This window comes from Micromonospora citrea (genome assembly GCF_900090315.1).
Taxonomy (GTDB): domain Bacteria; phylum Actinomycetota; class Actinomycetes; order Mycobacteriales; family Micromonosporaceae; genus Micromonospora; species Micromonospora citrea.
In genome coordinates, this window is the sequence record NZ_FMHZ01000002.1 from 1,887,314 (window position 1) to 1,944,712 (window position 57,399).

At 74.9% G+C, this 57,399-nt stretch carries 50 protein-coding genes and 1 pseudogene (2 of these 51 only partly in view); 17 read left to right on the top strand and 34 right to left on the bottom strand.

Going from position 1 to position 57,399, the window contains the following annotated elements; all coding sequences use genetic code 11:
- A protein-coding gene (locus GA0070606_RS08690; protein WP_091107493.1) for a glycosyltransferase 87 family protein crosses the window boundary here: on the bottom strand, positions 1-431 show its start. Its footprint begins 904 nt before the window's first position; only the first 431 of its 1,335 coding nucleotides appear in the window; its start codon is at positions 429-431; its stop codon lies off the left edge, out of view.
- Between the two features lie 35 nt (positions 432-466).
- Here GA0070606_RS08690 and GA0070606_RS08695 point away from each other — a divergent pair.
- The 3 genes and pseudogenes from GA0070606_RS08695 to GA0070606_RS08705 form a co-directional block, all read left to right on the top strand.
- Positions 467-1,054 (top strand): annotated as a pseudogene (locus GA0070606_RS08695) (N-acetyltransferase family protein); the annotation flags it as partial.
- A gap of 132 nt (positions 1,055-1,186) precedes the next feature.
- Positions 1,187-2,242: a sigma-70 family RNA polymerase sigma factor gene (locus GA0070606_RS08700; RefSeq protein ID WP_091096631.1), complete on the top strand. Its 1,056-nt coding sequence runs from the start codon at positions 1,187-1,189 to the stop codon at positions 2,240-2,242.
- Between the two features lie 55 nt (positions 2,243-2,297).
- On the top strand, positions 2,298-2,678 hold the full coding sequence (locus tag GA0070606_RS08705; protein ID WP_091096633.1) for a VOC family protein: 381 nt from the start codon (positions 2,298-2,300) through the stop codon (positions 2,676-2,678).
- Between the two features lie 11 nt (positions 2,679-2,689).
- Here the strand turns inward: GA0070606_RS08705 and GA0070606_RS08710 are convergent, their stop codons facing one another.
- From GA0070606_RS08710 to truB, 7 genes are all read right to left on the bottom strand, one after another.
- A complete protein-coding gene (locus GA0070606_RS08710; RefSeq protein ID WP_091096634.1) occupies positions 2,690-3,163 on the bottom strand; it encodes a GNAT family N-acetyltransferase in 474 nt (157 codons plus the stop codon).
- Positions 3,164-3,212: 49 nt separating this feature from the next.
- Positions 3,213-3,986, bottom strand: a complete 774-nt coding sequence (dapB, locus tag GA0070606_RS08715; protein WP_091096636.1) for a 4-hydroxy-tetrahydrodipicolinate reductase — start codon at positions 3,984-3,986, stop codon at positions 3,213-3,215.
- A 42-nt stretch (positions 3,987-4,028) separates the two neighbouring features.
- Positions 4,029-5,456, bottom strand: coding sequence for a M16 family metallopeptidase (locus GA0070606_RS08720; RefSeq protein ID WP_091096639.1), 1,428 nt, complete (start codon positions 5,454-5,456; stop codon positions 4,029-4,031).
- A 47-nt stretch (positions 5,457-5,503) separates the two neighbouring features.
- Positions 5,504-7,882: a polyribonucleotide nucleotidyltransferase gene (locus GA0070606_RS08725; RefSeq protein WP_091096641.1), complete on the bottom strand. Its 2,379-nt coding sequence runs from the start codon at positions 7,880-7,882 to the stop codon at positions 5,504-5,506.
- A 222-nt stretch (positions 7,883-8,104) separates the two neighbouring features.
- Complete coding sequence (gene rpsO, locus GA0070606_RS08730) at positions 8,105-8,374, bottom strand: 30S ribosomal protein S15 (protein ID WP_043962418.1); 270 nt, start codon at positions 8,372-8,374, stop codon at positions 8,105-8,107.
- Between the two features lie 180 nt (positions 8,375-8,554).
- Positions 8,555-9,484, bottom strand: a complete 930-nt coding sequence (locus tag GA0070606_RS08735; RefSeq protein WP_091096643.1) for a bifunctional riboflavin kinase/FAD synthetase — start codon at positions 9,482-9,484, stop codon at positions 8,555-8,557.
- Between the two features lie 64 nt (positions 9,485-9,548).
- Positions 9,549-10,433 (bottom strand): tRNA pseudouridine(55) synthase TruB, encoded by an 885-nt coding sequence (truB, locus tag GA0070606_RS08740; RefSeq protein ID WP_091096645.1) that lies wholly within the window; start codon positions 10,431-10,433, stop codon positions 9,549-9,551.
- Between the two features lie 185 nt (positions 10,434-10,618).
- Here truB and GA0070606_RS08745 point away from each other — a divergent pair, with 185 nt between their 5' ends.
- Positions 10,619-11,635 (top strand): hypothetical protein, encoded by a 1,017-nt coding sequence (locus tag GA0070606_RS08745; RefSeq protein ID WP_091096646.1) that lies wholly within the window; start codon positions 10,619-10,621, stop codon positions 11,633-11,635.
- Positions 11,636-11,662: 27 nt separating this feature from the next.
- On the opposite strand, the gene GA0070606_RS08750 is transcribed toward GA0070606_RS08745, so the two are convergent.
- The 10 genes from GA0070606_RS08750 to rimP all read right to left on the bottom strand — a co-directional run bounded on the left by GA0070606_RS08750 (position 11,663) and on the right by rimP (position 22,200).
- Positions 11,663-12,991 carry an MATE family efflux transporter gene (locus tag GA0070606_RS08750; protein WP_091096648.1) on the bottom strand — a complete coding sequence of 443 codons (1,329 nt, stop codon included), beginning with the start codon at positions 12,989-12,991 and terminating at the stop codon, positions 11,663-11,665.
- A 1,052-nt stretch (positions 12,992-14,043) separates the two neighbouring features.
- Positions 14,044-14,253, bottom strand: a complete 210-nt coding sequence (locus GA0070606_RS08755; protein ID WP_176737527.1) for a DUF6186 family protein — start codon at positions 14,251-14,253, stop codon at positions 14,044-14,046.
- Positions 14,253-14,660, bottom strand: a complete 408-nt coding sequence (locus tag GA0070606_RS08760) for a hypothetical protein (protein ID WP_091096652.1) — start codon at positions 14,658-14,660, stop codon at positions 14,253-14,255. The genes GA0070606_RS08755 and GA0070606_RS08760 overlap by 1 nt, the downstream gene beginning before the upstream one ends.
- Before the next feature lie 84 nt (positions 14,661-14,744).
- Positions 14,745-15,827 (bottom strand): DHH family phosphoesterase, encoded by a 1,083-nt coding sequence (locus GA0070606_RS08765; RefSeq protein WP_091096654.1) that lies wholly within the window; start codon positions 15,825-15,827, stop codon positions 14,745-14,747.
- Positions 15,824-16,315: a 30S ribosome-binding factor RbfA gene (gene rbfA, locus GA0070606_RS08770; protein ID WP_091096656.1), complete on the bottom strand. Its 492-nt coding sequence runs from the start codon at positions 16,313-16,315 to the stop codon at positions 15,824-15,826. The genes GA0070606_RS08765 and rbfA overlap by 4 nt, the downstream gene beginning before the upstream one ends.
- Before the next feature lie 323 nt (positions 16,316-16,638).
- On the bottom strand, positions 16,639-16,932 hold the full coding sequence (locus GA0070606_RS08775) for a DUF503 domain-containing protein (protein ID WP_091096658.1): 294 nt from the start codon (positions 16,930-16,932) through the stop codon (positions 16,639-16,641).
- An 87-nt stretch (positions 16,933-17,019) separates the two neighbouring features.
- Positions 17,020-20,016 (bottom strand): translation initiation factor IF-2, encoded by a 2,997-nt coding sequence (infB, locus tag GA0070606_RS08780; protein WP_091096660.1) that lies wholly within the window; start codon positions 20,014-20,016, stop codon positions 17,020-17,022.
- Between the two features lie 93 nt (positions 20,017-20,109).
- The gene (locus tag GA0070606_RS08785; RefSeq protein WP_091096662.1) at positions 20,110-20,442 is read right to left on the bottom strand and encodes a YlxR family protein; all 333 of its coding nucleotides are present in this window, start codon (positions 20,440-20,442) and stop codon (positions 20,110-20,112) included.
- A 16-nt stretch (positions 20,443-20,458) separates the two neighbouring features.
- Complete coding sequence (gene nusA / locus GA0070606_RS08790; protein WP_091096664.1) at positions 20,459-21,502, bottom strand: transcription termination factor NusA; 1,044 nt, start codon at positions 21,500-21,502, stop codon at positions 20,459-20,461.
- The gene (gene rimP, locus GA0070606_RS08795; RefSeq protein WP_091096665.1) at positions 21,499-22,200 is read right to left on the bottom strand and encodes a ribosome maturation factor RimP; all 702 of its coding nucleotides are present in this window, start codon (positions 22,198-22,200) and stop codon (positions 21,499-21,501) included. Before rimP ends, nusA begins: the two co-directional genes overlap by 4 nt.
- Before the next feature lie 229 nt (positions 22,201-22,429).
- Here rimP and GA0070606_RS08800 point away from each other — a divergent pair, with 229 nt between their 5' ends.
- The 7 genes from GA0070606_RS08800 to GA0070606_RS08830 all read left to right on the top strand — a co-directional run bounded on the left by GA0070606_RS08800 (position 22,430) and on the right by GA0070606_RS08830 (position 28,808).
- Positions 22,430-22,879, top strand: a complete 450-nt coding sequence (locus tag GA0070606_RS08800; protein ID WP_091096667.1) for a hypothetical protein — start codon at positions 22,430-22,432, stop codon at positions 22,877-22,879.
- Entirely contained in the window at positions 22,876-23,322 is a 447-nt protein-coding gene (locus GA0070606_RS08805; protein ID WP_091096669.1) for a ferritin-like domain-containing protein, read from the top strand. The genes GA0070606_RS08800 and GA0070606_RS08805 overlap by 4 nt, the downstream gene beginning before the upstream one ends.
- A 64-nt stretch (positions 23,323-23,386) precedes the next feature.
- Positions 23,387-23,974 (top strand): PadR family transcriptional regulator, encoded by a 588-nt coding sequence (locus GA0070606_RS08810; protein ID WP_091096671.1) that lies wholly within the window; start codon positions 23,387-23,389, stop codon positions 23,972-23,974.
- Positions 23,971-24,729, top strand: coding sequence for an ABC transporter ATP-binding protein (locus GA0070606_RS08815; RefSeq protein ID WP_176737273.1), 759 nt, complete (start codon positions 23,971-23,973; stop codon positions 24,727-24,729). The genes GA0070606_RS08810 and GA0070606_RS08815 overlap by 4 nt, the downstream gene beginning before the upstream one ends.
- Entirely contained in the window at positions 24,726-27,455 is a 2,730-nt protein-coding gene (locus GA0070606_RS08820; RefSeq protein ID WP_091096673.1) for an FtsX-like permease family protein, read from the top strand. Before GA0070606_RS08815 ends, GA0070606_RS08820 begins: the two co-directional genes overlap by 4 nt.
- 28 nt (positions 27,456-27,483) lie before the next feature.
- Entirely contained in the window at positions 27,484-27,984 is a 501-nt protein-coding gene (locus GA0070606_RS08825) for a nitroreductase/quinone reductase family protein (protein WP_091096675.1), read from the top strand.
- 86 nt (positions 27,985-28,070) lie between these two features.
- On the top strand, positions 28,071-28,808 hold the full coding sequence (locus GA0070606_RS08830) for a nucleotidyltransferase domain-containing protein (RefSeq protein ID WP_245724619.1): 738 nt from the start codon (positions 28,071-28,073) through the stop codon (positions 28,806-28,808).
- Between the two features lie 148 nt (positions 28,809-28,956).
- Here the strand turns inward: GA0070606_RS08830 and GA0070606_RS08835 are convergent, their stop codons facing one another.
- Entirely contained in the window at positions 28,957-29,673 is a 717-nt protein-coding gene (locus tag GA0070606_RS08835) for a VIT1/CCC1 transporter family protein (protein WP_091096677.1), read from the bottom strand.
- Entirely contained in the window at positions 29,670-30,527 is an 858-nt protein-coding gene (map, locus tag GA0070606_RS08840) for a type I methionyl aminopeptidase (protein WP_091096679.1), read from the bottom strand. Before map ends, GA0070606_RS08835 begins: the two co-directional genes overlap by 4 nt.
- A 96-nt stretch (positions 30,528-30,623) precedes the next feature.
- Here map and GA0070606_RS08845 point away from each other — a divergent pair, with 96 nt between their 5' ends.
- Positions 30,624-30,941, top strand: a complete 318-nt coding sequence (locus GA0070606_RS08845; protein ID WP_091096681.1) for an STAS domain-containing protein — start codon at positions 30,624-30,626, stop codon at positions 30,939-30,941.
- A gap of 24 nt (positions 30,942-30,965) precedes the next feature.
- On the opposite strand, the gene GA0070606_RS08850 is transcribed toward GA0070606_RS08845, so the two are convergent.
- From GA0070606_RS08850 to GA0070606_RS08870, 5 genes are all read right to left on the bottom strand, one after another.
- Positions 30,966-34,625: a SpoIIE family protein phosphatase gene (locus GA0070606_RS08850; protein WP_091096683.1), complete on the bottom strand. Its 3,660-nt coding sequence runs from the start codon at positions 34,623-34,625 to the stop codon at positions 30,966-30,968.
- A gap of 319 nt (positions 34,626-34,944) precedes the next feature.
- Positions 34,945-35,712 carry a 3-oxoacyl-ACP reductase gene (locus GA0070606_RS08855; protein WP_091096685.1) on the bottom strand — a complete coding sequence of 256 codons (768 nt, stop codon included), beginning with the start codon at positions 35,710-35,712 and terminating at the stop codon, positions 34,945-34,947.
- A gap of 5 nt (positions 35,713-35,717) precedes the next feature.
- Positions 35,718-37,073 (bottom strand): aldehyde dehydrogenase family protein, encoded by a 1,356-nt coding sequence (locus GA0070606_RS08860; RefSeq protein ID WP_091096687.1) that lies wholly within the window; start codon positions 37,071-37,073, stop codon positions 35,718-35,720.
- A gap of 111 nt (positions 37,074-37,184) precedes the next feature.
- Positions 37,185-38,534 carry a glutamine synthetase family protein gene (locus tag GA0070606_RS08865; RefSeq protein ID WP_281190617.1) on the bottom strand — a complete coding sequence of 450 codons (1,350 nt, stop codon included), beginning with the start codon at positions 38,532-38,534 and terminating at the stop codon, positions 37,185-37,187.
- Between the two features lie 60 nt (positions 38,535-38,594).
- Positions 38,595-39,029, bottom strand: a complete 435-nt coding sequence (locus tag GA0070606_RS08870) for a winged helix-turn-helix transcriptional regulator (protein WP_091096690.1) — start codon at positions 39,027-39,029, stop codon at positions 38,595-38,597.
- A 35-nt stretch (positions 39,030-39,064) separates the two neighbouring features.
- On the opposite strand from GA0070606_RS08870, the gene GA0070606_RS08875 reads away from it, so the two are divergent.
- Positions 39,065-39,787 carry an NADPH-dependent F420 reductase gene (locus GA0070606_RS08875; protein ID WP_281190618.1) on the top strand — a complete coding sequence of 241 codons (723 nt, stop codon included), beginning with the start codon at positions 39,065-39,067 and terminating at the stop codon, positions 39,785-39,787.
- 366 nt (positions 39,788-40,153) lie between these two features.
- On the opposite strand, the gene GA0070606_RS08880 is transcribed toward GA0070606_RS08875, so the two are convergent.
- From GA0070606_RS08880 to pcaF, 4 genes are all read right to left on the bottom strand, one after another.
- Positions 40,154-40,648: a DUF456 domain-containing protein gene (locus tag GA0070606_RS08880; protein ID WP_091107500.1), complete on the bottom strand. Its 495-nt coding sequence runs from the start codon at positions 40,646-40,648 to the stop codon at positions 40,154-40,156.
- A 136-nt stretch (positions 40,649-40,784) separates the two neighbouring features.
- The gene (locus GA0070606_RS08885) at positions 40,785-42,947 is read right to left on the bottom strand and encodes a putative bifunctional diguanylate cyclase/phosphodiesterase (protein WP_091096694.1); all 2,163 of its coding nucleotides are present in this window, start codon (positions 42,945-42,947) and stop codon (positions 40,785-40,787) included.
- Positions 42,948-42,951: 4 nt separating this feature from the next.
- Positions 42,952-43,770, bottom strand: a complete 819-nt coding sequence (locus GA0070606_RS08890; protein ID WP_091096695.1) for an SAM-dependent methyltransferase — start codon at positions 43,768-43,770, stop codon at positions 42,952-42,954.
- Positions 43,771-44,197: 427 nt separating this feature from the next.
- On the bottom strand, positions 44,198-45,403 hold the full coding sequence (pcaF, locus tag GA0070606_RS08895; RefSeq protein WP_091096697.1) for a 3-oxoadipyl-CoA thiolase: 1,206 nt from the start codon (positions 45,401-45,403) through the stop codon (positions 44,198-44,200).
- Between the two features lie 106 nt (positions 45,404-45,509).
- Here pcaF and GA0070606_RS08900 point away from each other — a divergent pair, with 106 nt between their 5' ends.
- The 4 genes from GA0070606_RS08900 to GA0070606_RS08915 all read left to right on the top strand — a co-directional run bounded on the left by GA0070606_RS08900 (position 45,510) and on the right by GA0070606_RS08915 (position 50,010).
- Complete coding sequence (locus GA0070606_RS08900) at positions 45,510-46,475, top strand: glutathione S-transferase family protein (protein WP_091096699.1); 966 nt, start codon at positions 45,510-45,512, stop codon at positions 46,473-46,475.
- Positions 46,468-47,271 (top strand): DUF998 domain-containing protein, encoded by an 804-nt coding sequence (locus tag GA0070606_RS08905; RefSeq protein WP_245724620.1) that lies wholly within the window; start codon positions 46,468-46,470, stop codon positions 47,269-47,271. Before GA0070606_RS08900 ends, GA0070606_RS08905 begins: the two co-directional genes overlap by 8 nt.
- Before the next feature lie 125 nt (positions 47,272-47,396).
- Positions 47,397-48,710, top strand: coding sequence for a dicarboxylate/amino acid:cation symporter (locus GA0070606_RS08910; RefSeq protein ID WP_091096702.1), 1,314 nt, complete (start codon positions 47,397-47,399; stop codon positions 48,708-48,710).
- Positions 48,711-48,942: 232 nt separating this feature from the next.
- Complete coding sequence (locus GA0070606_RS08915; protein WP_091096704.1) at positions 48,943-50,010, top strand: NADH:flavin oxidoreductase/NADH oxidase; 1,068 nt, start codon at positions 48,943-48,945, stop codon at positions 50,008-50,010.
- An 87-nt stretch (positions 50,011-50,097) separates the two neighbouring features.
- On the opposite strand, the gene GA0070606_RS08920 is transcribed toward GA0070606_RS08915, so the two are convergent.
- From GA0070606_RS08920 to GA0070606_RS08940, 5 genes are all read right to left on the bottom strand, one after another.
- Entirely contained in the window at positions 50,098-53,703 is a 3,606-nt protein-coding gene (locus tag GA0070606_RS08920; RefSeq protein ID WP_091096706.1) for an ATP-binding cassette domain-containing protein, read from the bottom strand.
- Between the two features lie 201 nt (positions 53,704-53,904).
- The gene (locus GA0070606_RS08925; RefSeq protein WP_091096708.1) at positions 53,905-54,744 is read right to left on the bottom strand and encodes a GNAT family N-acetyltransferase; all 840 of its coding nucleotides are present in this window, start codon (positions 54,742-54,744) and stop codon (positions 53,905-53,907) included.
- A gap of 55 nt (positions 54,745-54,799) precedes the next feature.
- On the bottom strand, positions 54,800-56,026 hold the full coding sequence (locus GA0070606_RS08930; RefSeq protein ID WP_091096710.1) for an MFS transporter: 1,227 nt from the start codon (positions 56,024-56,026) through the stop codon (positions 54,800-54,802).
- A gap of 143 nt (positions 56,027-56,169) precedes the next feature.
- Complete coding sequence (gene ispG / locus GA0070606_RS08935) at positions 56,170-57,342, bottom strand: flavodoxin-dependent (E)-4-hydroxy-3-methylbut-2-enyl-diphosphate synthase (RefSeq protein ID WP_091096712.1); 1,173 nt, start codon at positions 57,340-57,342, stop codon at positions 56,170-56,172.
- 9 nt (positions 57,343-57,351) lie between these two features.
- Positions 57,352-57,399, bottom strand: the 3' portion of a protein-coding gene (locus GA0070606_RS08940) for a M50 family metallopeptidase (protein ID WP_091096714.1). The gene runs 1,203 nt beyond the window's last position; only the last 48 of its 1,251 coding nucleotides appear in the window; its start codon lies off the right edge, out of view; the stop codon is at positions 57,352-57,354.

Genomic DNA, 57,399 nt, shown 5'->3' on the forward strand with positions numbered 1-57,399 from the left:
TGGCCGAAGTTGACCGTCTCGCGCATCGGCTCGTACGCGGCGGCCAGGCAGAGCGCCACGGCGAGGGCGAACCAGCGGGTCCAGCCGGCCCGGCGGGAGATCGGGTCGACCAGCCACCAGAAGAGCACGGCGGTGACGACCACGCTGGCGGCCACGCTCACCACGATCGCCGCAGTCCAGGGCAGGTACGCCATCGGCAGCATGACCAGGGCGGCGAAGGGCGGATAGGTGAAGCCGTACTGGGTGCCGGGCTTGAGGAAGTCGTAGATCTCCCCGCCGTCGTGCACCCACCAGGTCAGCGCGCCGTAGTAGACCTTGAGGTCGAAGAAGCCGTGCCGGACGGCCGCCACGGACAGGAACGCGGTCACCGCCACGGCGAGCGCGACCACGCCGACGACCTGCTGGATCGTCCGTCGGGGACCCTGCGCCACCATCGCCTCCCTCGCCCTGCGTAGGCTTCCGTCCCATGGCTCTCGGGTACGTCCGCCCGGCGCGTCCGGAAGACGCCGGCGAGATCGCACGCATCCAGCTCGCGACCTGGCGGGTCGCCTATCGCCGGATCCTGCCCCGGCACGTGCTCGACAACTTGGACGAGGCGTATCTCGCCCGGCGGTGGAGCGCGGCGGTGCAGGAGCCGCCCTCGGCCACCCACCGGGTGCTGGTCGCCGTCGAACAGGCCGAGCAATCCTATCTGGTGGGGTTCGCCGCCTCCGGTCCGGCCGACGCCGAGGCGCTCGCCCCGGGAGAGCCGGCCGAGGCGCTCGGCCCGGACGTGGCGGCGGTGACGGACCTGCTGGTGGAGCCGCGCTGGGGGCGGCGCGGGCACGGCAGCCGGCTGCTCGCCGCGACCGTGGACCTGTGGCGCGCCGACGGGTTCGGCCGGGCGGTGGCGTGGTCGTTCGACGGCGACGAGGCGACCCGGAGGTTCCTCACCAGCACCGGCTGGGAGCCCGACGGCGCGGCGCGCGCCCTGGACGTGGACGACATGCTCGTCCCGCAGGTGCGCCTGCACGTGGCGGTGCCGACGGAGGCGGATCCGGCGGACGCGACGCCCGCGGAGGCGACGCTCCCGGACGCCCCGCCCGCCGGCCCGGTGCCCCCGCCGGCTGCCCCCGCGGACTGACGACACGGTCCCGGCGGGCCCGGATCCCCCGACGGTGTCGGGGGCGTCGCCTACGGTGGCCTCATGACCGCAGCGACGGCGACCAGCGGGGCGGGCGTGACCGACGGCGAGCGGGCCGGCCGTGACCCCGACGGCGCGACCCGGGCAGCCGACGCGACGCTGGAGCGGCACCGGGTCGAGCTGACGGGCTACTGCTACCGGATGCTCGGCTCGATCTTCGACGCCGAGGACGCGGTGCAGGAGACGATGCTGCGCGCCTGGCGCGGGCGCGACGGCTTCCAGGCCCGGTCCTCCACCCGCACGTGGCTCTACCGCATCGCCACCAACGTCTGCCTCGACCAGTTGCGGGGGCGCGCCCGGCGGGCCCTGCCGACGGAGTTCGGCGAGCCGGACGCCCCGGTCGCCGCCGCGTTGGGCGCGTCGACGCCCGACCGCTGGGTGGGGCCCGCCCCCGACGCGGCGGTGCTGCCCGCTGGCGACCCGGCGGCGGTGGTCGAGTCCCGCGAGTCGGTCCGGCTGGCGTTCGTGGCCGCGCTGCAACACCTGCCGCCCCGGCAGCGGGCGGTGCTGATCCTGCGCGACGTGCTGCGTTGGCGGGCCGACGAGACCGCCGAGTTGACCGGCGCCACCGTCGCCGCGGTCAACAGCGCGCTCCAGCGGGCCCGCGCGACGATGGCCGCCCGCGAGGACGTGCCGGGCGCGCCGCTCGACCAGCGGCAGCGCGACCTGCTCGACCGCTACGTCGACAGCTTCGAGCGCTACGACGTCGACTCGCTCGTCGCGCTGCTGCGGGAGGACGCGGTGCAGAGCATGCCGCCGTTCGCGCTGTGGCTGCGCGGCCCCGTGGACATCGCCCGGTGGATGCTCGGCCCGGGCGCCGGGTGCCACGGCTCGCGGCTGGTCCCGGTCTCCGCCAACGGCGGCGCCGCCTTCGGTCACTACCGCCCCGACCCCGCCGGCGGGCACCGACCGTTCGGAATCATCCTGCCGGCCGCCTCGGCGGGGCGGATCGTGCGGCTCACCCATTTCCTCACCCCGGAGCTCTTCCCGGTGTTCGGCCTGCCGCCGCGCCTGGGTCCCCGGCCCGGTGACCCCCGTTCCGGGCGCCCGGAGCGATGAGTTCCGGCCCGTTCGACCGTCCACCCCCGCGTACGCCAAGACGAGGAGGAGAGGCATGTTCACGGACACGAGGGCGATGAGCAGCTTCGCGGTCGACGACGTCGACCGGGCACAGCGGTTCTACGCCGACACGCTCGGCCTGCGGGTGTCGCGCGACGACGCGATGGGCGGCATGCTGACGCTGCACGTCGCCGGCGACCGCGACATCCTGGTCTATCCGAAGGACGACCACGTCCCGGCGACCTACACGGTGCTCAACTTCCCGGTCGACGACGTCGACCGGGCCGTCGACGAGTTGGCCGGGCGCGGGGTGCGGTTCGAGCGCTACCCCGGCATGCCGCAGGACGAGAAGGGCGTCATGCGCGACAACGGTCCGTCGATCGCCTGGTTCACCGACCCGGCCGGCAACATCCTGTCGGTGCTGGAGGAGGGCTGACGACGTCGGGGTCAGGCCGGGCGCAGCTCGGCGACGACCTCGTCGTCCTCCATCACTCCGGTGGGGACGAAGCCGAGGCTGGCGTAGAGCCGGGCGGCCGAGGCGTTGTCGGGGTGGTAGGAGAGCCGTACGGGATGACCGCCGTCCTGGTCGGCCAGCCACCCGGCGAGGGTGCGCACGACCGCCCGGCCGACGCCCCGGTCCTGCTGGGGCGCGTCGATCACCATGCCGCCGATCCAGCGCGAGCCGTCGTCGTCCACGCCCCACATGACGTGTCCGGCGACCGTCTCGTCCGCGTACACGGCGAGCGAGGTCCACACGTCGGAGCGTTCGGTCAGCAGCAGGTAGCGGGCGGCCAGCGCCGCCACCCATTCGCGCTGGTCGTCGCGGGGGGCGACGTCGGCCACCGCCCGCCAGTTGTCGTCGTCGACCGGGCGCAGGGTGATCCTGCGGCCGGCGCGGTCGAGGAGCCCCGAGTCGATCACCCGGGCAGCCTAGGGGCCGCCCGGGGACCACGCCACCGGGATTCCCCGATCAGTCGAGCAGGGTGTCCAGGCCGACCGTCAGCCCGGGCCGGTTGCGGACCGCGCGGACGGCCAGCAGCACGCCGGGCATGAACGACGCCCGGTCGTACGAGTCGTGGCGGATGGTCAGCGTCTCGCCGACGGTGCCGAAGAGCACCTCCTGGTGCGCGACGAGGCCGGTGGCGCGCACGGCGTGCACGCGTACGCCGTCGACGTCAGCGCCCCGGGCGCCCGCGACCTCGTCCTTCGTGGCGTCCGGCGCCGGGCCGAGCCCCGCCTCGGCGCGGGCCGCCGCGATCAGCCGGGCGGTGTGCGTGGCGGTGCCGCTGGGCGCGTCCAGCTTGCGGGGGTGGTGCTGCTCGACGATCTCGACCGACTCGAAGTGCCGGGCCGCGCGGGCGGCGAACTGCATCATCAGCACCGCGCCGATGCCGAAGTTGGGGGCGATCACCACGCCGACGCCGGGCTTGCGGGCCAGCCAGCCGCGCACCTGCTCCAGCCGCTGCCCGGTGAATCCGGTGGTGCCCACGACCGCGTTGATGCCCTGGTCGATGCACCACTGCAGGTTGTCCATGACGACGTCGGGGGTGGTGAAGTCGACAATCACCTCGGCCCCGGCGTCGGAGGCGTTGAACAGCCAGTCGCCCTGGTCGACCATGGCCACCAGCTCCATGTCGCCGGCGGCGTCGACGGCCTTGCACACCTCGACGCCCATCCGGCCCCGGGCGCCCAGCACGCCGACCCGGATCGGCTCGTCCGCGCTCTTCTCCTGCTCGTCAGTCACGGGGCACAACCTATCCCAATCGGGACGCCCGCACCCCGCCGGTCAGCGGGTGGAGAAGTCGTCCCGCCCGAAGGGCCCGACCACGGCCAACGACATCGGGCGGCCGAGCAGCTCGGCGGCGAGGGCGTTGACGTCGGCCACGGTGACCGCGTCGACCCGGCTGAGCAGCTCGTCGACGGGCATCAGGTCGCCGTAGAGCAGCTCGCCCTTGGCCAGCCGGCTCATCCGCGAGCCCGTGTCCTCCAGGCCCAGCACGAAGGAGCCCTTGCTCATCCCCTTGCCCCGCGCCACCTCGGCCTCGGTGAGACCGTCGGCGGCCACCCGGGCCAGCTCGGCCCGGGTCAGCTCCAGCACCTCGTCCACCTTGCCGGGCGCGCAGCCGGCGTAGACCGCGAAGAGGCCGCTGTCGGCGTACTGGCTGGCGTAGGAGTAGACCGAGTAGGCGAGGCCGCGCTGCTCCCGGATCTCTTGGAACAGCCGGCTGGACATGCCCCCGCCGAGGACGTTGTTGAGCACGCCGAGGGCGAACCGGCGGTCGTCGAGCCGGTCGATGCCGGGGCAGCCGAGGATGACGTGCGCCTGCTCGGTCTCCTTCGGCTCCACCAGCGTGGTGGCGGGCTTCGTGCGTACCGCCGGGGTGCTCGACCGGTGCGGCGCGGGCGACGCCGGGTCGGTGTCCAGCGGGGTGCCGCGCAGCGCCTGGCGGACGAGCTTGACCACGGCGGCGTGGTCCAGGTTGCCGGCGGCGGCGATGACGATCTGCGGGGCGGTGTAGCGACGGCGGTAGAAGCCCTGGATCTGCCGCCGGGTCATCGGGGTGACCGTCTCCTCGGTGCCGGAGATCAGCCGGCCCAGCGGGTGGTCGCCGTACACCGCCCGGGCGAAGAGGTCGTGCACCTCGTCGCCCGGCTCGTCGTCGTGCATGGCGATCTCTTCGAGGATCACGCCCCGCTCGGTCTCCACGTCGGCCGGGTCCAGCACCGAGTCGGCGACGAGGTCGCACATCACGTCGATGGCCAGCGGCAGGTCCTCGTCCAGCACGCGGGCGTAGTAGCAGGTGTATTCCTTGGTGGTGAAGGCGTTGGTCTCGCCGCCCACCGCCTCGATCCCGGAGGAGATGTCCAGCGCGCTGCGCTTGTTGGTGCCCTTGAACAGCAGGTGCTCCAGGAAGTGCGCGGCGCCGGCCTGCGGGCCGGTCTCGTCGCGGGAGCCGACGGCCACCCAGATGCCGAACGACACGCTGCGCATCGCCGGGATCGCCTCGGTCAGCACGCGCAGGCCGCTGGGCAGCACGGTACGGCGTACCGTGCCGCCCAGCGGGTCGTCGCTGATCGTCCGGGTCACCGCCCGGGAGGCGCCGCCGGAGCGGGCCGTCCCGGCGGCGCGGTGGGACGCCCCCGCAGGAACCGGGAACGCCGCCACCCCCCGTCGATCCGGCGGAAACGGCGCACGAAGGGCGGCCCGACTCACGTGTTGCTCCCAGATCGACGAGGGGTGGGTGGTGCGATTGCCAGACGTCAGCTGTGCCGGGTGCGGCGACGCGGACGCTCGCCGCCCTCGCCACCCTCGCCGCCGCCCTGGCCGCGCTCGCCGCCGGCCGGGCCACGACCGCCCCGGTCGCCGCCGCGCTCGCGGTCGCCGCGGTCGCGCGGCCCCCGGTCGCCCCGGTCCCGGCCGGCCGGACGCTCGCCGCCGGCGGCCTCGGCCGGCGCCTCGGCGCCCTCCGGGCGGACCTTGTCCAGGTAGATCTTGCCGCGGGCGTCGATGTCCGCGATCTCGACCTCGACCCGGTCGCCGACGTTGAGGAAGTCCTCGACCTTCTCGACCCGCTTGCCGTCGCCCACCTTGGAGATGTGCAGCAGGCCGTCGCGGCCCGGCAGCAGCGAGATGAACGCGCCGAACGCGGCGGTCTTGACCACCGTGCCGAGGAACTTGTCGCCGACCTTCGGCAGCGTCGGGTTGGCGATCGCGTTGATCCGCTCGACCGCGGCCTGGGCCGACGGCCCGTTGGTCGCGCCGACGTAGATCGTGCCGTCGTCCTCGATGGAGATCTCGGCGCCGGTCTCGTCCTGGATGGCGTTGATCGTCTGGCCCTTGGGGCCGATCACCATGCCGATCTTGTCGACCGGAATCTTGACGGTGGTGACGCGCGGCGCGTAGTCCGACATCTCGGCCGGGGACTCGATCGCCCGCTGCATCACGTCGAGGATCGTCTGCCGGGCCTCGTGCGCCTGCTGGAGCGCGGCGGCCAGCACGTCCGACGGGATGCCGTCGAGCTTGGTGTCGAGCTGGAGGGCGGTGACGAACTCCCGGGTGCCGGCGACCTTGAAGTCCATGTCGCCGAACGCGTCCTCGGCGCCGAGGATGTCGGTGAGCGTCACGTACTCGGTCTTGCCGTCGACCTCGTCGGAGATGAGGCCCATGGCGATGCCGGCGACCGGCGCCTTCAGCGGCACACCGGCGCTGAGCAGGCCCAGCGTCGAGGCGCAGACCGAGCCCATCGAGGTGGAGCCGTTGGAGCCGAGCGCCTCGGAGACCTGCCGGATGGCGTACGGGAACTCCTCGCGCGACGGCAGCACGGGGATCAGCGCCCGCTCGGCGAGCGCGCCGTGGCCGATCTCGCGCCGCTTCGGCGAGCCGACCCGGCCGGTCTCACCGGTCGAGTACGGCGGGAAGTTGTAGTTGTGCATGTAGCGCTTGGACTTCTCCGGGGAGAGGGTGTCCAGCGACTGCTCCATGCGCAGCATGTTGAGCGTGGTGACGCCGAGGATCTGCGTCTCGCCCCGCTCGAACAGCGCCGAGCCGTGCACCCGCGGCAGCACGCCCACCTCGGCGCTGAGCGGACGGATGTCGCGCGGGCCGCGGCCGTCGATGCGGACCTGCTCGCGCAGCACCCGGTTGCGGACCTCGGACTTGGTCAACGACCGGAAGGCGGCGCTGAGCTCCTTCTCCCGGCCCTCGAAGCGACCGCCGAGCTCCTCGGCGACCTTGGCCTTGACCCGGTCCAGGGCCTCCTCGCGGTCGGCCTTGCCGGCGATCTTCAGGGCCTCGGCGACCTCGGCGCGGGCCAGGTCGGCCACCGCGTCGTAGGCGTCGTCGGAGTAGTCGAGGAAGACCGGGAACTCGGCGACCGGCTTGGCGGCCACCTCGGCCAGCTCGCTCTGCGCCCGGCACAGCTCGCGGATGGCCGGCTTGGCGGCCTCCAGGCCGCTCGCCACGACCTCCTCGGTCGGCGCGGGGGCGCCGCCGGCGACCAGCGCCACGGTGTGCTCGGTGGCCTCGGCCTCGACCATCATGATCGCGACGTCGCCGTCGGCCAGGGCGCGACCGGCCACCACCATGTCGAAGGTGGCCCGGGACAGCTCCTCGTGGGTCGGGAAGGCGACCCACTGGCCGTCGACGTGCGCCATCCGGGTCGCCCCGATCGGGCCGGAGAACGGCAGGCCGGAGAGCTTGGTCGACATCGACGCGGCGTTGATCGCCACCACGTCGTAGGGGTGCTGCGGGTCGAGCGCGAGGACGGTCTCGACGACCTGGACCTCGTTGCGCAGGCCCTTGACGAACGACGGGCGCAGCGGCCGGTCGATCAGCCGGCAGGTGAGGATCGCGTCCTCGCTGGGGCGGCCCTCGCGGCGGAAGAACGAGCCGGGGATCCGGCCCGCGGCGTACATCCGCTCCTCGACGTCGACGGTCAGCGGGAAGAAGTCGAACTGCTCCTTCGGCTGCTTGCCGGCGGTGGTGGCGGAGAGGACGACCGTCTCGCCGAGCTGGGCGACGACGGAGCCGGCGGCCTGGCGAGCCAGCCGGCCGGTGGAGAAGGTGATCTCACGGGTGCCGAAGGACCCGTTGTCGATCACGGCGGTGCGGGATTCGGTGCCGAGGTTGGTCTCGGTCATGGTGCTGTCGTGCTCCTTCGCATCGGGGGCCCACGACGCGGGGAGCTGCTCAGACGGCCGGTCTTCGATCGAAGCGCCCGGGTGGCCGGCGAGATGCCGGGGTGCCCGGGGGCCACTACCGGAGACCGGTACGCTGACCGGCTCCCTGTCGGGTGGTCGCACGGCCCGTTTCTTCAGTGGTACCGGAACGGGGGAGCGGCCGCAGGCCGCTCCCCCGTCACGTCACCGGCGCAGACCGAGCCGCTCGATGAGCGACCGGTAGCGGTTGATGTCCTTCTTCTGGACGTAGTTGAGCAGCCGACGGCGACGGCCGACCAGCAGCAGCAGCCCACGGCGGCTGTGGTGGTCGTGCTTGTGCACCTTCAGGTGCTCGGTGAGCTCGGCGATCCGCTTGGTGAGGACCGCGACCTGCACCTCCGGCGAACCGGTGTCGCCCTCGGCGGTCGCGTACTCCGCGCGGATCTTGGCCTTGGCTTCCTGGTCGAGCGCCATTTTCTCCCTGTTTCGTGGGTTGTTCGATGGTGTCCGTCGGATCGGTCTGGGGACCGGAAACGGACCGGTACCTCGCACCCGCGGCGTCGTGCAGGCACGCGAGGCCCCACGTCGGTCAGCCGACGTCCCCGCCAGACTACCAGCACGGCCCGGCGGCGGCCGGTCAAGGGCGCGGCGCCGTCAGCCGACAGCTCGCCGGGTACGCTCCACGTCCTGCTCGATCTGGGCGATCAACGGCTCGACCGCGTCGTAGCGGACCTGCCCGCGCAGGTGCGCCACGAAGTCCAGCGCCAGCCGCTCGCCGTAGAGGTCGCCGGAGAAGTCCAGCACGTACGCCTCCACCCGCCGCTCGCGCCCGGAGAAGGTCGGGTTGGTGCCGACCGACACCGCCGCCGCCAGCGGTTCGGGGTGGCCCCGGCGCACCAGCCGGGCCGCGTAGACGCCGTCGGCGGGCACCGCCGCGTACCGGTGGCAGAGCAGGTTGGCGGTGGGGAAGCCCAGCTCGCGGCCGCGCTGGTCGCCGCGGACCACCACGCCCTCCAGCCGGTGCGGGCGGCCGAGCGCCGCGGCGGCGGCCCCCACGTCCCCCGCGTCGACGCAGGAGCGGATGTAGGTCGAGGAGAAGACCGTGCCCGCCTCGGCGACCAGCGGGGCCCCCTCGACGCCGAAGCCGAAGGTGCGGCCCAGCCGCTCCAGCAGCGCCACGTCGCCGGCGGCCTTGTGGCCGAAGCGGAAGTTGTCCCCCACCACCACGAGGGCGGCGTGCAGGTGCTCCACCAGGACGTCGTGCACGAACGCCTCGGCGGGCAGCCGGGAGAACTCCGGGGTGAACGGCACCACGCAGAGCACGTCCACGCCGAGCGCCTCGATCAGCTCGGCCTTGCGGGCGGGCTCGGTGAGCACCGCCGGGTGCGAGCCGGGGCGGACCACCTCGGCCGGGTGCGGGTCGAAGGTCACCACCACCGACTGCACGCCCAGTTCCCGGGCCCGCGCCACGGCGTGCCCGATGGTCGCCTGGTGCCCCTTGTGCACGCCGTCGAAGACGCCGATGGTGACGACCGACCGTCCCCAACCACCGGGCGCCGCGTCGTACCCCCGCCACCGCTGCATTGCGCTCCTCCCCTGCCTGTCCGGCGGGCCGCGCCGGCCGCCGGTCCCACGATCCGCCCCGCCGTCAGGCGGGGGCGAGCACGATCTCCGCGCGGGCCCGGCCGTCCCGCTCGCTGACGATGGCGATCAGCCCGCCGTCGGGGCCGAAGACCGCGTAGGGGCCGGAGATCCCCGCCGGGTCGAGCGGCCCGCCGTGGGAGAGCACCTTCGCCTCGTCGGCGCCGACGTCCCGCCGCGCGAAGGACCGGCCGGCCGCCTCCGCCAGCGGCAGGCCCACGACCTCGGGCGCGCGCCGCTCCAGGTCGTCGAGGGTGGCGGCCTCCGCGAGGGTGAAGTCGCCGACGGCGGTACGCCGCAGCGCGGTCAGGTGTCCACCCACCCCGAGCGCCAGGCCCGCGTCCCGGGCGATGGCCCGGATGTACGTCCCGGAGGAGCAGGTCACGTCGATGTCCACGTCCACCACGTCGGGCCGGTCGCGGCGCACCGCGAGCAGGTCCAGCCGGGAGACGGTGACCCGGCGGGCGGGCAGCTCGACGCTCTCTCCCTCGCGGACCCGCTTGTACGCCCGCTGACCGTTGATCTTGATGGCGCTGACCGCGCTCGGCACCTGCTCGATCTCGCCGGTCAGCGCGGCCAGGGCGGCCCGGATCGCCTCGTCGGTGACCTGCCCGGCCGGGGTGGTGGCGATCACGTCGCCCTCGGCGTCGTCGGTGACGGTGGCCTGGCCGAGCCGGACGGTGGCCGTGTAGCTCTTGTGCGCGCCGATCACGTAGGTGAGCAGGCGGGTGGCCCGGCCGACCCCGATCACCAGTACGCCGGTCGCCATCGGGTCGAGGGTGCCGCCGTGCCCCACCCGGCGGGTCCGCGCCAACCGGCGGATCCGCGCCACCACGTCGTGCGACGTCATGCCGCCGGGCTTGTCGACCACGATCAGACCGTCTGCGCTCACGACACCCAAGCCTGCCAGACCGGCTCCGACGCCCTGTCGCCGCCGTACACGGGTCGGGTGGACGGCCGGCGCGGCGTCCACCGGTCGGCCAGCGTTGCCCGCCCGGGATCGCACGGGACCACGCCGGGGCGCGGCGGGTGCGAAGATCATGCGCCCCCTCCACCCACCCCACCTGGACAGTCCGAATGAGCACCCACCAGCGGCCGACCGCGCCTTTCGACCCGTACGCCGACCAGCCCGCGGAGCCGGTCCGTGTCCCGACCTGGATGCGCGAGCCGGAGACGGAGCACACGCTGACCCGCCCGGAGCGGTTGCGGCTGGGCTGGGCGAGGCACAGCGGGAAGCTGCTGGGCGGCGTCGCCGCCCTGGTGACGCTCTCGTTCCTCGCGGTGGTGGGCACCATCGGACTCGGCGTCTACGAGCGGGTCCGCGACAACGAGCCCATCCTGCCCGACCGCCGGGCCGTGCCCGGCCAGGTCCGTCCCACCGACGCCGACGGCAACTCGGTGAGCCCGTGGGCGGCCACCCCGGCGGAGTCGTTCGCCGCCGGGAAGGACGCCATCGTCACGCCGCCGGCGAAGGCGGCCGCGCCGTTCACCGCGAAGCAGGTCGCCGAGGGCCTGGCGAAGGTCCGGCAGGTGCTCGTCAAGGGCCGCGTCGACAGGTCGATGCTCGTGGTCAACGACCCGGAGCCCTTCCTCGGGCTGATCGCGCCGGACAACCGGGACGAGGTCCGGCGCGACCTGGCCGACGGCGCGGCGCTGAACTACGTGACCCGGGTCGACGACGAGGCCGACCCGCGGCTGGACAACGCCGACACGGTGCGCGCGCGGGGCACCGTCACCTACCGGGCGACCACCGACCCCGACGGCATCCGGGTGCTGGAGATCACCACCAGCTTCATCTGGGTCTACCACTTCGACCTCTGGCGGGCGCAGGAGTACCCGCCGGGAGCCGAGCTGGTCACCGTGCGTGACGAGGTGGTCTGGCACGTCCCGCACCCCGACGACGTCCGGTCCTCGTCCCGTGGGCTGTGGGTACACGAGGCGGCGAGCACCCTCTACAACGCCGACTGCGCCGGGATCAAGCGGGGGTTCCTGGCCCTCGCCCCCAAGGAGCCGCTGCGCAGCCGGCCCTCGGCACGGCCGACAGGCAACGTCTACGACCCGGGCTGGCGTCCCGGCGACGGCGAAAGCTGCTGAGCCGCGGGAGCGCCCGGACGGGTGCGGTCAGCGCACCGCGCCGACCACGGCCCAACCGCCCGAGCGCAGCCGCAGCAGCAGGGCGACCAGCCGGATCACCACGAACAGCGTGAGCCCGGCCCAGATGCCGCCGAGCCCGAGGTCGAGCCCGTAGGCCAGCCAGATGGCGGGCAGGAAGCCGCCGAGGGCCGCCACGATGGTCAGGTTGCGCAGGTAGCGGACGTCGCCGGCGCCGATCAGCACGCCGTCGAGGGCGAACACGACGCCGGCGAGCGGCTGCATCGCCACGAACCACGGCCAGGCCACCATCGCCTGGTCGCGTACCTGTGGATCGGTGCTGAACAGGCCGGGCACCACGCCGGCGCCGGCGGCGATGAGCACGGCGAACGCCACGCCGCAGGCGCCGCCGAGCAGCCCGATCCGGCGGGCGAGAGCACGCGCCCCGGCTTCGTCGCCGGCGCCGAGCGCGGCGCCGATCAGCGACTGGGCGGCGATGGCGAGCGCGTCGAGCACCAGTGCGGTGAAGAACCACAGTTGCAGGGCGATCTGGTGGGCGCCCACGGCGGCGGCGCCGAAACGCGCGGCCACGGCGGTGGCCGAGAGGAAGCTGGCCTGGAACGCGACGCCCCGGATCAGCAGGTCCCGGCTGAGCACCAGCTGCTGCCCGATCAGCCGCGGCCGCGGCCGCAGCGGGACCCGCTCGGCGACCAACGCACCGGCGAAGAGCAGGCCGGAGACGGTCTGGGCGACCACGTTGGCCACCGCCGAGCCGACCAGGCCGAGCCCCGCCGGATAGACCAGCAGGGGGCAGAGCACGGCGGAGAGCAGGTTCGGGCCCAGCACGAACACCAGCGGCCGGCGGGTGTCCTGCACGCCGCGCAGCCAGCCGTTGCCGGCGGCGGCGAGCAGCAGGCCCGGTGCGCCGAGCGCCGCGACCCGCAGCCACTGCGCGGCGGCGTCGGCCACCTCGCCCGGCCCTCCGGCGAGGGTACGCGCCAACGCCCCGCCGCCGACCTGCATGCCGACCGCGACCAGCACGCCCACCCCGAGGGCCAGCCACGAGGACTGCACGCCCTCGGCGACGGCGGCGGCCCGGTCGCCGGCCCCGAATCGCCGGGCCGACCGCCCCGTGGTGCCGTACGCGACCACCGTGCCGAGCCAGGCGATGAGGGTCAGCACCGTGCCGCCGACGGCGAGCGCGGCGAGTGGCACGCGGCCGAGGTGCCCCACCACCGCCGTGTCCACGAGCACGTAGAGCGGTTCGGCGGCCAGCACCACGAGTGCCGGCAGGGCGAGCGCGGCGATCCGGCGGGGCGCGGCGGCAGCCCGGGCATCGGTGACGGTGGGCTGACTCATCGCCGCCGATCATGGCACGCCCAGCGTAAGGGACGCAAGGTGCGCAGCCGCTTACCGCCGACCGGGTGCCGCGCTGGCGTCCGGCAACGGTCACACTCCGCCAGCGCTGTCGATCTGATGTCGCAGACGATTCAAGCCCGTACCGAGCGAGCGATCACCTGCGCCGACGCCAGCGACCCGGACGCTGGACGGCACCCGCAGCAGGCAACACGGGCAGCAGGCGGGTGGCGGGCCGGGGGGTGGTGGCTGGCGGGCGGGGGGTGGCGGTGGATCTTGGCAGGGAAGTGGCCCCTGGAGGGGCCCTTGGGTACCAGGATCGGCGGGAAGGCGGCGAACGGCGGCGGTCGGGGCGGCCCGTCGTCCAGGTCGGCGACCGTCACCCGGTGCGCCGAACCTCAGGTGGGACCGGCCAGTTTGCCCGTCGTGCCAGCCGAGGTGGGACCGGCGAGTTTGCCCGTCGTGCCAGACCCCGTCACCCGCTGAGGCCGGGCGGGCCGCGACACCGCCGACGTCACACCCCGAACGGCCCCGTCACCCGCTGAGGCCGGGCGGGCGGTGACGCTGCCGGGGTGGGACGTCGGAGGCGTCACCGCCGGTCGGCGCGGGACGCCGGGCAGCGTGCGGTGCAGGTCGGCGTCACCGCCGGTCGGTCTGCGTCACTGACGGGTGTCCATCGAGGTCTGCAGCGCGCGGCGCATCTGCTCGCGGGCCTCGTCGGTGGTCTCGGGCTTGGGCTTGTTCGGCATGGTGGTCCCCTTCCAGGGCGCGGGCCACCGACACGACGGCGGCCCTCACGGGCGGCGTGCTGAGCGCCCGGCAGCGGTCCGGGGTCACCGGAGCAGCTGGTGGGCAGCGTGAGCCCGGGTCGATCGACCCTGGAGGGAGGTGTTGCCGGGTGTGGCCGCACCGCCCACGACCAGCGCCGCCACACGACGCCGGCCGATTCCCAAGCTATCGTTCAGGTCCACATGCTGCCCACGGTTCCCGCGATCTGGACTCACGTTGGTCCGTCGGGCGGGTGCCGCCACGATCGGGGGATGCGGCGTCGGCGGTCAGCGGGCCAGGAAGTGCCAGCCGAGCCACCACCAGAAGCCGAACAGCCCGATCCGGCCGACCGGCACCGGGCCCACCTCGTAGCGCATGACGTACGCGCAGACCTCCCCGAGGGTCGGGATCCGGGAGCCCTCCCGCCGGGCGGCCCACTCCACGGCGGCGAAGAGCGCCAGCGCCACCAGAAAGCCGCCGATCGCCAGTGCACGCATCATCGCCGCACCAACCCCCAGAACGCCGACAGCCAGGCCAGCCAGGCCGCCGAGCGGACCAACCGGTCCTCCAGCAGCGGGTCGGCCAGCCGGGAGAAGGTGGGAAACTCGTCCCCCGCCGCCAGCACGAACGTGGTGCCCTCGAAGACCCCGAAGACCACCACCGGCAGGGCCCACCAGGCCGCCGGGGCGCCGAGCCGCCGGGGTGCGGGCCGCCGGGGCACCCGGTTGCTCAGGCCCAGCCAGATCAGTACGCCGCCGGTGCCGAGGGTCCAGAGGTTGGCCTCCGTCGAGAACGACGGAAACCGGCCGCCGACCAGCGAGAGGCAGACGAGCACCGGCACGGTGACGGCGGGACGGTCCCAGGCGCGGGGCGCCTCGACGGTGAGCTCGTGGGGCTGCTCCATCCCGCGATTCTCCCCGTACTCGCCGGCCCCGGAAAGACGGACACTCCCCCGAGCTGACCCTGATCTTTCCCGGCGAGGGGCCGGTCAGCGCCGGACCGGCCCCGTCAGCGCGCCGCCGAGCTCCGCGCGGATCCGGTCGACGACCTCGTCGACGGTGCCCCGACCGGTGAATCCGGCGGCGAAGCGGTGCCCGCCGCCGCCCAGCGCGACCGCCACCCGGCTGACGTCCACCGCGCCCTTGCTGCGCATGGAAACCGCCCAGTCGCCGGTCGCGGTCTGCTTGACCACGCAGCTCACGTCGGCCTCGGCGGTGCACCGGACCGAGTCGATGAGCGCCTCGAGCACGTACGGCCGCTGGTCGTGCCGGGCCAGGTCGTCCTGGGTCGCGTACGTCCAGACGAGGCCGTGCCCGGCGGCCGCGGCGGGCTCCAGGCGTGCCCGGCCGAGCACCTCGCCGAACAGGCGCACGGCGCCGAAGGGCCGGGTGTCGAAGATCCGACGGGAGATGTCGCCGGGGCGGATGCCGGTGGCGAGCAGGCGCGCCGCGAGCTGGTGCACCGCCGGGGTGGTCGCCTCGAACCGGAACGAGCCGGTGTCGGTGCTCAGGGCGACGTAGAGGCACTCCGCGATGGCCGCGTCCAGGTCGACGCCGAGCCGGGCGAGCAGCTCCTCGGCGACCACCGAGGTGGCCGCCGCGTGCCGGTCCACCAGGTTGACGCGGCCGAAGCGGGTGTTCGACGCGTGGTGGTCGAGCACCAGCGCGCCGCCGGCGGTGGCCAGCCGGTCGGCCAGCTCGCCGAGCCGGGACTCGCTGGCCGCGTCGAAGCAGATGACCAGCTCGGGGTCGGCGTACGCCTCGGTCGCCGGCACGAGCAGGTCGAGCCCGGGCAGCTCACGGAACGACTCCGGCACCTCCGGCGGGCCGGGGAAGGTGGCCTGCATTTGGCGTACGCCGAGCCGGCGCAGCCCGAGGCCGAAGCCGAGCATGCTGCCCAGCGCGTCGCCGTCGGGGTTGACGTGGCAGATGAGCAGCACCCGCCCGTCCGGCGGCAGGGCCCGCACCGCCGCCACGGCCGCCGCCCAGTCGGCCTCGGTCGGGCCGGAGTCGGCCGGCGGCGTCGCCTCGGCGAGTGCGCCACCGGCCGGGTCTCCGGAGGTTCCGGTCACCGACGGTCCCCGCCCCGGGGGGTATCGTCCTCGTCCTCGTCCTCGTCGCCCTGGGCGGCCTCGTCCTCGTCCTCCTCCAGCCGGTACGGCTGGGCCTCGCCCGCGTACTCGGCCCTGGCGGCGAGCCGTTGCACCTCGGCGTCGGCGTTGCGGGCCTGGGCGAGCAGGTCGTCGATGTGCTTGACCTGGTCCTGCACGTCGTCGAGGACGAAGGTCAGGGTCGGCGAGTGCCGCAGCCCGAGCGCCTTGCCGACCGTGCTGCGCAGCATGCCCTTGGCGCTCTCCAGCGCCGCGGCGGTGCCGGCCTGGGCCGCCGCGTCGCCGAGCACCGTGTAGAACACGGTCGCGTCACGCAGGTCGGCGGTGATCCGGGCGTCGGTGATGGTGATCATGCCAAGCCGGGGGTCCTTGATCTGGCTGCGCACCACCGACGCGACCAGTTCACGCACCCGCTCCGCGTGCCGGCGTACCTTGGCCGGATCCGACATATCGCCACCTCCACGGCGTCCCGCTCCCAGCCGTCACCGGTGACGCGGAGCGCCCCCGGAGCCGACCGGCCAACATCTCGAACACTACCCGCGCGGCAACCGCCGCCGCGCGCCGCCGGTGGTGCGCCAACCCGGCCGCGGTGGCCCCGGCACACCCCACGCCGACGGGGTCACGCCCGCCGCGCGCATCCGCGCCGCCGGCCCCGTCCTCCGCCGGCCCACAGGGCCACAGGGCCCGCGCCGACCTTGTCACCCCGCCCGGCGCGTACGGGTCCACGCCGGCCCCGTCACGCCGGGGCGCGCAGGTGCGCGCGCCCGGCGGGTCAGTCCTCCTCGCCGTAGAGCCGCCGGCGCACCGAGAGCAACTCGGCCTCCGGCCGGCCGGCCACCAGGCGCTCGCAGGAGTCCAGCACCTCGCGGACGTGCGACGCCTCGGCGGCCACCACGGCCACGGCTATCTCGGCCCGACCGTGCAGGTCCAACGCCCCGACCTCGGCGGCCGAGACCTCGAAGCGGCGCAGGGCCGCCACGATCGGGCGTACGTATGATCTCTTGGCCTTGAGCGACCGGGAGTCGCCCGGCAGCAGCAGGTCGAAGACCGCGGTTCCGGTGAACATCGCCCCGGACGATACCCGGCCGGACCCCCACATGATCAAGGGGTTTACGCCTTTCGGCGTAAACCCCTTGATCAGTGGTTCACCGGATCAGGCGCGAGCCTTCTCCCGCATCTCGAAGGTCTCGATGATGTCGCCGACCTGGACGTTGTTGTAACCACCCAGGGTCAGACCACACTCGAAGCCCTCGCGAACCTCCGTGGCGTCGTCCTTGAACCGCTTGAGCGAGCTGATGGTGAGGTTGTCCGCCACCACCGAGCCGTCGCGCAGCAGGCGCGCCTTGGCGTTGCGCCGGATGACACCCGACCGGACGATGCAACCGGAGATGTTGCCGACCTTGGACGAGCGGAAGACGTCGCGGATCTCCGCGCTGCCCAGCTCGACCTCCTCGTACTCCGGCTTGAGCAGCCCCTTGAGCGCGGCGTCGATCTCCTCGATGGCCTGGTAGATGACGGTGTAGTACCGGATCTCCACGCCCTCGCGGTCGGCCATCTCGCGGACCTTGTTGGCGGCCCGCACGTTGAAGCCGATGATCGTGACCGCCTCGGACGAGGCGCTCGCGAGCATGACGTCGCTCTCGGTGATCGCACCCACGCCCCGGTGGATGATCCTGAGCTGGACCTCCTCCGGGATGTCGAGGTTGAACAGCGCGTCCTCGAGGGCCTCCACGGAACCGGAGACGTCGCCCTTGAGCACCAGGTTGAGCGAGGTCTTCTCGCCCTCCTTGAGCTGCTCCATGAGCGTCTCGAGGGTCGCCCGGCCGCGGGAGTTGGCGAACGCCGCCGCCCGCCGCCGCGCCTGCCGCTGCTCGGCGATCTGGCGCACCGTGCGGTCGTCCTCGGCCGCCAGGAAGGTGTCACCCGCACCCGGCACCGCGGTCAGACCGAGCACCAGGACCGGACGGGCCGGACCCGCCTCGGCGACCTGGTTGCCGTTCTCGTCGAGCATCGCCCGGACCCGGCCGTGCGCCCCGCCGGCGACGATCGAGTCGCCCGCCCGCAGGGTGCCCTTCTGCACCAGCACCGTCGCCACCGCACCGCGGCCCTTGTCCAGGTGCGCCTCGATGGCCACACCCTGCGCCGGCCCGTCGATCGGAGCGGTCAGCTCCAGCGACGCGTCGGCGGTCAGCAGGACCGCCTCGAGCAGGTCGTCGATGCCGATGCCCGGCTTCGCCGCCACGTTGACGAACATCGTGTCGCCGCCGTACTCCTCGGCGACCAGCCCGTACTCGGTCAGCTGCTGGCGGACCTTGTCCGGGTTGGCCTCCGGCTTGTCGACCTTGTTGACCGCCACCACGATCGGCACGTCGGCCGCCTTGGCGTGGTTCAACGCCTCGATCGTCTGCGGCATCACGCCGTCGTCGGCCGCCACCACCAGCACCACGATGTCGGTGACCTGGGCACCACGGGCACGCATGGCGGTGAACGCCTCGTGACCCGGGGTGTCGATGAAGGTCACCGCCCGGTCCTCGCCCTCGTGCGGGACGTGGACCTGGTAGGCCCCGATGTGCTGGGTGATGCCACCCGCCTCGCCGGCCACGACGTTCGCCTTGCGGATCGCGTCGAGCAGCTTGGTCTTACCGTGGTCGACGTGACCCATGACGGTCACCACCGGCGCACGGCTGACCAGGCGGTCCTCCGCGACCTCGGCGTCGAGGTCGATGTTGAACTGCGCGAGCAGCTCGCGGTCCTCGTCCTCCGGGCTGACGATCTGCACGTTGAAGCCGAGGTGCTCACCCAGCAGCAGCAGGGTGTCGTCGGAGCAGGACTGGGTCGCGGTGACCATCTCGCCCAGGTTGAACATCTCCTGGACCAGCGAACCCGGGTTGGCGTTGATCTTGTCGGCGAAGTCCGACAGCGAGGCGCCACGGGAGAGCCTGATGACCTGACCCTGACCCCGGGGAGCGCCCGAGCTCATGGTCGGGGCCGACAGGTTGTCGAACTCCTGTCTGCGCTGCTTCTTGGACTTGCGACCACGGGTCGGCCGGCCACCCGGACGCCCGAAGGCGCCCGCGGCGCCGCCGCCACGGCCACGACCGCCGCCACCGGGACGACCGCCGCCACCGGCCGGGGCACCCGGACGGAAACCGCCACCGGGAGCACCGCCGCCGCCACCGGGACCGCCGCGGTAGCCACCGCCGCCGCCACCGGGACCGCCGCGGAAACCACCGCCGCCGCCACCGCCACCGGGACCGCCGCGGAAACCACCGCCGCCACCGGGACGACCCGCGCCGCCACCGGGGCCGCCACGCCCGCCGCCGGGACCGCCGGGGCGGCCGGTGGTGGGGCGCTGGCTCGGCATGGACGCCGGGCTGGGCCGGGGCGGCATGGAGGCCGGGCTGGGCCGCGGCGGCATGCCCGCCGGGCTGGGCCGGGGGCCACCGGCACCGGCGGCCGGCGGCCGCTGCTGCTGGCCGCCCTGGATGCCGAACGGGTTGTTGCCGGCGCCGCGCGCCGGCGGACGACCGCCCGGCCGGGCGCCCGGACCCGGCTGCGGGGCGCCGGGACGACCCGCGGCCGGGGAACCCGGACGGGGCGGCACGGCGTTCGGGCCGGGACGCGGACCCGGACGGGGACCACCCTCGGTCGGGGGCTCCCGTCGGACGTTCTCCCGCTGCTGCTGGCGGGCGGCCTGCGCGGCCTTGACCGCGGCCTCCTGCTCAGCCTTGAGCGCGGCGGCGCGCGCCTCGGCGGCCGCCACCTCGATGTCGTGCGCGCTCGCCGGCTTGGCGACCGGGGTCGCCGCCTGCGGCGGGCCGGGGACCGGGCCCTTGGGCTTCGGTCCGGGGGTCGGCGCGGCCGGCCGCCGGGGCGGCATCGGCTTGGCCGAGACCCGGGGGGCACCCGGGGTCGGGGGCGGCGTCGGGGTCGGTGCCGGGCTCGGGGCCGCCGCCGGCGGGGCGGTCGGCGCCGAGGAACCACCGGCGGACGCGACGAATGCGCCACGCAGCCGTCGGGCGACGGGCGCCTCGACGGTGCTGGACGCGGACTTCACGAACTCGCCCATCTCCTTGAGCTTGGCGAGAACGGTCTTGCTTTCGACCCCGAGCTCTTTTGCAAGCTCGTGTACGCGGGCCTTACCTGCCACTGCACTCCTCACTCCGAGGTCGTGCGGGCAGCACCCGCAGCGACCTCACTCGTGCACTTGAAGCCTGGTCATTTCAGGGACTTCATCGTGTGCTCATGTCGGTCGTCCTACCCTGCTAGCGACCCTCGCCCGGTCGGGCTGACCGGACGTAGTGGTTGGCGCATCGACGTGCTCGGCAAGCTCACCGTGGTCGAGGACCCCGGTGATGCGCAGCGCCCGCCCGAAGGCGCGCCGCCGCACCGCTTGCGCGAAGCAGGCCGGATCCGGGTGCATGTTCGCTCCCCGACCCGGCAGCCTGCGGGCCGGATCGGGCCGAAGGCTGTGACCAGCCTCGTCGCCGACCGCGACGATCCGCAGCAATTCGCTGGCCGGCGCACGACGCCGGCAACCCACACAGGTGCGCTCCGGCAGCGCGCGTCGTACCACTGGAGGAAGTCTACCCCTAGGCGCCCGAGATCGCGCCGCCCGGTTCCGGGACGTGATCAGCCCCGCCCCGGCCCGCCGCGCCGGCCTGCTCCGCGTCGGACCGGATGTCGATCCGCCAACCGGTCAACCGGGCGGCAAGCCGGGCATTCTGCCCCTCCCTGCCGATGGCGAGGGAGAGCTGGAAGTCCGGAACGGTCACCCGGGCCGTCCGGCTGGCCAGGTCGACCACCTCGACCCGCAGCGCCTTGGCCGGCGACAGCGCGTTGCCGACGAAGGTGGCCGGATCGTCCGACCAGTCGATGATGTCGATCTTCTCGCCGTGCAGCTCGCTCATCACGGCCCGGACCCGCTGGCCCATCGGGCCGATGCAGGCACCCTTGGCGTTCACGCCCTGAGCGGTGGAACGGACCGCGATCTTCGTACGGTGACCCGCCTCACGCGCGATCGCGGCGATCTCCACGGTGCCGTCGGCGATCTCCGGCACCTCCAGCGCGAAGAGCTTCTTCACCAGGGCCGGGTGCGAGCGGGACAACGTCACCTGCGGGCCACGCAGCCCCTTGGCCACGTGCACCACCACGCAGCGGATCCGCTCGCCGTGCTGGGGATCCTCGCCCGGGACCTGCTCGGACTGGGGCAGGACGCCCTCCAGCTTGCCCAGGTCGACGCTGATGATGCCCTTCTCGCGGCGGGTCTCGTGCGCCTGCACCACGCCGGTGACCAGGTCGCCGTCGCGGCCGACGTACTCGCCGAAGTGCACCTCGTCGGTGGCCTCCCGCAGCCGCTGGAGGATCACCTGCTTGGCGGTCATGGCGGCGATCCGACCGAAGTCGTGCGGGGTGTCGTCCCACTCCCGCACCACGGTGCCGTCGTCGTCCAGCTCCTGCGCGTAGACCAGGGCCGCGCCGGACTTACGGTCGATCTCCACCCGGGCGTGGGGTTCCGCCCCCTCGGTGTGCCGGTAGGCGGTCAGCAGCGCGGTCTCGATCGCCGCGAGGATCGTGTCGAACGGGATCTCCCGCTCGCGCTCGAGTGCGCGCAGCGCCGCGAGGTCGATGTTCACCTCTCCTCGTCCTCCACATCATCTTCGTCGTCGAAGTCGTCGGTGTCGTCCATGTCGTCGGGTTCGTCCGTCTCCTCGATCTCGTCGAGGCGGTGGAACTCGACCTGCACCCGGCCGGGGCCGAGCTGTGCGTACGTCCAAGTGGCGGGGCCGGTGTCGGTCTCCAGCACCACGCGCTCGTCGTCGGCCTCGACCACCCGGCCGGTGACCTGCCGGTCACCGGCGGGCTGCTCGGCGCGCCGCCCGGGCGGGGCGGCGGCGCCGCGGGCGGTCACCTTGACCAGCCGCCCGACGTTGCGCCGCCAGTGCCGCGGCAGCGTCAGCGGCCGGTCCACGCCGGGCGAGCTGACCTCCAGCTGGTATTCCCCGGCGACGATGTCGCCGCCGGCCTCCTCGGCCGCGTCGAGGGCGGCGGAGACGGCCCGGGAGACCTCGGCGACGGCGTCCAGGTTGATCCCGCCGTCGGCGTCCACGATCACCCGCACCACGTGCCGTCGGCCGGCGCGCGAGACGGAGAGGTCCTCCAGGTCGTAGCCCGCGCCGGCGACCACCGGCTCGATGACCTCACGCAGCCGGGCCCGCCGGGCGGCGAGGTCGCCGCGCGGGCCGCCGGCGCGTTCCCCGCCCCGGGGGGCCTCCGCGCGCCGGGGCCTGCCCGCCGGACCCGTCGACCTCGTGGCACGGCCACGCTGCGTCATCTCCGCACCCTTCTCGTGATCGACGGCGCCCGGTCGGTCGCCATGCCGGCACGCCACCGGAGCTGACGCGCCGGTGGCTGCGCAGAGCGTAACGCGCCTGCCGTGCGCGGGACCGGGCGGCGCACCGACGCCGGTGACCCACGTACGGCGGGTGATGGTGTTGACTTGTCCGGTGGCGACGGGCAGAACGACGCAACGCGGCGGAGCAACCGGGCATTCCCGGCGAACAGTGCTGCGCGCCGGGACACTCCTGGCGCTCGGCGGGGCGGTCGCGCCGCTGACCGCCTGTGATCTTCTCGACCGCGGCGACGATCCCGCCCCCGGGCCCGACCCGCTCACGCCGCTGCTCGACGAGGCGCTCCGGCTCGCCGCCGCACACCGCGACGCGGTCGCGGCGCACCCCGCGCTGGCCGGGGTCCTCACCCCGATCGCCGAGGCGCACGGCGCGCACGCGGCCGAGCTGGCCCGGGTGATCGGCGTACCGCTGCCCTCGGCGCCCGCCACGGCCACCCCGGCTCCGGCGGGCGACCCGGCCGCGGCCCGGGCCGCGCTGCGCGAGCGCGAGGACGCCGGCCGGAAGAACGCGACCAGCGCCTGCGCGGCGGCGCCGGCGGAGCGGGCCGCGCTGCTCGCCTCGATCGTCGCCGCGCGGGCGACGCACGTGGAGGCGCTGAGGTGACCGCACCCACACCGTCCGGCGCGCCGAACGCCCTCGGCGCGGCGCTCACCGCCGAGTACGCGGCGGTCTGGGCCTACGGCCCCATCGGGGTGCGCCTCACCGGCGCGGCCCGCCGGGCCGCCCGGGAGGCGGAGGCCGCGCACCGGCGTCGCCGCGACGACCTGGTGCTGCGGTTGAGCACGGGCGGCGGCGCCGTCCCGCCCGACCGGGCGGGCTACGCCCTGCCGTTCCCGGTGACCGACCGGGCCAGCGCGCTGCGGCTGGCCGTCGAGGTGGAGGAGCGCACGGCGGCGTTCTGGCGGGCGGTGGTCCCGGCCACCACCGGCGCCGACCGGGACCGGGCCCTGGCCGCCCTGGTCGACTACGCCCTGCGGGCGACCCGCTGGCGACGGACGGCCGGGATCACCCCGTCGACCGTGCCGTTCCCCGGTCGGCCCGCCTGAGCACCGCTGCCCACCGTCACGCTCCGGTTGCGGGTCGCATACCAGGTATGCATACTCCGTTCCCATGTCCATCCGTCACGGGCTGCTCGCCCTGCTCGAGCGCGGCCAGATGTACGGCTACCAGCTCCGCGCCGCGTTCGAGGAGTCGACCGGCTCGACCTGGCCGCTGAACATCGGGCAGGTCTACACCACCCTGTCCCGCCTGGAGCGGGACGGGCTGGTCCGCTCGCTTCCCGAGAGCGAGGCCGGGCAGCGCCCGTACGAGATCACCGACGCCGGGCGGGCGGACCTGACCCTGTGGTTCGCCACCCCGGTCAGCCGCACCGACCGGCCCCGCGACGAACTGGCGATCAAGCTGGCCCTCGCGTTGACCACCCCCGGCGTCGACGTGCGGTCGGTGGTGCAGACCCAGCGCAGCGCGACCATGCGCACGCTGCAGGAGTTGACCCGGTTGAAGTACGCCAGCGACCGCCCGGAGGAGCTGCCGTGGCGGCTGGTGCTGGACGCCATGGTCTTCCAGGCCGAGGCCGAGGTGCGCTGGCTGGACCACTGCGAGACCAGCCTCGTGGGCTACCGGCCGACCGGGCCCGGTCGGCTGCCGACGAGCCCTGCCGAGGCGGTGGACCGGGCGGACGAGGAGGCGCGACGGTGAACGCGGGCGGCCCGTCGGCGGGCGAAGGCCCGGCCACGGCCGTGCTCGACGTGCGTGACGTGCACCGCACCCACGGCGTCGGGCCGGCGGCGGTGCACGCGCTGCGCGGGGTGAGCCTCGCCGTCCACCCGGGGGAACTCGTCGCGGTGATGGGCCCCTCCGGCTCCGGGAAGTCCACCCTGCTGGCCCTCGCCGGCGGGCTCGACGGCCCGACGGCCGGCGAGGTGTACGTCGAGGGCGAGCAGCTCGGCGCCCTGGACCGGCGCCGTCTCGCCCAGGTGCGCCGCCGCCGGATCGGCTACATCTTCCAGGACCTCAACCTGCTCGGCAGCCTCACCGCCGTGGAGAACGTCGCCCTGCCGCTGGAGCTGGACGGGACCGGTGTCCGGCGGGCCCGCCGGCTGGCGCTGGACGCGTTGGCCGAGGTGGGCCTGCCCGAGCTGGGCGACCGGTTCCCCGACCAGCTCTCGGGCGGCCAGCAGCAGCGGGTGGCCATCGCCCGCGCGCTGGTCGGCGAACGCCGGCTGGTGCTCGCCGACGAGCCGACCGGGGCGCTGGACTCGCAGACCGGCGAGGCCGTGCTGCACCTGCTGCGCCGGCGGGTCGACGCGGGGGCCGCCGCGGTCCTGGTCACCCACGAGGCGCGGCACGCCGCCTGGGCCGACCGGGTGGTGTTCCTGCGCGACGGGGTGCTGGTCGACTCCACCGCCCCGCTCGGCAGCGTGGAGCAGTTGTTGAGCGGCAGCGGTCGATGACGGCGGGCCGGGGCGGCCGGCTCGCCGGCGTCGTCGGTTCCTGGTGGGCGGCGCTGCGGATCGCCCGGCGCGAGGCCCGCCGGGCGCGGGGGCGTACGGCGCTGGTGCTCGCGATGATCACGCTGCCGGTGCTGGTGCTGACCTTCACCGCGGTGAGCTGGGACATGTCCGACCTGACCCGGGCCGAACGGAACGACCGCCAGCTCGGCACGGCGGACGCGGAGCTGCTCTGGGTGGCGCGGGGCCCGGTCTTCCAGGACGCCTGGGGCGAGGGCTGGGGTTCCCCGGGAGACAACCTGGTCCCGGCCGGGCCGGTCACCGCCGCGCAGGTGACCGCCCTGCTGCCGGCCGGGAGCCGGGTCGTCCCGCTGCGCCGGTGGGTGGCGTTCGACGCCCGCGTCGGCGAGCGGGTCGTCGGCGGCGTCACCGGGCGGGAGGTGGACCTCGCCGACCCGCTCGGCCGAGGGCTGGCGCGGTTCCACTCGGGTCGGGCGCCGGCCGGGCCGGACGAGATCGCGGCGAGCCCCGCGGCGCTGCGCCGCCTCGACGTCCGTCCCGGTGGCACCGTCACCTCCGGCGACGGCGCGCGCTCGTGGCGGGTGGTCGGGGTGGCCGAGTACCCCGACGACCTGGGGCCCGTGGTGACGCTGTACCCGTCGACGGAGGGCCGGGCGGCCGAGCCGGAGTCGAGCTGGCTCGTGGACCTGCCCGGCGGCGTCGACGAGGCGTTGTTCCGCCGGCTCAACGAGCAGGGCGTCGTGGTGCGCGCCCGCACCCCGGCCCCGCCGTCGGGCACCGGTTCGCCCCCCTTCGCCACTTCCACCGGCATGGACGTCGAGGGGATGAGCGTCTCGGTGCTCGTCGGCGGGCTGGGGCTGCTGGAGGTGGTGCTGCTCGTCGGGCCGGCCTTCGCCGTCGGCGTACGCCGGCGACGCCGCGATCTCGCGCTGGTGGCGGTGGCCGGCGGGGACGACGCCCACCTGCGCCGCATCGTGCTGGCCGACGGCGTGGTGCTGGGCGCCCTCGGGGCCGCCACCGGGGTGACGCTGGGCGTCGCCGCCGCGTTCGCCGGCCGCCCGCTGGTGGAACAGCACCTCTACGGCGCACGCTTCGGCGGGTACCGCTGCTGGCCGGAGGCCCTCGTGGCGATCGCGGCCGTCGCGGTGCTGACCGGGGTGCTGGCCGCGCTGGCGCCCGCCTGGGCGGCCGCCCGGCAGGACGTGGTGGCGGGACTGGCCGGCCGCCGTGTCCCGCCGGCGCACCGCCGGCGCTGGCCGGTGGCGGGGCTGGCCCTGACCGTCGGCGGCGCGGCGCTCGCCGCGTTCGGGGCCGCCCGGACGGCGCCGGCGGTGCTCCTCGTCGGCCTGATCCTCGGCGAGTTGGGACTGGTCCTCGCCACCCCCACGCTGGTCGGCCTGCTCGCCCGGCTCGGCCGGTCGCTGCCGCTGGCCCCGCGGATCGCCCTGCGCGACGCCAGCCGCAACCGGTCCTCCGCCGCCCCGGCGATCTCGGCCGTGATGGCGGCGGTCGCCGGCAGCGTCGCCGTCGGGGCGTACCTGGCCAGCGACCGCGCCCGGTCGGACGCCATGTACGCGCCGAGCCTCCCGCCCGGCACCGTGCTGGTGACCCTGCCGGAGGACGGCGCCGACCCGGCCCCGGACCGGCGGGGCGGCCGCCCGAACCTGGAGCAGGTCGCCGGGTCGGCCCGCGACCACCTGGGCGCCCGCACCGTCGTGCCGGTGGCCGAGGCGAGGTGCGGCGTCGGTGCCGACCCCTGTTCGGTCTCGCCGGTGCTGCCGCCCGAGCGGGCCTGCCCCTGGCCGTCGCGGGACGGCCTCGGCCGCGCCGAGCAGCGCCGGGCGCTCGCCGACGCCCGCTGCACGGGCGACCACGCCCCGTACGGCACGTACTTCCAGGCGGTGGTGGACGACGGCACCGTGCTGCCGGCCCTGACCGGGGCCGGTCCCGCCGAGGTGGCCGCCGCCACCGCCGTGCTGCGGGCCGGTGGGGTGGTGGTGACCGATCCGCGCTACGTGGTCGACGGCCGGGTCGACGTCGTGGTCGCCCGTTCCGGGCCGGACGGGTCCGTGGCGCCCCCGCCCACCACCGTCGACGGGTACGCGTTCCGCACCGGCCTGGGCGCGCAGCGGCTGCTGGTGTCCCCGCAGGCGGCCGACCGGCTCGGGTTGACCGCCCACCCGGTCGGCTGGGCGGTGTCGGCCGACGGCGCGCCCGGCGAGGAGCGGCAGGAGCGGTTCCGCACCGCCCTGCGGCCGTTCGGGGTGCAGTTGGAGTTCGAGTCGGGCGGCTCGGGCGACGACGAGCGGCCGGCGCTGCTCCTGCTGGCCGCCGCGGCCGGGGTGATCACCCTGGGGGCCGCCGGCATGGCCACGGGGCTGGCGGCGGCCGAGGGGCGGGCCGACCTGTCCACCCTGGCCGCGGTCGGCGCAGCCCCGGGGCTGCGCCGGCTGCTGTCGCTCTGTCAGGCGGGGGTGATCGCCGTGTCGGGCTCGGTGCTCGGCATCGGCGCCGGCCTCGGCTCGGCCGTGATCATCCTGACCGCGCTGAACCGCCGGTACGCCGAGATGTGGCCGGTCCAGGACCCGTACCCGGTGCTGGTCCCCTGGGCCACCCTCGGCGTCCTGCTGGTGGTGCCGCTTGTCGCGATGCTCGGCGCGGGACTGTTCACCCGGTCCCGGCTGCCGGTCGAGCGACGTCTCGACTGAGCGGACGGCGACGGGCACACTGGTCTCCGTGCCCGTTCTGGGAGCCCTCACCCGCCGCGTCGGTCACCACCGCTGGTTCGGCGCCGCCGCCCGCCTGCTCGTCCCCGCCGACCGGGTGGTCGGGCGGCTCACCCGGGGCCGGGTGGTCGCGCTGGGCCTCGTCCCGTCGCTTGTCGTCACCACCACCGGCCGTCGCTCCGGCAAGCCGCGCAGCAACCCCCTGTTGTACGTGCCCGACGGCGGGGCGTACGTGGTGGTGGGCACCAACTTCGGCCAGACCCACCAGCCGGGCTGGGCGCTGAACCTGCTCGCCGACCCGACGGCCGAGGTGGCCGTGAAGGGTCGCCGGCTCCCGGTGCGCGCCGAGGTCGCCACCGGCGCCGAACGGGAGCGGCTGTGGCGGCTCCTGGTCGACCAGTGGCCCGCCTACGAGGCGTACGTGCGGCGGGCCGGCGGCCGGGAGATCCTCGTCTTCCGGCTGGTCCCCACCGGGCGCGGCGGGCCGGGCGGACCGGAGGGACGCGGCTAGGGTGGTGCGGGTGACCGGCGCCGACGGTGACACCGGCGGCCCGGCCCCGACGGACGGCCCGGTGGCGAGGGCGTGAGGTGGTCGGCGTGGACGTGGAGGACGGTGCCGCCGACGGCGGCGTACGCCCGGACGATCCACGGTGGGCGGTGGCCGGGCGGGTCGCCGACGCCGCGCGCCGGCGCTTCCCGGCCGACGTGCTCGCGGTGGCGGTGCACGGCCCGCTGGCGCACGGCGACGACGACGGCGGCGGGGACGGTGAGGTCGGGTTGCTGGTGGTGACCTACCGCCCCGGCGGCGGGCCGCCCCCGGCCACGCGGCGGGTCGACGGCGTGCTGGTGGACCTCACCGTGTCCGGCGCGGACGACTACCTGCGCCAGGCGCGGGTGATCTCGCCGCTCTGGCCGCTGACCGCCGACCGTTACGTCAGCACCCGGGCGCTGCACGACCCGACCGGCTGGCTGCGCGCCCTGCGCGACGAGCATCTGGGCCGGCTGGCCCGGGCCCGGCCCGCCGAGTTCAGCACGGCCGCCCGGCAGGCGTGGTACAGGGGCAGCGCGGCGCACGCGCGGGCCGCCCGGCTGGCCGAGTGGTACGAGACCGACCAGGCCCTGCTGATGCTCGGCGAGGCGCGGCTGGCGGCGGCCACCGTGCACGGGCTGCTCAGCCGCACCTACTTCCGCGACCCGGGGGACGCCGTGCGGCGCACCGGTCTGGCCGGCGCGGACATGACCGAGGTGGGCGCGGTGCTGGCCCGCCAGGCGGAGGAGCTGGCCGCGCGGGGCCGCCCGGTCGACGGCACGGTGGACGACCTCCTCGACGGCTGATCCCGACGGCCCTTCACTCGACGGCAGCCCGCGTCGCCTCCGTGCGGCGGGTGACGACGCACTGCGGGCGGGTGGTCCGCGAGGGCGATCACGAGCAGGCGGGACGGCGGCCCGGCCCGCCCGCGTCGCCGGGGTGGGCGACCGTGGCTCAGCCGATGCCGCCCTGGACGCCGATGAGGGCGCCGATCAGGTAGGTGGCGCCGGCCGCCAACGCGCCGAGCAGGAGCTGCCGCAGGCCGCCGGTCCACCAGGGCCGGGCGGTGAACCGGGCGACCACCGCCCCGGCCGCGAAGAGCCCGAGGCCGCCGACGCCCAGCGCGAGCCAGAGGCTCGTCGCGCCGAACAGGTAGGTCAGCAGCGGCACCAGGGCCCCGACCGAGAAGAACAGGAACGACGAGATCGCGGCCGCCCACGGGCTGGGCTGGTCGTCGGGGTCGACGCCCAACTCCTCCCGGACGTGCACCCGCAGGGCCTCCTCCGGGTTGCGCCGCACGGCCTCGGCGACCTGCATGGCGAGGTCGTGCGGCAGGCCCCGGGCGACCCACGCCTGGGCCAGCTCGCGCGCCTCGGCCTCGGGGTGCCGCTCCAGCTCCCGGCGCTCCTTGGCCACCTCGGCCGCGACCTGCTCGTTGGCCGAGCGGACGCTCGTGTACTCCCCCAGCCCCATCGAGATGGCGCCGGCCACCAGGCCGGCGGTGCCGGTGAGCACGATGCTGCGAGGCGACACCCCGCCGCCACCGACGCCCGCGATCAGGGCGATGTTGGTGACCAGGCCGTCCATCGCGCCGAAGACGGCGGGCCGCAGCCAGCCGCCGGAGACGTCCGCGTGGTGTGCCTCGCGCAGCGCGGCAGGGGTGTCGGTCACGGCAGGGTGAGGATCTCGTGGCCGTCCTCGGTCACCACGATCGTGTGCTCGAACTGGGCCGTCCACCTGCGGTCCTTGGTGACCACCGTCCAGCCGTCGTCCCACATGTCGTACTCGTGGGTGCCGAGGGTGATCATCGGCTCGATCGTGAACGTCATCCCCGGCTCCATCACGTCCGTGGGGCGGGGGCTGTCGTAGTGCGGCACGTAGAGCCCGCTGTGGAAGGACTCGCCGATGCCGTGGCCGGTGAAGTCCCGCACCACGCCGTAGCCGAAGCGCTTCGCGTACGACTCGATGACCCGGCCGACGACGTTGATCTGGCGGCCCGGGGCGACCGCGCGGATGCCGCGCATCATCGCCTCGTGGGTCCGCTCGACCAGCAGGCGGGCCTCCTCGCTGACCTCGCCGACGCAGAAGGTGGCATCCGTGTCGCCGTGCACCCCGTTGATGTACGCGGTGACGTCGACGTTGATGATGTCGCCGTCCTGGAGCACCGTCGAGTCGGGGATGCCGTGGCAGATCACCTCGTTGAGGCTGGTGCAGCAGGACTTGGGGAAGCCCTTGTAGCCCAGCGTCGACGGGTAGGCGCCGTGGTCGCAGAGGAACTCGTGCACGACCCGGTCGATCTCGTCGGTGGTCACGCCCGGCTTGCAGTGCTCACCGGCGAGCTGGGTGGCCTGCGCGGCGAGTCGACCGGCGATCCGCATCTTCTCGATCGTCTCGGGGGTCTGCACGTGCGAGCCGCGCCACTGGAGCGGACGCTTCTTGCCGACGTACTCCGGGCGGACGATGTGGGCGGGCACGGCCCGCCACGGGGAGAGCGTGCCTGGGGTCAGCGGCGCACGGACGGTCATGGCCCCAAGCCTATCGCCGCGCGGGCGGGTGACCCCCGCCACCGCCCGCCCGTCCCGGTTGTTGCCGCGCCGCGACCGCTGTGCCATTGTGGCTGCGTGGATCAAGGGGACGCCGCGCCTCCCGTCTTTTCCGCCAGCGCGGAGGTCGACGGTGGTCACGTCCGTGTCGTGGTGACCGGCGAGGTCGACATGGCGACCGCCGACACGATGGTCCAGACGGTGCTGCGGGAGCCGGCCGAGCGGGTGACCCTCGACCTGCGGGCGGTCACCTTCTTCGACTCGGCGGCCATCCACGCCGTGGTCCGCCTGGCCCAGCAGTTCCCCGCCACGCTCGCCGTGCTGCCGTCGCGGCAGGTCCGCCGGGTGCTGGACATCTCCGGCCTGGGCGACCAGGCCTGGCTCCGCTCCGCCTGAGCAGTTCCGCCGCCGGGGGCCCGCTCAGTCCTCCAGCCGCCGGCGCAGCGTCACCTCCGTCCCCTCGGCGGTAGGCGTGACCGACAGCTCTCCCAGCGCCTCGATCAGGGCCAGCCCGCGCCCGCGGAAGCCCGACCCGGTCGGCTCCCGCCACCGGCCGCTGTCGCGCACCGTCGCCACCACCGTGCGGTCCTCGATCGTCACCTCGACGCCGATCGTCGGCTCCGCCGGGTCGACGGGGTGCTCGATGGCGTTGGCCGCCGCCTCGGAGATCGCGACGGTCAGATCGAACAGGTCGGTCTCGTTGACGGAGTGCGCGACGAGGAAGTCCTCCAGACGCTTGCGCAGCACGCTGAGCCGCGTCGGGTCGGCGGGCAGGCGCAGCGCGAACCGGTTCAGCTCCGCCGCCTCCAGGGCGAGCACCGCGACGTCGTCGCGCAGCGGTCGCCCGGCGACCCCCGCCACCACGGCGTCGACGAGGTCGGCCACGTGCTGGCCGGGCGTCGCCGCGTCGCGCCGCAGCCGGGCCAGCGCGGCGTCGATGCCGAGCTGACGGTCCTCGATCAGGCCGTCGGTGTAGAGCAGCAGGCGGCTGCCCGGGGTCAGCTCCCCCTCCACCGTCCGGTAGGACGCCTCCGGAATGGCCCCGACGGGCGGCCCGAGCGCCCGGTCGTGCAGGAACGCCACGTCGTCTCCCCGGATCAGAAGGGGCGAGGGATGGCCGGCGCTCGCATAGCGCAGCCGGCCGGTGCGAGGGCTGAACCAGAGGCAGACCACGGTGGCGAAGGAGCGACCCTCCGTCGTGCCGACCAGCCGGTTGAGGCGGGTCAGCGACTCGCCGGGGTCGAAGCCCTCCAGCACGTACGCCCGCAGCGCGTTGCGGAGCTGCCCCATCGCCGCCGCCGCGCGGACGCCCTTGCCCACCACGTCGCCGATGGCGAGGACCAGCTCGTCGTCGCACAGGGCGATGACGTCGTACCAGTCGCCGCCGACCTCCACGTCGGCGCTGCCGGGCAGGTAGCGGCTGGCGACCAGGGCGCCCGGCAGCTGGGGCAGCGACCGGGGCAGCAGGCTGTGCTGGAGCGTCGTGGCGATGCGGTGCTCGGCCTCGTAGAGCTGGGCGTTCTCAAGCCGCACCCCGACCAGCCGGGCGAGCTGCGTGAGCGCGGCCTCGTCGGTGTCCCCGCCGTCGCCGTCCGGACGCCAGACCCGCAGCTCGCCGAGCTGCTCCCCGTCGGTGCCGGTCAGCGGCAGCACGAAGGACGGCTCGATGGAGGCGAGCCCGCCGCCGTCGGCCTCGAAGCGCATCCCGGTGGCCGAGACCACCACCCGGGCGGCCTCGGCGAGGCTCAGCGCGTGCCGCGCGGCGACCTGGAGCACGTCCGCCGTGGAGCGGGCGGTGTTGACCGCCACCGCGGCGTCGGCAAGCGCCCGCAGCCCCCGGATGATCTGGCCGCGGAGCTGACCCAGCTCGACGTTGGCGCGGACCCGGGCGATCAGCTCCTGCCCGGAGAAGGGCTTGGTGAGGTAGTCGTCGGCGCCGACCGAGAGCCCGGCGACCGCCTCGGCCGAGCCGGCTCTGGCCGAGAGCAGCACGACCGGCACGTGCCGGGTGCGCGGGTCCGCCCGTAGCGCGGCCACCAGCCCGAAGCCGTCCAGCCGGGGCATCATCACGTCGGTCAGCACCAGGTCGAACGAGCCGTCGACGGCCAGCCGCAGCGCCTCCACCCCGTCGGTGACCGCGACCACCTCCCAGGACGGGGCGAGCAACCGGGTGACGTGTTCGCGCAGGTCGGCGTTGTCGTCGGCGACCAGGATCCGGCCGGCGGCGCCGGAGCCGGCGACCCGCGTCGCGCCCTCGCCGGCGCCGCCGGCCCAGAGCGCGGTCTCCGCGACGTAGAGGTCGGCCTGCGTCAGCTCCACCCGGGCCGGCGAGCCGGCGTCGGCGACGCGTTCGGACGGCAGGTGCCCGGCGCCGAACGGGACGGTCACCGTGAACGTGCTGCCCTCGTCGACGCGGCTGGTGACGGCCACCTCGCCGCCGTGCATCTCGACCAGCTCGCGGACCAGCGCCAGCCCGATCCCGGTGCCCTCGTGGGTGCGCGAGCGCACGCCCGGGACTCGGTGGAAGCGCTCGAAGACCTGCGGCAGCTCCTCGGGCACGATGCCGACGCCGGTGTCGGAGACCTCCAGGCGGGCGGCGCCGCCGACCGCGCGGACGCGCACCCGGATCTCGCCGGCGAAGGTGAACTTCACCGCGTTGGAGACCAGGTTGAGGACGATCTTCTCCCACATGTCCCGGTCGACGAAGACCGGCGCGGGCAGCGGCGGGCAGTCGACCACCAGGCGCAGCCCGGCCCGCTCGGTCGCCGAGCGGAACGTGCTGGCCAGCCGGACGGTGTAGTCGGCCAGGTCGGTGGGCTGGTAGCGGGCGGCCAGCCGGCCGGACTCCAGCCGGGAGAAGTCGAGCACCGTGTTGACCAGCTTGAGCAGCCGCAGCGCGTTGCGGTGCATGGTGGTGAGCCGGTCCGTGTACGCCTCGGGCAGCGCCGGGTCGGCGAGCAGGTCCTCCAGCGGGCCGAGCACCAGGGTCAGCGGGGTGCGGAACTCGTGGCTGATGTTGGCGAAGAAGTTGGTCTTGGCCCGGTCCAGGGCGGCCAGCTCGGCGGCGCGGGCGCGCTCCTGCTCGTACGCCTGCTGCGTGCCGACGGCCCGGGAGATCTGCGCGGCCACCAGGTCGAAGAAGTCGCGGTACTCGTCGGTGAACGCGAGCCGGCGGGCGACGCCGACCACGAGCGTCCCGACAATCTCGTTCCCGGCGGCGACCGGCAGCACCAGCGCCCGCTCCGCCGCGTCGGCCGGTACGCGGGCGAACAGCTCGGCCACGGCGACGGTGGCGGGGCCGTCGGCGGCGACCTCGGCCAGCCAGGACGGGGCGGGCCGCTCGGCCTCGGCGGCGTCGAGGCCGCTGCACCCGGCCAACGCGAGAGCGCCGTCCTCGTCGGGCAGGTAGACCAGCGCGAACGGCACGTCCGGCCGGTGGCGGTCGAGCACCGCCGCGGCGGCCCGTCCCAGCTCCGCGGTGCCGCCCACCTCGGCCAGTTCGCTGCCCAGCTCGGCCAGCAGCCGCAGCCGACGCTCCCCGAGCACCCGGCCGGTGGTCTCGTTGACTATGCAGTAGATGCCGTCGACGGTGCCGTCGGCGCCCAGGATCGGGTCGTACGAGACGTCGAAGTACGTCTCCTCCAGGAAGCCGTGCCGGTCGAGCAGGAAGGGGTGGTTCTCGGCGCGGTAGGACCGGCCGTCGCGCCGGACGCCCTCCAGCAGCGGGCCCAGCACGTCCCAGGTCTCCACCCAGTGCTGGCGGGCCGGCTGGCCCAACGCGTCCGGGTGCTTGCCGCCGATGGTCGGCCGGTAGGCGTCGTTGTAGAAGGCGAGTTCGTCCTCGCCCCAGAACATGACGATCTGGGCGCTGGAGGCGAGCATCATGCCGACCGCCGCGCAGAGCGCCGAGGGCCAGCGGTCCGGGCTGCCCAGCGAGGTGGCGCCCCAGTCGAACGAGCGCATCCGCTCGCCCATCTCACCGCCGGTGGCGAAGGCCGCGGCGAGCAGCGGGGGAAACTCCACGTCCCGGACGCGGTGGGACGAGCATCCCTCGTCCACGTCCCCCTGGGCCGAGCCCATGCAGCCTCCCGCTCCGGCCGATCCCCCGTCCGACCCGATGATCCATCCGGCCGTGCCCCGCTCTGTACCCCGACGGACCAGCAACGTAACGCATCACGCGCGTGGCGCGCCGGTTACGTCCGCCTCACCGGGTCGTCGACTGCCCGACAGCTCCGTCGCTGTCGGACGGGACTGAGCGGGCCACCGTCCGAAACCCCGGGCGGCAGCGCGTTCGGTCCCACCGACGGGACTACCCCGGGCCCGCCCGGGCCATCCGTCACATCGTGTGTGATATCGGTGACACCCCCGGCCGACGGCCCTCCACAGCGGAGGAACGGACTCACAGCGGGGTGACGTACGCGCCCGTGATGCCCCCGTCGACCACGAACTGCGCGGCCGTCATGAAGGAGGCGTCGTCGCTGGCGAGGAAGGCCACCGCCGCCGCGATCTCCTCCGGCCGGCCGAACCGCCCCATCGGCACGTGCACCAGCCGGCGCTCCGCGCGCTCCGGGTCGGCGGCGAAGAGCTCCAGCAGCAGCGGGGTGGCGACCGGGCCGGGGCAGAGCGCGTTGACGCGGATGCCCTCCCGGGCGAACTGCACGCCCAGCTCCCGGGTCATCGCCAGCACCCCGCCCTTGCTCGCCGTGTACGCGACCTGCGAGGTGGCCGCCCCCATCAGCGCCACGAACGAGGCGGTGTTGATGATCGAACCCCGGCCCTGCCGGCGCATGTGCGGGATGACGTACCTGCAGCACAGGTAGACGCTCGTCGTGTTGACCCGCAGCACCCGCTCCCAGGCGTCCAGCCCGGTGGTCAGGATGGAGTCGTCCTCCGGCGGGGAGATGCCGGCGTTGTTGAACGCGACGTCGATCCGGCCGTGCCGGGCGGCCACCCCGTCGAAGAGGTCCCGCACGGCCGCCTCGTCGGCGACGTCGGCCGCGACGAACTCGCCGCCGACCTCCTCGGCGGCCCGCCCGCCGGCCTCCGGGTCGATGTCCACGCAGACCACCCGCGCCCCCTCGGCGGCGAACCGCCGCACGGTGGCCAGCCCGATCCCGCTGCCCGCCCCGGTGACCACGGCCACCCGGTCCTGAAGACGACCCCGCACGCGCCTCACTCCTCCGTTGCGATGAACACGTTCTTGACGTCGGTGAAGGCGTGCAGCGCGTCCGGGCCCAGCTCGCGGCCCAGCCCGGAGCGCTTCATCCCGCCGAAGGGCGTCCAGTAGCGCACGGAGGAGTGCGAGTTGACGCTGAGGTTGCCCGACTCCACCGCGCGCGCCACCCGCACGGCACGCCCCACGTCGCGGGTCCAGACGGAACCGGAGAGGCCGTACTCGGTGTCGTTGGCGAGCCGCACCGCGTCGGCCTCGTCGTCGAACGGCAGCACCGAGACGACCGGGCCGAAGATCTCCTCCCGCCAGTGCCGGTCCGCCGGCGAGTCGGCGAGCAGCACCGTCGGGGCGTGCCAGAAGCCGGGGCCGTCGGGGCGCGAGCCGGTGAAGGCGATCCTCGCCCCGTCGACGTACCCGGCCACCCGGTCCCGCTGGGCGGCGGAGATCAGCGGACCCATCTCGGCGGTCTCCCGCGCCGGGTCCTCCACCCGCAGCGCCCGCACCGCCGGTTCGAGCAGCTCCAGGAAGCGGTCGTACGCCGGGCGTTGGACCAGGATCCGCGACCGGGCGCAGCAGTCCTGCCCGGCGTTGTCGAAGACGGCGTACGGCGCGGTGGCCGCCGCCCGCTCCAGGTCGGCGTCGGCGAAGACCAGGTTGGCGCTCTTGCCGCCCAGCTCCAGCGTCAGCCGCTTCACCTGCGCGGCGCAGCCGGCCATGATCCGGGTGCCGACCTCCGTGGAGCCGGTGAAGCAGACCTTGCGGACGGCGGGGTGGGTGACGAACCGCTCCCCCACCACGTCACCCCGGCCGGGCAGCACGGTGAACACGCCGTCGGGCACACCCGCCTCGCGGGCCAGCTCGGCCAGGCGCAGCGCGGTCAGCGGGGTGAGCTCGGCCGGCTTGAGCACCACGGTGTTGCCGGCCGCGAGCGCCGGGGCGAACCCCCACGCGGCGATCGGCATCGGGAAGTTCCACGGCACGATCACCCCGACCACGCCGAGCGGCTCGTGGAAGGTGACGTCCAGGCCGCCGGGGACGGGGATCTGCCGGCCGGTCAGCCGCTCCGGGGCGCCGGCGTAGTAGTCGAGGACGTCCCGGACGTTGCCCGCCTCCCACCGCGCGTTGCCGACGGTGTGCCCGGAGTTGCGCACCTCCAGCAGCGCCAGCTCCTCCAGGTGCGCGTCCACCACCGCGGCGAACCGCCGCAGCACCCGCGCCCGCTCCCCCGGCGCCACCCGGCGCCACCGCTCGTACGCCCGCGCCGCCGCCTCGATCGCCGCATCGGTCTCCTCGACAGACGCGGCGGGCACGCTGGCCACCACCTCCCCCGTGGCCGGGTTCCTCACCTCACTCACGCGCCCACCCTCTCCCCACTCCGGCGATCTTGCAGTTGCTGCCCCGACAAAAGCCACGCGTCACCACGAACCGGCGGCAGAAACTGCAAGATCGCGGGGCGGCGGGGGTGGTCAGAGGCGTTCGAAGCCACGGACGAGTTCCCAGTCGGTGACAGCGGCGTCGAAGGCGGCGAGTTCGACCTTCGCGTGGTTGGCGTAGTGGGCGACCACCTCGTCGCCGAAGGCCTCGCGGGCCACCGCGGAACCCTCCCACAGGACGACGGCGTCGCGGAGGGTGCCGGGGACGCGTTCCGCCGCCGCGTCGTCGTACGCGTTGCCGGTGCACTCCGCGCCCGGCTCCAACTCCCGCTCGATGCCGTGCACCGCCCCCGCGACCAGCGCCGCGATCGCCAGGTACGGGTTGACGTCCGCGCCGGGCACCCGGTTCTCCACCCGCATCCCCTGCCCGTGCCCGACCAGCCGCAGCGCGCAGGTGCGGTTGTCGGTGCCCCAGCGCAGCGCGGTCGGGGCGAACGAGCCGGGCTGGTAACGCTTGTAGGAGTTGACGTTCGGGGCGAACAGGACGCTGAACTCGCGCATCGTGTCCAGCAGCCCGGCGAGCACCCGCTGCCCGGTCACCGACAGGTGCGCCGGCCCGTCGCCGAGCATCGCGGAGCGACCCTCGGCGTCGCGCAGCGAGAAGTGGATGTGGCAGGAACTGCCCTCCCGCTCGTTCGGCTTGGCCATGAAGGTGATCGACATGCCCTCCTGGGCGGCGATCTCCTTCGCCCCGTTCTTGTAGATCACGTGGTGGTCCGCGCAGGCGACCGCCTCGTCGTAGCGGAAGGCGATCTCGTGCTGGCCGAGGTTGCACTCCCCCTTGGCGCTCTCCGGGGTCAGCCCGGCGGCGGCCATCTCGGTGCGGATGCGGCGCAGCAGCGGCTCCACCCGGGCGGTGCCGAGCAGCGAGTAGTCCACGTTGTACTGGTTGGCCGGGGTGAGGTCCCGGTAGCCGCGTCGCCAGGCGTCCTCGTACGAGTCGCGGTAGAGCACGAACTCCAGCTCGGTCCCGGCGTACGCGGTCAGCCCGTGCGCGGCCAGCCGGTCCAGTTGGCGGCGCAGGATCTGCCGGGGCGAGGCGACCACCGGCCCGGACCCGTCGAGCCACTCCAGGTCGGCCAGGAGCATCACGCTGCCCGCCTGCCAGGGCACCCGCCGCAGGGTCGTGAGGTCGGGCACCATCCCGAAGTCGCCGTAGCCGCGCTCCCAGCTCGACATCGCGTACCCGTCGACGGTGTTCATGTCGACGTCCACCGCGAGCAGGTAGTTGCAGCCCTCGCTGCCGCCGGTGGCCACGTGGTCCAGGAAGAAGGGGGCGTGGAACCGTTTGCCCTGCAACCGCCCCTGCATGTCGACCAGGGCGAGCACCACGGTGTCGATCTCGTCCTCGGCCACGGCGACCCGCAACCGTTCCAGCGTCAACGGGGTTCTGCTCGTCAGCGGGCCTCCATCACCAAGGTCTACTGGCAAACCAGATCACCGTCAATGCCCGGCCGGACGCCCCCGCACACCCGACCGGCCGCCGCGGCCGTCCCGCAGCGGCTCGGGGCGCGCCTCGAACCGCTGCTGAGCGGCGAGAACCGCGTCCGCCCACGTGCTGGCCCAGGCACCCATGGCCCGCATGGGCTCCAGCAGCGCGCCGCCCGCCTCCGTCAGGGCGTAGTCCACCCGGGGCGGCGCCTCCCGGTACCGGCGGCGCCGCACCAGGCCGTTGCGCTCGAGGCGGCGCAGGGCGTCGTTGAGGGCCTTGGGGCTGATCCCGCCTATCCGGGTGAGGAGCACCGCGGGACGCGTCGGACCGTACGCGCCGAGGGTGAAGATCACGACGCTGTCCCAGCGGTTGCCGAGCACCTCGAACGCCACCCGGGCCCGGCAGTCCGAGGTGTAGTCGTAGATCTGGTCGGGGTGCTGGGCCATGGGCCCATCCTGCCCTGCTCGTCACACACCGTTCGGTGTGCATCGGCCTGTCTATCGTCCTGCCCGGCGGTCGGATCAGGCCGCCACGGCACGATGATCGGAGGACACGGATGAGGATCGGCATTCTCGGAACGGGCGGCATGGCGACCGCGCTCGGCGGGGCCTGGACCACCGCCGGCCACGACGTGCTGATCGGCGGTCGGGACCAGGAACGGGCGGAGCGGACCGCCGCGTTGGTCGGCGCCGCCGGTCACGGGAGCCTGACCGATGCGGCCCGCCACGGCGAGGCCGTCCTCGTGGCGGTGCCGGCGACACAGGCACCGCACCTGGTCGACCACCTGGCGGCGGACCTCGCGGGGCGGACGGTCGTCGACTGCACCAACCCGATCACACCGACCGGCGAGGGATTGATGCTCGCTGTCGATGGAGCCACCTCGGTCGCCCGGCAACTGGCAGCCACCGCACCCGACGCGCACGTGGTCAAGGCGTTCAACCTCTGCCACGTCAGCATCTGGACCCTGCGTCCGCCGACGTTCGAGGACGTGCCTCTGGCGGTGCCCTATTGCGCCGACCATCCGGCCGCAGCCACTGTCACGGAGACCCTGATCAGCTCGATCGGCTGCACGCCGGCCGCGTGCGGCGGGCTGGCGCGGGCCGCGTACCTGGAGGCGACGGCGGCGCTGGCGATCGGGCTGTGGTGGACGGGCGGGCAGCCCCGCGCCGCGTTTCCGTCGCCGGGCGAGGTGCCGCACCCCTGAATCTCCGCGGTACCGGCGGCCCGCCCCCACGGTAGATGCGACGCGGGTGCCGGTGCCGAAACCGCGTTGCCGTGCGACCGACTCCGAGCGCATGCTTGAGCCCGTGACCAGGCCCGATCGCGACGGGCCCGAGGACCGGGCGCTCGGCAACGCCCGGTCCGCGCGGCGGCGCGGGGCGTCCACCTCTCTCTCACGTACGGCGATCCGCCGTGCCCGACGGACGCCCCACGCCGCCGCCTCCTCCGCCACCGTGCGGCGAATGAGTCGTCTTCCGGCGCAGACCCGCCGGTGACGTCGCGAGCCGGCCGACCCGGGCCGGACGCATCGCGCCCGGGTGGACGGGCTCCGCCCGGACGGTGCGGGACGTCAGGCGAACAGCAGGCCGGCCACCCAGAGCGCGGCGACGACCAGCCCTGCCAGGAACTCGACCAGCATGGACAGCCCGGCCGCCTTCAGCGCCTGCACGGTCGACGGCCAGGCCAGCTGGTTGCTGCCCAGCCGCAGCCGTTCCGCACCCCACACCCCGCCGACGAAGCCGAGCACCAGCCCGACCACCGGGATCACGAAGAACCCGACCAGTCCCAGCAGCCCGCCGGCGAGCAGCGACGACGTCGGCACGCCGGTGCGTTTCAGGTTCCGCCCCGGCCAGGCGTACTTGACCACGGTGCCGCCGACCACCACCACGGTCGCCGCCGCGAGCACCGCCCACCGGCCGGCGCCCGCACCCCCGAAGAGCGCCCACACCAGCACGCCGCCCCAACACAACGGCAGCGCCGGCAGCCCCGGCACCACCACCCCGGCCAGGCCGGCCAGGATGGCCAGCGCGGCCACCACCGACACCGCGGCCTGCGAGTCCGTCAGGTCCGCCCGGCCACCTCCACCCGCCGCGCGTCGCCGGGCACCCGGCAACTCCAGGAGTACGCACACCGCCCGCCACGCGGCACGCCGACGCCCGGGCGGTACCTCCCTCGCCCGCTTCCGCCGAACCGTACCCCGGTCACGCCGCCTCGCCGCGCAGCCGGGCGGTGATCTCCGCCGCCGGGGCCGGCGGGCCGAAGAACCGCCCCTGCCCGGTGTCGCAGCGCAGCGCCCGCAGCCGCTCCGCCTGCACCCCGGTCTCCACCGCCTCCGCGGTGACCCACAGCTCCAGCGCGTGCGCCAGCCGGACCAGCGCGTCCACGATCCGCTCGTCCCGGTGGTCGGCGGTCGCCTCCGGGCCGTCGCCCCGGATCCCCTCCACGAAGGGCCCGGCCAGCTTCAGGCAGTGGATCGGCAGCCGACGCAGGTACGCCAGGTTGGAGTAGCCGGTGCCGAAGTCGTCGATCGCCAGCCGTACGCCCAGCGCGGCCAGCCGATGCAGCGACCGCAGCGGCTCCCCGGCGGTGCCCATCACCGCGCTCTCGGTCAACTCCAGTTGCAGCAGGTCCGCCGGGAGCCCGGTGGAGGCCAGCACGTCCGCGACGGTCTCCACGATGCCGGGGTCGTCGGCCTGCCGGGCGGCCAGGTTGACGCTGACCACCAGGCGCGCCTCGGGGAACTCGCGCCGCCACGCCTCCGCGTCCCGGCAGGCCTGCCGCAGCACCCACTCGCCGAGCCGCACGATCAGGCCGGTCTCCTCGGCCAACCCGATGAACCGGTCCGGCCCGATCAGCCCCAGCTCCGGGTGCTGCCAGCGGACCAGCGCCTCGACGGCCAGCATCGAGCCCTCCAGCAGGGACACGATCGGCTGGTAGTGCAGCACGAACTCGCCCCGGTCGAGGGCCGCCGGCAGCCCGGCGGCCAGCGCGGAACGGGCGATGTCCCGGGCGCCGCGCTCCGGGTCGTAGACCGCCCACCGGCCGCGGCCCTCCGCCTTGGCCCAGTAGAGCGTGGTGTCGGCGGCCTTCATCAGCTCCGACGCGCTCGTCCCGCCGACCGGGCACTCGACGATGCCGATGCTCGCCGACACCGCGAGCTGATGCTCGCCGATCCGGACCGGGGCGGAGACCGCGGTCAGCGCCGCCTCGGCGACGGCCACCGCGTCGTCGATGCCGGTGCCGTCGTCGACCAGGATGACGAACTCGTCCCCGCCCATCCGCGCGACCAGGTGTCCGCGCCCGGCGACGCACTCGGCGAGCCGCTGGGCGATCACCACGAGCAGCCGGTCGCCGAGGTCGTGGCCGAGGCTGTCGTTGACCGCCTTGAAGCCGTCGAGGTCGAGGAAGCAGACCCCGACCCGGTGCTGCGGGTCAGCGAAATCGAAGACCCGGGTCAGCGTCTCGAAGAACAGGGTCCGGTTGGGCAGGCCGGTCAGCGGGTCGTGCAGCGCCTGGAAGCGGAGCCGCTGCTGGAGTTCGTACCGCTCGGTGATGTCCTCGATCATCGCCACGGTGAACCGGGGCCGGCCGTCGTCGTGGCGGATCAGCGAGACGGACAGGTCGGTCCAGACCACGCTGCCGTCCTTGCGGTAGTAGCGCTTCTCGACCCGGGCGCTGTCGTGCTTTCCCTCGATCAACTCCTGGTAGAGCTCCCACATCCCGGCCGCGTCGTCCGGGTGGAACAGCGACGCCACGTTCATCTGCCGCAGTTCCCCGATGGAGTAGCCGAGCATGTCGGCGAACGCCTGGTTGACGTCGATGATCCGGCCGTCGACGCCGGCGATCCCGATGCCCGTGGCCGCGCCGACGAAGACCGCCCGGAACCGGGCCTCGCTGTCGCGCAGCGCCTGCTCGACCTCGTCCCGCGCCTGCCACGCGGAGCGGGCGATCCGCTCCTGCTGGGCGAAGGTGCGGTCGCGCAGGGCGCGGCCGAACCCGGCCGCGAGCGCGCCCTGCAACGCCGCGACGCGCCGCTGCGCGCCGTCGTCGTGCGCCCGGGCGGGCAGCACCTCGGCGAGGAAGCGCTCGCCGAGGGCGCGCACCGACCAGTCGAGCACCCGCGGCTCGGTGAGGTGTTCCCCGATCAGCGCGCGCCCGACCTCCTCGCCGGGCAGGGCCGAGAAGGGCTCGGCGAGCACGGCCTCGGCCAGCCGAACGGTGTGCAGGTGCAGCAGCCGCTCGGTCTCGGCCGCGCTGAGCGGCACGAAACCGAGCCGGCGCACCGCCCGGGACCACTCGGCCGCGTACCGCGACGCGCCCGACCGGCTGAGGTCGTCGCCGCCGGGCTCCGGGACGGCGGCCATGGCCTCAGCCGGTGGCTCGGTCGTGCCGGGCGACGCCGCCGAAGGCGCCGAAGCGCTCCGGGTGGTCGTCCACGTCGGACGGCGAGTCCGGACGCCACAGCGGCATGTGCACCACGCCCGGCTCCAGGATCGTCCAGTCGCCGAAGAAGCCGGTGATCTCGGCCCGGGAGCGCAGCGTGATCTCGGTGTCGGTACGCGCCGAGAGGCGCTGCGCGTCGAGCATCTCCTGCGGCTGGTCCTCGAAGGTGGAATGCGAGATGACCAGGTGGCTGCCCGGGGCGGCGGCGGCCCGCAGGGTGGCGAGGATGTCGCCGGGGCGGTCGGCCTCCGGGACGAAGTGCACCACCCCGGCGAGCAGGATGCCCACCGGCCGGCTGAAGTCGAGCAGCCCCAGGGCGCGGGCCTCGGCCAGGATCCGCTCCGGCTCCCGCAGGTCGGCGTGGATCACCCCGGTCAGCTCGTTGCCGGCGAGCAGCTCGCGGCTGTGCGCCACCGCGACCGGGTCGATGTCGACGTAGACCACCCGGGCCTTCGGGTTGGCCGTCTGGGCCACCTCGTGCACGTTGCCCACGGTCGGGATGCCGGAGCCGATGTCGAGGAACTGGTCGATGCCGGCGTCGAGCAGCGCGCGGACGGCCCGGCGCAGGAACTCGCGGCCGGCGCGCATGGTGGCCGCCAGGTTGGGGGTCATGCCGGCGATCTGCTCGGCGAGCTGCCGGTCGATCTCGAAGTTGTGCGCCCCGCCGAGGAAGTAGTCGTAGACCCGGGCCGCGCTCGGCCGCGAGAGGTCGATCTCGGCGGGAAGTCCGTCCGGCATCTGCACTTGCTGCACCCCATGTCGTCGCCGCGGTGCGGGAGGGAACCGGTGCCGCAGCGCGCGCGGAGCACGCGGACGAGGCGGCCGGCCGACCCGCGGATCGTGTGGTGCTCACCACTCTAGGCCGCCCGCTCCCGACTCCGGGAGATCCCGTGACCCACTTCGTCGGCACTTCCGGTGTGCGTCACGGACCGGACACGCAGCGCGAAAACGGGCGGCCCGGCGCGAGCCGGCAGGCGGCCCGAGGGCGAGCCAGCAGGCGGCCCGAGGGCGAGCCAGCAGGCGGCCCGAGGGCGAGCCAGCAGGCGGCCCGAGGGCGAGCCAGCAGGCGGGCCGAGTTGACGAGCGGCCGACGCGCGACGGCGGGCGGGCCGTGGCGCCGTCGGCGAACTCGCCGCCGGGCGGATCGGCGCGCCCTCGGCCGGCGGCCGGGTCAGCCGGCGGACTCCAGCAGCAGCGAGATGCCCTGCCCGACGCCGACGCACATGGTGGCCAGCGCCCGCCGGCCCCCGCGCCGGCGCAGCTCCAGCGCGGCGGTCAGGGCCAGCCGGGCGCCGCTCGCGCCGAGCGGGTGCCCGAGCGCGATCGCCCCGCCGTTCGGGTTGACGTGCTCGGCGTCGACGGGCAGGCCCAACTCGCGCAGCACCGCGACGGACTGCGCCGCGAACGCCTCGTTCAGCTCGATCACGTCGACCGCGTCGAGGCCGACGCCGAGCCGGTCGAGCAGCTTCCGGGTGGCCGGGACCGGCCCGACGCCCATCACCCGCGGCGGTACGCCCGCCGCGGCGGCGCCCGCGACCCGGGCCAGCGGGGTCAGGCCGTAGCGTGCCACCGCCGCCTCGGAGGCGACCAGCAGCGCCACCGCGCCGTCGTTGACGCCCGAGGAGTTGCCGGCGGTCACCGTGCCGCCCTCGCGGAACGGGGTGGGCAGCGCGGCGAGCTTCTCCAGCGAGGTCTCCCGGGGGTGCTCGTCGACCTCGACGAGCTTCGTCTCGCGCCGCCCCGCCGGCACGCTCACCGGCACGATCTCCTCGGCGAACCGGCCGTCGGCCTGCGCCTTCGCGGCCCGCTGCTGGGACCGGTACGCGAACTCGTCCTGCTCGGCGCGGCCGACACCGTACTCGGCGGCGACGTTCTCGGCGGTCTCCGGCATGGAGTCGATGCCCCAGTGCTTCTTCATCGCCGGGTTGACCAGCCGCCAGCCGATGGTGGTGTCGTAGACCTCGACGGTGCGGGAGAACGCGGTCGTCGCCTTGGGCATCACGAACGGCGCGCGACTCATGCTCTCCACCCCGCCGGCCACGACGAGGTCGGCCTCGCCGGCCACGACGGACCGGGCGGCCGTGGCCAGGGCGTCCAGGCCGGAGCCGCAGAGCCGGTTGACCGTGCTGCCGGGCACCTCCTCGGGCAGCCCGCCCAGCAGCGCCGCCATCCGGGCCACGTTGCGGTTGTCCTCGCCGGCCTGGTTGGCGCAGCCCAGGACGACGTCGTCCACCCGCGCCCAGTCCACGGACGGGTGCCGGGCGACCAGCTCGCGGATCACGTGCGCGGCCAGGTCGTCGGGGCGGACGCCGGCGAGGGCGCCGCCGTACCGGCCGATCGGGGTGCGGACACCGGCCACCAGGTATGCCACGGTCATCAGCGCGATCCTTCGGGGGGTGGGAAGGGGCGGGGGCGGGCGGTTCCGGGTCACGGGGACGCCCGGCCGCCAGGATATCCGCGCGCGCAGCGGATAGGTTGACGGCATGGCCCGGGCCCAGTTCAGCGCAGAGACCAGCGGCGGCGGCGCGTTCGTCCGCCAGCCCAACCGGTTCACCGACCGGGTCACGCCGGACTCCGACTCGCCGCCCGGCGGCGGGCCGGACGCCCAGGGCCGCTGGCCGCTGGAGCCGGGCCGCTACCGGCTGATCTGGTGCCGGGCGTGCCCGTGGGCGCACCGGGCGCGGATCGTCCGGAACCTGCTCGGCCTCCAGGACGCGATCTCGCTCGGCACCGTCGACCCGATCCGCGACGAGCGGGGCTGGCGGTTCAGCCTCGACCCGGACGGGTTCGACCCGGTGCTCGGCATCGGCTTCCTCTCCGAGGCGTACCTGGCCACCGATCCGGACTACACCGGGCGGGTCACCGTGCCGGCCCTGGTCGACACGCGCACCGGGCGGGTGGTCACCAACGACTACCCGCGGCTCACCCTCGATTTCTCCACCGAGTGGCGCAGCCTGCACGCGCCGGGCGCGCCGGATCTCTACCCGGCCGAGCTCCGCCCGGAGATGGACGCGCTGATGGCGGAGATCCACCGGGACGTCAACAACGGCGTCTACCGGTGCGGCTTCGCCACCTCGCAGGCCGCGTACGAGGAGGCGTTCACGGCGCTCTTCGCCCGGCTCGACGCGCTGTCGCAGCGGCTGGCGGACCGGCGCTACCTGATGGGCGAGGCGATCACCGAGGCCGACGTGCGGCTGTTCACCACCCTGGTCCGCTTCGACGTGGCCTACCACGGGCACTTCAAGTGCAACCGCCACAAGCTCACCGAGATGCCGGTGCTCTGGGCGTACGCCCGGGACCTGTTCCAGACGCCCGGTTTCGGCGAGACGGTCGACTTCGACCACATCAAGCGGCACTACTACGGCACCCACGCGGCGATCAACCCGACGGGCATCGTCCCGCTCGGCCCCGACACCTCCGGCTGGGCCACGCCGCACGGGCGTGGCTGAGCGTCGCCCGGCCGGTCCGACCGCCGCCCCGAGCGGGCCGCCGCGCCCACCCCGCCCGACCGGCACGCCGCTGCGGGCCGCCGCGGCGTCGGCGGCCACCGGCTGCGCCGCCGTGGGCGCGGTCGCGGTGGCCGTCGCCGTGGTCGCCGGCCCCGGGCCGGGTCTGACCGGGTACGTCAGCGAGGCGGGCGTCACCGACAGCCCCTACGCCCCGGCGTACCGGATCGGGGTGTTCGCCCTCGCCGCGGCGCTGCTGCTGCTCGCGGCGGCGCTGCCCGCCCGGCTGCGCGTCGCGGCCGGGCTGCTCGCCGCCGGCAGCGTGTGCACGCTGGTCTCCGGCGCCGTGGCGTGCAGCGAGGGCTGCCCGTTGCCGCCCTACGAGCGGGCGACGACGGCCGACCTGGTGCACGGCGGGGCGAGCATCGTCGCGGTGGCCTCGGTCGTCCTCGCGATGCTCGCGATCGCCTTCCTCCCCGGGGCCGACCGGGCGCTACGCCGGCTGGCCGCCGGGGCGGTCGCGGCGGCCCTGCCGCTGGCCGGGGCGGTGGGGCTGGCGATGCTCGCGATCGGCCGGGGCACCCTGGTCGGGGTGCTGGAGCGGCTGCTGCTCCTGGTGGCCGTCCTCTGGGCCGCCGCCACCGCGACCGCCATCGCCCTCCGGCGAAGACGCGAGGATGGGCGCCCGGTTGACGCCCGCGGTGGGGGAAGGAACGCTTCCGCACCCCGCTGTAAGGAGCGTCACCAGAGCTGGTCCTTCCGGCGCATCGACCGGGGCGATAACCTCGGCGGGCGATGACCAACGTCTGGCACCTCACCGTGCGCCTGTATGTCGACCTCCGACTGCAGGCCAGCGGCATCTGTCCGGCGCAGCCGCTCTCCTGACGCTGCCCCGTTCGACCTCCAGACCCTGGGACATCTCTCATGGCATCCGCCCTACGCAAGATCCCCTTCTCCGCGCAGATCCTGCTCGGCCTCGTCCTCGGCGTGGCGCTCGGCTTCCTCGCCCGCGCCAACGACCTGAGCTGGCTCACCAGCACCCTCGACACCGTCGGCGGCCTCTTCGTCCAACTGCTCAAGCTGGCCGTGCCGCCGCTGGTCTTCACCGCCATCGTGGTCAGCGTCGTCAGCCTGCGGGGGGTGGCCAACGCCGCCCGGCTCGCGCTGAAGACCCTGCTCTGGTTCGGCGTCACCGCGCTGATCGCGGTGAGCATCGGCATCGGGCTCGGCCTGCTCACCGACCCCGGCCGCGGCGTGACCCTGGACACCTCGGGCGCCACCGCCCCGAAGCGCACCGGCTCCTGGACCGACTTCCTCACCGGCATCGTGCCGACCAACCCGGTCGGGGCGTTCGTCGAGGGCAACGTGCTCCAGATCGTCTTCCTGGCCCTCGTCGTCGGCGCCGCCGCGCTGCTGGTCGGCGAGGCCGCGGAGCCCTTCGTGGCACTCAACCGCGCGCTGCTGGAGATCGTCCAGAAGGCGCTCTGGTGGGTCATCCGGCTCGCCCCGATCGGCACCCTCGGCCTGATCGGCAACGCCGTCGCCTCGTACGGCTGGGACCTGGTGGCGCCCCTCGCCAAGTTCACCACGGCCGTCTACGTCGGCTGCGCGATCGTGCTGTTCGTGGTCTACCCGCTGCTGCTGGTCGCGGCCGGCCGGCTCAACCCGCTGCGCTTCTTCGCCGGCGCCTGGCCCGCGATCGAGCTGGCCTTCGTCTCCCGCTCCTCGGTGGGCACGATGCCGGTGACGCAGCGCTCCGTCGAGCGGCTCGGCGTCCCCCGCGAGTACGCCTCGTTCGCGGTGCCGTTCGGCGCGACCACGAAGATGGACGGCTGCGCCGCGATCTACCCGGCGCTCGCGGCGATCTTCGTCGCGCAGGTCTTCGGGGTGGACCTCGGCGTCACCGACTACCTGCTGATCGCCTTCGTCTCGGTGGTCGGCTCGGCGGCCACCGCCGGCCTGACCGGCGCGATCGTGATGCTCACCCTGACCCTGAGCACGCTGGGCCTGCCGCTGGCCGGCGCCGGCCTGCTGCTGGCGATCGACCCCATCCTCGACATGATCCGCACCGCCACCAACGTGGCCGGCCAGGCGCTGGTGCCGACCATCGTCGCGGCCCGCGAGGGCACGCTGGACCGGACCGCGTACGACTCGGCCGGCCGGCGCTCGCCGCTCGCCCCGGCGGACGCCGACGCCGCGTCCCGCCGCCCGGAGGACCTCAGCCCCGTCCCGGCCTGAGCGCGCGCTCCCGGCCCGAGCCCCGTCCCGGCGTGGGCGTCGCCTCCCGGCCCGGGGGTCCGCTCCCGGCCCGAGCCCGGCTCCCGGTCCGGGCGCCCGCTCCGGGCTGATGCCCGGCGAGGCGAACGTGTCCGCCGCCGGGCCGGGGACGCCCCGGCCCGGGCCGCACCCCGTCGATCGAGGAGGGCCCCTCACGCGAGGGGTCCTCCTCGACGCCCGAGAGGATGACGACATGAGTGTCCTGTTCACGCCGCTGACCCTGCGCGCGGCCACCCTGCCCAACCGGATCGCCCTGGCGCCGATGTGCCAGTACAGTGCCGGCCCGGACGGCCTGCCGACCGACTGGCACCTGGTGCACCTGGGCGCCCGCGCCGTCGGCGGCGCCGGCCTGGTGATGACCGAGGCCACCGCGGTGGTGCCCGAGGGGCGGATCAGCCCGCAGGACACCGGGCTCTGGTCCGGCGCGCACGTCGACGCCTGGCGGCCGGTGACCGCGTTCGTCGCGGCGCACGGCGCCGTGCCGACGGTGCAGCTCGCGCACGCCGGGTTCAAGGCGTCGACGTACCGGCCGTGGGCGCCGGAGCGCGGCGGGGTGCCGGACGCGGAGGGCGGCTGGACGCCGGTCGGCCCCGGCTCGGCGCCGTTCGTGCCCGACTACCGGGTGCCCACCGCGCTCGACGAGGCCGGCATCGCCGGCGTGGTCGAGGCGTTCGCGGCGGCGGCCGAGCGGGCCGTCGACGCCGGATTCGCCGCCGTGGAGATCCACGCCGCGCACGGCTACCTGCTGCACGAGTTCCTCTCGCCGCTGACGAACCACCGGCAGGACGACTGGGGCGGGGACCGGTCCCAGCGGATGCGGCTGACCCTGGCGGTGGCCCGCGCGGTACGGGCGGCGGTCGGCGAGGACGTGCCCGTGCTGACCCGGATCTCGGCCACCGACTGGGAGCCCGGCGGCTGGACGGTCGAGGACAGCGTGGTGCTCGCCGGCGAGCTGGCCGGGGCCGGGGTCGACCTGGTCGACTGTTCCTCGGGCGGCGCGTCGGCGACCGCGTCGGTCCCCGTCGGCCCGGGCTACCAGGTGCCGCTGTCCGCCCGGGTACGCCGGGACGCGGGCGTGGCCACCGGCGCGGTGGGCCTGATCGTCGAGCCGGAGCAGGCCGAGGAGATCGTCGCCGCCGGCGACGCCGACCTGGTCCTGCTCGGGCGGGAACTGCTGCGCGACCCGTACTGGCCGCACCGCGCCGCCGCCGAGCTCGGCGCCACCGCCTCCTGGCCCGCCCAGTACCTCCGCGCCTCCTGACCCCCTCCCCCGTGGCGTCGAACCCGGGGTTGGCGGGTGTCGTGCCACCGCCGACCCCCGAAGACGGGGGGAGCCGGGAGGGCGGGGTCAGCCGGCGAGGTGGGACCAGTGGGGCTCCAGGTCGCGCCAGGGGCCCTGGGCGGCGACCGTGCCGGCGAGGAGGACCACGACGTGGTCGGCCCGGACCAGGGCCGCCCGCTTCGAGGTCGAGCCCACCACGGTCACCCCGTGCTCGCGCAGGGCCTGCCAGAGCGCCAGCTCCGTGGTGACGTCGAGCGCCGAGGACACGTCGTCGGCGACCAGCAGCTCGGTACGCGGCGCGAGCGCCCGGGCCAGCGCGAGGCGCTGCAGCTGCCCGCCGCTGAGCCGGGTGCCCTTGTGCCCGATCAGCAGCCCCAACCCGCCCCCGGCCGCCGCCAGGTCGTGGTCGAGCTGGGCGGTCGACACCGCGGCGGCGGCGTCCACCTGGTGGCCGAGGGTGATGTTGTCGGCCACCGTGCCGGAGAGCACCCGGGGCAGCTGGCCGACGTAGCCCACCTGGTTGGGGCGCAGGAACAGCTCCGGCTCGGTGACCGGCTCGCCGTTCCAGGTCAGCAGGCCGGTGTGCGGCGCGATGCCGGCCAGCGCCCGCAGCAGCGACGACTTGCCCGCGCCGACCGGCCCGACGACCAGCACGAGCTGGCCGCGTTCCACCGTCAGGTCGACGTCGCGGACGGCCACCGTCCCGTCGGAGTGGCGGACGCCGAAGCCGGTCAGCTCCAGCCGACGCAGCGGCCGCCGGGGCGGCACCTCGGGCGCCGGGGCGGTGCCCGCGCCCAGGTCCACGTCCGGCACCGCCGCCGACCACGCCCTGACTCCGGTCATCGCCACGGTCCGCCGCGTCCACACCCGCGCGGAGGGGATCTGCGAGATCAGCGACGCCGTCGTCCAGGCGAACCAGCGGGCCGCGGCCAGGGTGGCGACCACCACCAGCGTGGCGCCGGCCGACAGCTCGCCCGCCAGGTACAGCGCCCACGCGCCGATCGGCAGCAGGCCGCTGACCATCGACGGCGTCGACCGCGACCACACCTGCACCGCGATCTCCCGGCGCTGCCGGTCGCTGCGGACCACGTCGAGGTCGGCCAGGTGGGCCAGCACCGGGCGGGTCGCACCGGCGAGCTTCACCGTACGGGCGGCCGACAGCGTGGAGACCAGCGCGGTGGCGAACGCGGCCCGGGCCGCGACGGTCGCCCGCGCGGAGCGTTCCAGCCGGGGCCCGAACAGCGTCGCGACCAGTCCGGACACCAGCATCGTCCCGGCGAAGAAGAGCCCCGGCACCACGCTGCCGGTCACGGCCGTCATCGCGGCCAGCAGCACGAGGGAGATCCCCTGGTCGCTGACGTTGTCGGCGAGCTGCACCACCCGCTCGGTGTCGCCGCCCTGGGCCACCACCTCGGCCGGGGTGTGGCCGCTGACCCGGCGCGGCCCGGTCTGCCCGTGCACCAGCCGCAGGCTGATCCGCAGCATCTGCCGGACCCACCACTGCGGGAACCGGTAGCCGGTGAACCAGTGCACCGGCACGGTGACCAGCAGGGCGGCGACGATCCCCGTCGCCGGCAACCAGGGCTCGCCGACGCCGTCGACCAGGTCGGCCCAGAGCCAGGGCAGCACCGGGCCGTCCAGCCCCAGGATCACCAGCAGCACGAAGAGCGACAGCGAGGCCAGCCCGTACCGGGGGTCGTTGACGCACAGCCGCAGGACCTCGCGCAGCTCCCGCAGACCCCGCAGCCCGCGGGGCGGGGCCGACGCCGCGGACGCCTCGCCCTCGTGCGCCGCCGACGCCCCGTCGCCGCCCCGCGCCCCGCCGCCGTCGCCCGCCGCCGGCGGCACGGCCGCGTCCGGCAGGGCCGGCGACCCGGCCGCGTCCGGGCTCGCCGGCGGCTCGACCGCGTCGGGGCCGGCCGGCGGCCACGGCTCGGACGGGCCGGTCAGCAGGTCCACGCCGCCGGACCGGGTCACCGAACCGGCGTGCGCGTACGCGGTGGCGTGGCTGGTGGCGAGCAGCTCGGCGAAGCGTTCCGACTCCCGCAGCGGGCCGGCCTCGACCACCGCCCCGTCGGCCATCACCACGACCTCGTCGCAGCGGCGCACGGACGAGAGGCGGTGCGCGATGACGATTCCGATCCGGTCGCGCAGCAGCCGCTCGGTGGCCTGCTGCACCCGCGCCTCGGTGACCGGGTCGAGACGGGCGGTGGCCTCGTCGAGGATCACCACGTGCGGGTCACGCACCAGGATCCGGGCGAAGGCGACCAGTTGCTCCTGCCCGGCCGAGAGCACGTGCCCGCCCTCGCCGAGCCGGGTCTCCAGGCCGTCGGGCAGCTCGGCGATCCAGCCCGCCAGGCCCAGCTCACGCAGCGCCCGGGCGGCGGCCTCGTGCAGCTCCGGCTCGAACAACGCGACGTTCTCGACCAGGGTGCCGGCGAGGATCTCGGTGCGCTGGGGCACCACGGCGATCCACCGGCGCAACTGCTCGACGTCGAGGTCCCGCAGGTCGCGGTCGGCCAGGAAGACCGTCCCGGGTGGCACGTCGACGGCCCGGGTGAGCACCTTGGCCAGGGTGGACTTGCCGGAGCCGGTCCGGCCGACCAGCGCGTACGAGCGGCCCCGGGTGAACGTCAGGTCGACGTCGCGCAGCGCGGGGCCGCGCCCGCCGTCCGACTCGCCGCTCGGGTAGCGGAAGGTGAGGCCGCGGACGCGCAGGTCGCCCTCGGTCGGGGCGGCCCCGCCCACGGGCTCCTGCGGGGCACCCGCCAGCAACTGCACCCGGCCCCACGCGCCGAGGGCGTACTGGAGTTCGGGGACCATCCGGCTGACGTGCTCGACGGTCATCCCGAACCCGATCACGAGCAGCCAGACCGCGGTGAGCCGGGCCCCGTCGATCCGGCCGCCGACCAGCGCCCACGCTCCGCCGAGCACCACGGCGGCGATCGCGGCGACGCTGGCGCCCGCGGCGACGGTGGTGACCCGGGCGGACATCCGCCACACGCGCACGCCGCGGTCGAGCACCTCGGCCGCCCGCCGGGCGTAGAGGCGCAGCACGTACGGCCGGGCCAGGCTGGTGCGCACGTCGTCCTGGCCGTGGACGGCCTCCTCCATGACGGCGGCGAGGTCGGACCACGCCTCCTCCTCCGCCATCCGGGCCGGGCCGATGCGTGCGGTGGGCTTGCGCAGGCCGACCGTGAGCAGCACGGCGAGCAGCAGCATCCCGACCCCGGCCGGCCACCAGACCGCGAGGGCGACCAGCGTCGAGAGCAGGCCGGCGGTCAGCCCCTGCGTGATCCGTACGCCCTGGTTGCGCACTGCGGCGGCGACCTGGTAGACGTCGCCGTCGATGCGGTCGAGCAGCTCGCCGACCGGCGTGGTCTCCAGGGTCGGCAGGTCCTGCCCGAGCGCCACCCGGCACAGCCGGCGGCGCACGTCGGCGGACCAGTCGGCGGTCAGCCCGGCCATCATCAGGCTGACCACGAGGTCGCTGAGCACGGCGGCGACCAGCGCCGCCGCGAGCAGCGCGAAGAACCCGCCGGCGCGGTGCACCAGGACGGGGCCGGCCAGCGCGGCGGCGGCGGCCTGACCGCCGGCGCCGAACACGATCAGGAAGGTCACGACCGCCATGCGGCGGGGCGAGGTGGCCCACAGGTCCCGGAGCAGACGCATCAGGAGTCCTTCCGGAAGACGGCGACGGAGCGTCCAGCCTGCTCGGTCGGGGTGTCCCTTTCAACGCATTTACGGCCCACCCACCGCCCGCGCGACGCCGCCGGTCGCGCATGCGACACCGGGTGGACGGGTCAGGTCCGGGCGACCCGGCGGACGATGCCGAGCAGCGCCACAGCGCTGGTCCGGGCCATGCCCGGCGGCTCAGAAGAGCACGGTGGCCAGCGTGCCGACCGGCCGGAAGCCGCAGCGCTCGTAGACCCGGCGGGCCGGGGCGTTGAAGTCGTTGACGTAGAGGCTGACGGTCGGGGCGACCCGCAGCAGCGCGTCGCGCACCACGGCCGCCATCGCCGCCGTCGCGATGCCCCGGCCCCGCCACTCGGGGGCCACCCAGACCCCCTGCACCTGGGCGGTCCGGCGGGTCACGACGGCCAGCTCGGCCTTGAACACCACCTGGCCGTCGACGAACCGCGCGTACGCCCGGCCGGCCCGGACCAGGTCGGTGACCCGCCGCCGGTAGCCACGGCCGCCGTCGTCGGCGAGCGGCGAGACGCCCACCTCCTCGGTGTACATCGCCACGGCCGCCGGGAAGAGCCGGTCGATCTCGCTGCCGCGCACCCGCCGCACCTGCGGGTCCGCCGGCAGCGCCGGCAGCGCGTCGGTGGCCAGCAACGGCTGGTTCGGGCGTACGTCCCGGGCCGGCCCCCAGACGTCGCAGAGCCGGTCCCAGAGGCCGAGCACGGCGTCGGCCCGGCCCACGATGGACGAGCAGAGCCGCTCCTCGCCGGCGAGCAGGTCGGCGTACGCGGCGACGGCCGGCTCGGTGGCCAGCACCGGGGTGAGGTTGCCGCCGATCCAGCAGACGGACTCCAGGTTGCGGCGCGTGCCGTAGCCCAGCACCCGCCCCTCGGCGCGCCACCAGGCGAGGCCGCGCGCGGCGACCCGCTCGGCGACCTGCGCGCCCGCGAACGGGTCGAGGTCGAGCAGCCGCTCGACAGCGCGGCGTTCCGACTCTCCGAGTTGCCGTACCGGCACCGTCAGCACGGCTACCAGCCTGCCAGATCCGCCCCCCGCCCCGCCGGGCGAGTGACGAGAGGGACTACGGCACCGCGACCGGCGCGGGATCGGGCGCCGCGGACCGGTTGCGGGCGGCCCAGCCGACGACTCCGGGCACCAGGGCACCGAGCGACAGGAACAGGGCGCCGAGCACCAGCCACCCCGGCCCGCCCCAGCCGACGGCCAGCGTGGTGACCACCACCGGCGCCACCATCTTGCCCAGCTCGTAGCCCATGCTGTACGCGCCCTGGTACTGCCCGTGGGCGTTCTCCGGCGCCAGGCCGAAGGAGATCCCCCAGCCGGCGGCGGAGTGCCACAGTTCCCCGACCACGTGCGCGAGCGCGCCGCCGACCAGCAGCGCGACGGCGACGCCCGTGGAGCGTCCGCCGCTGGCGGCGAAGAGGACGCAGGCCGCGGCGATGGCGAGCCCGGCGCGCCGGGCCGCCCGGGCCGCGCCGGTGAGGCTCTCGGTGCCGCGCGCGGCGCGGACCTGGAAGAGCACCACCACCAGCGTGTTGACCAGCATCAGCCCGGAGAGCACCCAGGCCGGTGCCCGGGTGTGCCCGACGATCCAGAGCGGCAGGGCGATGTTGAGCAGCCCGAAGTGCATCGACATGAGCCCGTCGAGCACGGTGAACGCCAGGAACGGCCGGTCCCGCAGCGCGATCAGCCGGGGGCCGTGCGTGGGGGCGGGCGTGGGCGCAAGGTACGGCAGCCGGGTGAAGACGGCGGCGGCGAGCAGGTAGGTTACCGCGGCGGTGAGGATCAGCGCCGCGTACGCCGCCCGGGTGTCGGCGGCCAGCGCGAAGCCGGCGAGCACGGCGCCCACCGAGATCCCGACGTTGGTGGTGGCCCGCAGGTAGGCGCGGGTGCGGACGCGCTGGTCGGCCGGGACGGAGCCGGCGATGAGCGCTCCCTTGGCGCCCCGGTCGGCGGCGTCGGCGACGGCGGTGGCCGCGCCGACGGCGAGGAACGCGGGAAGCGATCCGACGGCCAGCAGCGCGGTGGTCAGCACGCCGCCGACGACCAGCGCGACGACCTGGGTGGCCCGGGGGCCCAGCCGGTCGGCCAGGTAGCCGGCGGGGGCGCTGGCCAGCAGGCCGACCAGGGCCGAGACGGTCAGCCCGAGCCCGACCTCGGTGGCGCTCAGGCCGGCCGAGCGGGTGAGGAAGAGCGCGCTGGCCACCAGCCACAGGCCGCGCCCGACGGTGCGGACGAGGGTGCCGAGGGTGAGGATCCGGGCCGGGCCCGGTTCAGGAAGGAGTCGCACCCGGGGACCTTAACAAGACGTACGTACGGTTTGCATCTGCCTTCCCGCCATCCGGCCCCGCGTACGGCGAAGGGGTGGCCGCTCCCGACGGAGCGGCCACCCCTTCGGTGGCCCCACACCCGCCTGCCGGCGGGACGGACGCTTCAGTGCACGGTGACGGTCGCCCCCGGGAGCAGGCCGCGCAGCTCCTCGGGCAGCTCGGCGCCCATCTCGTCGGCGATGCGCAGCGCCTCCTCGATGAGCGTCTCCACGATCTGCGCCTCCGGCACGGTCTTGACGACCTTGCCCTTGACGAAGATCTGGCCCTTGCCGTTGCCGGAGGCCACGCCCAGGTCGGCCTCGCGGGCCTCGCCCGGACCGTTGACGACGCAGCCCATCACGGCGACCCGCAGCGGCACCGGCAGCCCCTCCAGGCCGGCGGTGACCTCCTCGGCGAGCTTGTAGACGTCGACCTGCGCCCGCCCGCAGGACGGGCAGGAGACGATCTCCAGGCCGCGCTCGCGCAGCCCGAGCGACTCCAGGATCGCGGCGCCGACCTTGATCTCCTCCACCGGCGGGGCCGAGAGCGAGACCCGGATGGTGTCGCCGATCCCCTCGGCCAGCAGCGCGCCGAAGGCGACCGCCGACTTGATGGTGCCCTGGAAGGCCGGGCCGGCCTCGGTGACGCCCAGGTGCAGCGGGTAGTCGCACTTCTCGGCGAGCTGGCGGTAGGCCCGGATCATCACCACCGGGTCGTTGTGCTTGACCGAGATCTTGATGTCGCGGAAGCCGTGCTCCTCGAACAGCGAGCACTCCCACAGCGCCGACTCGACCAGCGCCTCGGCGGTGGCCTTGCCGTACTTGGCGAGCAGCCGCTTGTCCAGCGAGCCGGCGTTCACGCCGATCCGGATCGGCACGCCCGCGTCGCCGGCCGCCTTGGCGATCTCCTTGACCTTGTCGTCGAACTGGCGGATGTTGCCCGGGTTGACCCGGACCGCCGCGCAGCCGGCGTCGATCGCGGCGAAGACGTACTTGGGCTGGAAGTGGATGTCGGCGATGACCGGGATCTGCGACTTCCTGGCGATCGCCGGCAGCGCCTCGACGTCGTCCTGGCTCGGCACCGCGACGCGGACGATCTGGCAGCCGGACGCGGTCAGCTCGGCGATCTGCTGGAGGGTGGCGTTGACGTCGGCCGTGAGGGTGGTGGTCATCGACTGCACGGACACCGGCGCGCCGCCGCCGACCGGCACCGGACCGACCATGATCTGGCGGCTGGCCCGACGCGGGGCTAGCGGCGGGGGCGGCACGGCGGGGATACCGAGACTGACAGCGGTCACTTCAGGCACTCACCTTGAGAAGAGCGTGATCGGGTTGACGACGTCCGCGGTGATGGT

What these genes read in the sequence shown, in the direction of transcription:
- GA0070606_RS08735 (WP_091096643.1), bottom strand. Translation starts at nt 9,484, where the DNA reads ATGCAGCGGTGGCGGGGGTACGACGCGGCGCCCGGTGGTTGGGGACGG.
- GA0070606_RS08900 (WP_091096699.1), top strand. Translation starts at nt 45,510, where the DNA reads ATGGCCCGGGCCCAGTTCAGCGCAGAGACCAGCGGCGGCGGCGCGTTC.
- GA0070606_RS08885 (WP_091096694.1), bottom strand. Translation starts at nt 42,947, where the DNA reads ATGGCCGCCGTCCCGGAGCCCGGCGGCGACGACCTCAGCCGGTCGGGC.
- GA0070606_RS08775 (WP_091096658.1), bottom strand. Translation starts at nt 16,932, where the DNA reads ATGTTCACCGGAACCGCGGTCTTCGACCTGCTGCTGCCGGGCGACTCC.
- GA0070606_RS08700 (WP_091096631.1), top strand. Translation starts at nt 1,187, where the DNA reads ATGACCGCAGCGACGGCGACCAGCGGGGCGGGCGTGACCGACGGCGAG.
- GA0070606_RS08820 (WP_091096673.1), top strand. Translation starts at nt 24,726, where the DNA reads ATGACGGCGGGCCGGGGCGGCCGGCTCGCCGGCGTCGTCGGTTCCTGG.
- GA0070606_RS08705 (WP_091096633.1), top strand. Translation starts at nt 2,298, where the DNA reads ATGTTCACGGACACGAGGGCGATGAGCAGCTTCGCGGTCGACGACGTC.
- GA0070606_RS08725 (WP_091096641.1), bottom strand. Translation starts at nt 7,882, where the DNA reads ATGACCGAGACCAACCTCGGCACCGAATCCCGCACCGCCGTGATCGAC.
- rimP (WP_091096665.1), bottom strand. Translation starts at nt 22,200, where the DNA reads ATGACGCAGCGTGGCCGTGCCACGAGGTCGACGGGTCCGGCGGGCAGG.
- GA0070606_RS08745 (WP_091096646.1), top strand. Translation starts at nt 10,619, where the DNA reads ATGAGCACCCACCAGCGGCCGACCGCGCCTTTCGACCCGTACGCCGAC.
- GA0070606_RS08750 (WP_091096648.1), bottom strand. Translation starts at nt 12,991, where the DNA reads ATGAGTCAGCCCACCGTCACCGATGCCCGGGCTGCCGCCGCGCCCCGC.
- GA0070606_RS08760 (WP_091096652.1), bottom strand. Translation starts at nt 14,660, where the DNA reads ATGGAGCAGCCCCACGAGCTCACCGTCGAGGCGCCCCGCGCCTGGGAC.
- GA0070606_RS08920 (WP_091096706.1), bottom strand. Translation starts at nt 53,703, where the DNA reads ATGCGTCTGCTCCGGGACCTGTGGGCCACCTCGCCCCGCCGCATGGCG.
- pcaF (WP_091096697.1), bottom strand. Translation starts at nt 45,403, where the DNA reads ATGACCGTGGCATACCTGGTGGCCGGTGTCCGCACCCCGATCGGCCGG.
- GA0070606_RS08870 (WP_091096690.1), bottom strand. Translation starts at nt 39,029, where the DNA reads ATGGCCCAGCACCCCGACCAGATCTACGACTACACCTCGGACTGCCGG.
- GA0070606_RS08915 (WP_091096704.1), top strand. Translation starts at nt 48,943, where the DNA reads ATGAGTGTCCTGTTCACGCCGCTGACCCTGCGCGCGGCCACCCTGCCC.
- map (WP_091096679.1), bottom strand. Translation starts at nt 30,527, where the DNA reads ATGACCGTCCGTGCGCCGCTGACCCCAGGCACGCTCTCCCCGTGGCGG.
- GA0070606_RS08850 (WP_091096683.1), bottom strand. Translation starts at nt 34,625, where the DNA reads ATGGGCTCGGCCCAGGGGGACGTGGACGAGGGATGCTCGTCCCACCGC.
- rpsO (WP_043962418.1), bottom strand. Translation starts at nt 8,374, where the DNA reads ATGGCGCTCGACCAGGAAGCCAAGGCCAAGATCCGCGCGGAGTACGCG.
- GA0070606_RS08810 (WP_091096671.1), top strand. Translation starts at nt 23,387, where the DNA reads ATGTCCATCCGTCACGGGCTGCTCGCCCTGCTCGAGCGCGGCCAGATG.
- rbfA (WP_091096656.1), bottom strand. Translation starts at nt 16,315, where the DNA reads ATGTCGGATCCGGCCAAGGTACGCCGGCACGCGGAGCGGGTGCGTGAA.
- GA0070606_RS08755 (WP_176737527.1), bottom strand. Translation starts at nt 14,253, where the DNA reads ATGCGTGCACTGGCGATCGGCGGCTTTCTGGTGGCGCTGGCGCTCTTC.
- GA0070606_RS08910 (WP_091096702.1), top strand. Translation starts at nt 47,397, where the DNA reads ATGGCATCCGCCCTACGCAAGATCCCCTTCTCCGCGCAGATCCTGCTC.